The organism is Fimbriimonadaceae bacterium (genome assembly GCA_023957775.1).
In the GTDB taxonomy this organism is placed as follows: Bacteria; Armatimonadota; Fimbriimonadia; order Fimbriimonadales; family Fimbriimonadaceae; genus JAMLGR01.
This window is the reverse complement of the sequence record JAMLGR010000002.1, coordinates 1-57,671: the sequence shown is the minus strand read 5'-3', so window position 1 is coordinate 57,671 and position 57,671 is coordinate 1. Positions and strand designations below refer to the sequence as shown.

49 protein-coding genes (1 of these 49 running past the window's edge) are annotated in these 57,671 nt (G+C 65.4%); 24 read left to right on the top strand and 25 right to left on the bottom strand.

The window, feature by feature from the left end; all coding sequences use genetic code 11:
* The 3 genes in view from M9921_01855 to nuoG are tightly spaced (at most 18 nt apart) and all read right to left on the bottom strand, a layout consistent with a single transcriptional unit that may run on beyond the window.
* Positions 1 to 324: the 5' portion of an NADH-quinone oxidoreductase subunit J gene (locus M9921_01855; protein MCO5295581.1), read on the bottom strand. 186 nt of this gene lie to the left of the window's left edge; only the first 324 of its 510 coding nucleotides appear in the window; it begins with the start codon at positions 322 to 324; its stop codon lies beyond the left edge, outside the window.
* A gap of 18 nt (positions 325 to 342) precedes the next feature.
* Positions 343 to 1,707, bottom strand: coding sequence for an NADH-quinone oxidoreductase subunit H (locus tag M9921_01850; protein ID MCO5295580.1), 1,365 nt, complete (start codon positions 1,705 to 1,707; stop codon positions 343 to 345).
* Positions 1,704 to 3,911: an NADH-quinone oxidoreductase subunit NuoG gene (gene nuoG, locus M9921_01845; GenBank protein MCO5295579.1), complete on the bottom strand. Its 2,208-nt coding sequence runs from the start codon at positions 3,909 to 3,911 to the stop codon at positions 1,704 to 1,706. Before nuoG ends, M9921_01850 begins: the two co-directional genes overlap by 4 nt.
* A gap of 312 nt (positions 3,912 to 4,223) precedes the next feature.
* Here nuoG and M9921_01840 point away from each other — a divergent pair, with 312 nt between their 5' ends.
* From M9921_01840 to M9921_01830, 3 genes are all read left to right on the top strand, one after another.
* Positions 4,224 to 4,673, top strand: a complete 450-nt coding sequence (locus tag M9921_01840; protein ID MCO5295578.1) for a hypothetical protein — start codon at positions 4,224 to 4,226, stop codon at positions 4,671 to 4,673.
* Positions 4,674 to 4,872: 199 nt separating this feature from the next.
* Positions 4,873 to 6,243 carry an O-antigen ligase family protein gene (locus tag M9921_01835; GenBank protein MCO5295577.1) on the top strand — a complete coding sequence of 457 codons (1,371 nt, stop codon included), beginning with the start codon at positions 4,873 to 4,875 and terminating at the stop codon, positions 6,241 to 6,243.
* A gap of 253 nt (positions 6,244 to 6,496) precedes the next feature.
* Positions 6,497 to 7,999: an oligosaccharide flippase family protein gene (locus tag M9921_01830; protein MCO5295576.1), complete on the top strand. Its 1,503-nt coding sequence runs from the start codon at positions 6,497 to 6,499 to the stop codon at positions 7,997 to 7,999.
* Positions 8,000 to 8,122: 123 nt separating this feature from the next.
* On the opposite strand, the gene M9921_01825 is transcribed toward M9921_01830, so the two are convergent.
* Together M9921_01825 and M9921_01820 are read right to left on the bottom strand one after the other, a co-directional pair.
* Positions 8,123 to 8,875 (bottom strand): prepilin-type N-terminal cleavage/methylation domain-containing protein, encoded by a 753-nt coding sequence (locus M9921_01825; protein ID MCO5295575.1) that lies wholly within the window; start codon positions 8,873 to 8,875, stop codon positions 8,123 to 8,125.
* An 82-nt stretch (positions 8,876 to 8,957) separates the two neighbouring features.
* Complete coding sequence (locus tag M9921_01820; protein MCO5295574.1) at positions 8,958 to 9,404, bottom strand: hypothetical protein; 447 nt, start codon at positions 9,402 to 9,404, stop codon at positions 8,958 to 8,960.
* A 122-nt stretch (positions 9,405 to 9,526) separates the two neighbouring features.
* Here M9921_01820 and M9921_01815 point away from each other — a divergent pair, with 122 nt between their 5' ends.
* Entirely contained in the window at positions 9,527 to 10,447 is a 921-nt protein-coding gene (locus M9921_01815) for an NAD-dependent epimerase/dehydratase family protein (GenBank protein MCO5295573.1), read from the top strand.
* A 410-nt stretch (positions 10,448 to 10,857) separates the two neighbouring features.
* Here M9921_01815 and M9921_01810 read toward each other — a convergent pair whose 3' ends face one another.
* The 7 genes from M9921_01810 to M9921_01780 form a co-directional block, all read right to left on the bottom strand.
* Complete coding sequence (locus tag M9921_01810; protein MCO5295572.1) at positions 10,858 to 11,526, bottom strand: EpsI family protein; 669 nt, start codon at positions 11,524 to 11,526, stop codon at positions 10,858 to 10,860.
* Positions 11,523 to 12,353, bottom strand: coding sequence for an exosortase/archaeosortase family protein (locus M9921_01805; GenBank protein ID MCO5295571.1), 831 nt, complete (start codon positions 12,351 to 12,353; stop codon positions 11,523 to 11,525). Before M9921_01805 ends, M9921_01810 begins: the two co-directional genes overlap by 4 nt.
* Positions 12,354 to 12,515: 162 nt before the next feature.
* On the bottom strand, positions 12,516 to 13,805 hold the full coding sequence (locus tag M9921_01800; protein MCO5295570.1) for a UDP-glucose/GDP-mannose dehydrogenase family protein: 1,290 nt from the start codon (positions 13,803 to 13,805) through the stop codon (positions 12,516 to 12,518).
* A 45-nt stretch (positions 13,806 to 13,850) separates the two neighbouring features.
* The gene (locus M9921_01795) at positions 13,851 to 14,915 is read right to left on the bottom strand and encodes a glucose-1-phosphate thymidylyltransferase (GenBank protein MCO5295569.1); all 1,065 of its coding nucleotides are present in this window, start codon (positions 14,913 to 14,915) and stop codon (positions 13,851 to 13,853) included.
* Complete coding sequence (rfbB, locus tag M9921_01790) at positions 14,912 to 15,940, bottom strand: dTDP-glucose 4,6-dehydratase (protein ID MCO5295568.1); 1,029 nt, start codon at positions 15,938 to 15,940, stop codon at positions 14,912 to 14,914. The genes M9921_01795 and rfbB overlap by 4 nt, the downstream gene beginning before the upstream one ends.
* A 12-nt stretch (positions 15,941 to 15,952) precedes the next feature.
* Positions 15,953 to 16,396, bottom strand: coding sequence for a WxcM-like domain-containing protein (locus M9921_01785; GenBank protein ID MCO5295567.1), 444 nt, complete (start codon positions 16,394 to 16,396; stop codon positions 15,953 to 15,955).
* Between the two features lie 708 nt (positions 16,397 to 17,104).
* Positions 17,105 to 17,770: a hypothetical protein gene (locus M9921_01780; protein MCO5295566.1), complete on the bottom strand. Its 666-nt coding sequence runs from the start codon at positions 17,768 to 17,770 to the stop codon at positions 17,105 to 17,107.
* A gap of 103 nt (positions 17,771 to 17,873) precedes the next feature.
* Between M9921_01780 and M9921_01775 the strand changes: the two genes are divergently transcribed.
* Positions 17,874 to 18,347: a DinB family protein gene (locus M9921_01775; protein MCO5295565.1), complete on the top strand. Its 474-nt coding sequence runs from the start codon at positions 17,874 to 17,876 to the stop codon at positions 18,345 to 18,347.
* Positions 18,348 to 18,354: 7 nt separating this feature from the next.
* Here M9921_01775 and eno read toward each other — a convergent pair whose 3' ends face one another.
* On the bottom strand, positions 18,355 to 19,650 hold the full coding sequence (gene eno, locus M9921_01770) for a phosphopyruvate hydratase (GenBank protein ID MCO5295564.1): 1,296 nt from the start codon (positions 19,648 to 19,650) through the stop codon (positions 18,355 to 18,357).
* 162 nt (positions 19,651 to 19,812) lie between these two features.
* Here eno and M9921_01765 point away from each other — a divergent pair, with 162 nt between their 5' ends.
* Positions 19,813 to 20,442 (top strand): superoxide dismutase, encoded by a 630-nt coding sequence (locus M9921_01765; protein ID MCO5295563.1) that lies wholly within the window; start codon positions 19,813 to 19,815, stop codon positions 20,440 to 20,442.
* A 1-nt stretch (position 20,443) separates the two neighbouring features.
* Here M9921_01765 and M9921_01760 read toward each other — a convergent pair whose 3' ends face one another.
* From M9921_01760 to M9921_01750, 3 genes are all read right to left on the bottom strand, one after another.
* Positions 20,444 to 21,949, bottom strand: a complete 1,506-nt coding sequence (locus M9921_01760; GenBank protein ID MCO5295562.1) for a M28 family peptidase — start codon at positions 21,947 to 21,949, stop codon at positions 20,444 to 20,446.
* A 62-nt stretch (positions 21,950 to 22,011) separates the two neighbouring features.
* Complete coding sequence (locus M9921_01755) at positions 22,012 to 22,287, bottom strand: hypothetical protein (GenBank protein ID MCO5295561.1); 276 nt, start codon at positions 22,285 to 22,287, stop codon at positions 22,012 to 22,014.
* Positions 22,288 to 22,316: 29 nt separating this feature from the next.
* The gene (locus M9921_01750; protein ID MCO5295560.1) at positions 22,317 to 23,840 is read right to left on the bottom strand and encodes a hypothetical protein; all 1,524 of its coding nucleotides are present in this window, start codon (positions 23,838 to 23,840) and stop codon (positions 22,317 to 22,319) included.
* Between the two features lie 135 nt (positions 23,841 to 23,975).
* On the opposite strand from M9921_01750, the gene uvrA reads away from it, so the two are divergent.
* Positions 23,976 to 25,838, top strand: a complete 1,863-nt coding sequence (uvrA, locus tag M9921_01745; GenBank protein ID MCO5295559.1) for an excinuclease ABC subunit UvrA — start codon at positions 23,976 to 23,978, stop codon at positions 25,836 to 25,838.
* Between the two features lie 59 nt (positions 25,839 to 25,897).
* Here uvrA and msrA read toward each other — a convergent pair whose 3' ends face one another.
* The gene (gene msrA, locus M9921_01740; GenBank protein ID MCO5295558.1) at positions 25,898 to 26,500 is read right to left on the bottom strand and encodes a peptide-methionine (S)-S-oxide reductase MsrA; all 603 of its coding nucleotides are present in this window, start codon (positions 26,498 to 26,500) and stop codon (positions 25,898 to 25,900) included.
* A gap of 340 nt (positions 26,501 to 26,840) precedes the next feature.
* Positions 26,841 to 27,533, bottom strand: coding sequence for a PEP-CTERM sorting domain-containing protein (locus M9921_01735; GenBank protein MCO5295557.1), 693 nt, complete (start codon positions 27,531 to 27,533; stop codon positions 26,841 to 26,843).
* Positions 27,534 to 27,868: 335 nt separating this feature from the next.
* Between M9921_01735 and M9921_01730 the strand changes: the two genes are divergently transcribed.
* The 5 genes from M9921_01730 to M9921_01710 all read left to right on the top strand — a co-directional run bounded on the left by M9921_01730 (position 27,869) and on the right by M9921_01710 (position 34,101).
* The gene (locus M9921_01730) at positions 27,869 to 29,113 is read left to right on the top strand and encodes a hypothetical protein (protein ID MCO5295556.1); all 1,245 of its coding nucleotides are present in this window, start codon (positions 27,869 to 27,871) and stop codon (positions 29,111 to 29,113) included.
* 39 nt (positions 29,114 to 29,152) lie between these two features.
* A complete protein-coding gene (locus tag M9921_01725; GenBank protein MCO5295555.1) occupies positions 29,153 to 30,220 on the top strand; it encodes an ATP-binding cassette domain-containing protein in 1,068 nt (355 codons plus the stop codon).
* Positions 30,217 to 30,915, top strand: coding sequence for a hypothetical protein (locus M9921_01720; GenBank protein MCO5295554.1), 699 nt, complete (start codon positions 30,217 to 30,219; stop codon positions 30,913 to 30,915). Before M9921_01725 ends, M9921_01720 begins: the two co-directional genes overlap by 4 nt.
* Before the next feature lie 281 nt (positions 30,916 to 31,196).
* Entirely contained in the window at positions 31,197 to 32,255 is a 1,059-nt protein-coding gene (locus tag M9921_01715) for a N(4)-(beta-N-acetylglucosaminyl)-L-asparaginase (protein ID MCO5295553.1), read from the top strand.
* A gap of 160 nt (positions 32,256 to 32,415) precedes the next feature.
* Entirely contained in the window at positions 32,416 to 34,101 is a 1,686-nt protein-coding gene (locus tag M9921_01710) for a hypothetical protein (GenBank protein MCO5295552.1), read from the top strand.
* A gap of 19 nt (positions 34,102 to 34,120) precedes the next feature.
* On the opposite strand, the gene M9921_01705 is transcribed toward M9921_01710, so the two are convergent.
* Positions 34,121 to 37,225, bottom strand: coding sequence for a glycosyl hydrolase-related protein (locus M9921_01705; protein ID MCO5295551.1), 3,105 nt, complete (start codon positions 37,223 to 37,225; stop codon positions 34,121 to 34,123).
* Positions 37,226 to 37,318: 93 nt separating this feature from the next.
* On the opposite strand from M9921_01705, the gene M9921_01700 reads away from it, so the two are divergent.
* From M9921_01700 to M9921_01675, 6 genes are all read left to right on the top strand, one after another.
* Positions 37,319 to 38,179 carry a DNA-processing protein DprA gene (locus M9921_01700; protein ID MCO5295550.1) on the top strand — a complete coding sequence of 287 codons (861 nt, stop codon included), beginning with the start codon at positions 37,319 to 37,321 and terminating at the stop codon, positions 38,177 to 38,179.
* Between the two features lie 66 nt (positions 38,180 to 38,245).
* Positions 38,246 to 39,274 (top strand): L-threonine 3-dehydrogenase, encoded by a 1,029-nt coding sequence (tdh, locus tag M9921_01695; GenBank protein ID MCO5295549.1) that lies wholly within the window; start codon positions 38,246 to 38,248, stop codon positions 39,272 to 39,274.
* Between the two features lie 37 nt (positions 39,275 to 39,311).
* Entirely contained in the window at positions 39,312 to 41,144 is a 1,833-nt protein-coding gene (locus M9921_01690; protein MCO5295548.1) for a hypothetical protein, read from the top strand.
* A 62-nt stretch (positions 41,145 to 41,206) separates the two neighbouring features.
* On the top strand, positions 41,207 to 41,923 hold the full coding sequence (locus M9921_01685; protein ID MCO5295547.1) for a hypothetical protein: 717 nt from the start codon (positions 41,207 to 41,209) through the stop codon (positions 41,921 to 41,923).
* Positions 41,920 to 43,128 (top strand): HTTM domain-containing protein, encoded by a 1,209-nt coding sequence (locus M9921_01680; GenBank protein ID MCO5295546.1) that lies wholly within the window; start codon positions 41,920 to 41,922, stop codon positions 43,126 to 43,128. The genes M9921_01685 and M9921_01680 overlap by 4 nt, the downstream gene beginning before the upstream one ends.
* Positions 43,125 to 44,015 carry a hypothetical protein gene (locus tag M9921_01675; protein MCO5295545.1) on the top strand — a complete coding sequence of 297 codons (891 nt, stop codon included), beginning with the start codon at positions 43,125 to 43,127 and terminating at the stop codon, positions 44,013 to 44,015. Before M9921_01680 ends, M9921_01675 begins: the two co-directional genes overlap by 4 nt.
* A 9-nt stretch (positions 44,016 to 44,024) precedes the next feature.
* Here the strand turns inward: M9921_01675 and M9921_01670 are convergent, their stop codons facing one another.
* Complete coding sequence (locus M9921_01670; protein MCO5295544.1) at positions 44,025 to 44,438, bottom strand: response regulator; 414 nt, start codon at positions 44,436 to 44,438, stop codon at positions 44,025 to 44,027.
* Positions 44,439 to 44,565: 127 nt separating this feature from the next.
* Here M9921_01670 and dxs point away from each other — a divergent pair, with 127 nt between their 5' ends.
* Both dxs and nadA read left to right on the top strand, forming a co-directional pair.
* Positions 44,566 to 46,491 (top strand): 1-deoxy-D-xylulose-5-phosphate synthase, encoded by a 1,926-nt coding sequence (gene dxs, locus M9921_01665; protein MCO5295543.1) that lies wholly within the window; start codon positions 44,566 to 44,568, stop codon positions 46,489 to 46,491.
* A gap of 111 nt (positions 46,492 to 46,602) precedes the next feature.
* Positions 46,603 to 47,733, top strand: a complete 1,131-nt coding sequence (nadA, locus tag M9921_01660; GenBank protein ID MCO5295542.1) for a quinolinate synthase NadA — start codon at positions 46,603 to 46,605, stop codon at positions 47,731 to 47,733.
* On the opposite strand, the gene lon is transcribed toward nadA, so the two are convergent.
* Both lon and M9921_01650 read right to left on the bottom strand, forming a co-directional pair.
* Positions 47,645 to 50,095, bottom strand: a complete 2,451-nt coding sequence (gene lon, locus M9921_01655) for an endopeptidase La (protein ID MCO5295541.1) — start codon at positions 50,093 to 50,095, stop codon at positions 47,645 to 47,647. The two genes, nadA and lon, sit on opposite strands and share 89 nt — an antisense overlap.
* Positions 50,096 to 50,161: 66 nt before the next feature.
* Positions 50,162 to 50,713 (bottom strand): MarR family transcriptional regulator, encoded by a 552-nt coding sequence (locus M9921_01650; protein ID MCO5295540.1) that lies wholly within the window; start codon positions 50,711 to 50,713, stop codon positions 50,162 to 50,164.
* Between the two features lie 97 nt (positions 50,714 to 50,810).
* Here M9921_01650 and M9921_01645 point away from each other — a divergent pair, with 97 nt between their 5' ends.
* Positions 50,811 to 51,395, top strand: a complete 585-nt coding sequence (locus tag M9921_01645; protein MCO5295539.1) for a PilZ domain-containing protein — start codon at positions 50,811 to 50,813, stop codon at positions 51,393 to 51,395.
* Between the two features lie 3 nt (positions 51,396 to 51,398).
* On the opposite strand, the gene M9921_01640 is transcribed toward M9921_01645, so the two are convergent.
* From M9921_01640 to M9921_01630, 3 genes are all read right to left on the bottom strand, one after another.
* On the bottom strand, positions 51,399 to 51,614 hold the full coding sequence (locus M9921_01640; GenBank protein MCO5295538.1) for a ferredoxin family protein: 216 nt from the start codon (positions 51,612 to 51,614) through the stop codon (positions 51,399 to 51,401).
* A gap of 108 nt (positions 51,615 to 51,722) precedes the next feature.
* Positions 51,723 to 52,280 (bottom strand): TetR/AcrR family transcriptional regulator, encoded by a 558-nt coding sequence (locus M9921_01635; GenBank protein MCO5295537.1) that lies wholly within the window; start codon positions 52,278 to 52,280, stop codon positions 51,723 to 51,725.
* A gap of 31 nt (positions 52,281 to 52,311) precedes the next feature.
* On the bottom strand, positions 52,312 to 54,300 hold the full coding sequence (locus tag M9921_01630; protein MCO5295536.1) for a DUF2961 domain-containing protein: 1,989 nt from the start codon (positions 54,298 to 54,300) through the stop codon (positions 52,312 to 52,314).
* A gap of 116 nt (positions 54,301 to 54,416) precedes the next feature.
* On the opposite strand from M9921_01630, the gene M9921_01625 reads away from it, so the two are divergent.
* The 3 genes from M9921_01625 to M9921_01615 form a co-directional block, all read left to right on the top strand.
* A complete protein-coding gene (locus M9921_01625) occupies positions 54,417 to 55,376 on the top strand; it encodes an ABC transporter permease (protein MCO5295535.1) in 960 nt (319 codons plus the stop codon).
* A gap of 50 nt (positions 55,377 to 55,426) precedes the next feature.
* The gene (locus M9921_01620) at positions 55,427 to 56,386 is read left to right on the top strand and encodes a substrate-binding domain-containing protein (GenBank protein ID MCO5295534.1); all 960 of its coding nucleotides are present in this window, start codon (positions 55,427 to 55,429) and stop codon (positions 56,384 to 56,386) included.
* A gap of 115 nt (positions 56,387 to 56,501) precedes the next feature.
* The coding region (locus M9921_01615) for a hypothetical protein (GenBank protein MCO5295533.1) at positions 56,502 to 57,671 on the top strand (1,170 nt) is incomplete at its 3' end.

Sequence of the window (57,671 nt, the reverse complement as noted above, 5' to 3'; positions counted from 1 at the left end):
CAGGGCGAACAACGCGGCACCGAAGGCGTAGCCCGCCAACAGCCTGGGATCGCGTTTCTCGGTGAGCGCCTGGGGCGCGCCGATGTTCAACAGCATGATGACGAAGAGGAACAGCACCATGATCGCCCCGGTGTAGACGATGACCTGGGTGATGCCGAGCAGCTCCGCGTTCAGCGTGAAGTAGAGGAAGGCGAGCGTGAAGAAGTTCGCCACGAGGCACAGGGCCGAGCGGACCGCGTTTCCGAATGCCACGACCCCGACCGCGGACGCCGCGGCGACCGCCCCCAGCGCGCCGAAGATCAGCAGCGACGAATCCAAATCCATCCTCCCATGACTCGCGGGCTAGCTGCCCGCCACCCCCTCGGTGTAATCGATGCCTCGCCCCTCGACGAGTTGGATCGTGCGCGGCCGACTCATCGGCGACGTGCGCGTGCTGAAACGGATGATGGCGGTGACGCCCACCATCACCACGACCGCGGCGATCCCGACCGCGATCCAACCGCCGGTCGGGCCGTAGACCGAGGTGCAGACGATCCAGAGCGCGACGACCAGGAAGTTCGCGACGGCCATCGGCAGAAGCGAGCGCCACCCGAGCGACATCAACTGGTCGTAGCGGAGCCTCGGAAGGGTCGCGCGCAGCCAGATGTAGAACGTGATGGCCGCCACGCATTTGCCCAGGAACCAGATCGGCGCCAGCGCGAGGTTCAGCGTGCCCATGGCCTTGAACGCGCCGGCCATGCCCGGGAACTGCTCGGCGAGCACCTCCCAATTCAGAGGCAAGACGTTGTAGCCGCCCAGGAACACGGCCGCGAAGATGCCTCCGAACACGAACATGGCCGCGTACTCGCCCATGAAAAACACGGCGAATTTCATCGAGCTGTACTCGGTGTGGTAGCCCGCGATCAGCTCGTTTTCAGCCTCGGGAAGGTCGAACGGAGCGCGGTTCGTCTCGGCGACCGCGCACACGACGAAGATGAGAGCGGCGAGCGCGCCGAACGGCGTGAACAGGAACCAGTTCTGCAGGGCCGGCACCGCGCCCCAGAGCGGCTCTTCCTGGACGCGGACCATCTCGGTCATCTTCAGCGAGCCGGTGGCGAGCACGACGGCCGCCAGAGACATGCCCATCGCGAGTTCGTAGCTGATGAGCTGGGCCGAGGCGCGCAGGCCGCCCAGCAGCGAATACTTGTTGTTCGACCCGTAGCCGGCGAGCACCACGCCGTACACACCCAGGGAACTGACCGCCAGCACGTAAAGGATGCCGATGTTGACGTCGGCGACCGGCGTGAGGAGTGGGTTCGGGCCCCACGGCAGCGTCCCCGCGATGGCAAAGGCGGGAAAGAGGGCCACGGCCGGGGCGACGAAGTAGATCACGCGGTCGATGGCCGTCGGGGTGATGTCCTCCTTGAGGAACAGCTTGACGCCGTCGGCGATGGGCTGCAGAAGACCGGCAAGCTTCAGCTTCTTGCCTTGGAGTCCCTTGGGCCACGTCCACCGGAGCTTGCCCCCCGGCACCCACATCTCGGCCTTCTCGCCGAACGTGTAGGTGGCGACGCGGTTGGGCCCGATGCGGTCCTGCATCCAACTGAGGAGTCTGCGTTCCCACCAAATAAGCCCAGGCACGAGCATCAGCAGGGGAAGGAGCAGGAAGACGACCCGGATCAGGGCCTGCACGAATGCGCTTTGCGAGGCGATCCAATCGGTGATCATTCGGCGTCTTCCACTTTACCTTCGGCGGGACCCTTGGCGGAGGGTGCGACGACCACGCCCTCGCCGTCCAAATTCGCGTAGTCCGCCGGCGCGAACCAGGGGACTGTCCGCCCGATCTCCGCCATGATCTCGCCCGCGTTGAAGAAGGGTGTGGCGGGCTTGATGCGCACGTTCAGGTCAGCGAAGGTCCTCCACGCGGGTTTCGCCTCGCCGCGTGCGGGAATCGCGGGGCGCATGCGCTGGACGCGGCGCTCGAGGTTGGTCATCGTGCCGTCGCACTCGGCGGGTGCGGCCATCGGCAGGACGACGCTCGCATACGCGGTCGCTTCGGTTTCAACCACGTCCTGCACGACGAGGAACTCCACGTTCTCAAGAGCGGCTTGGACGATCTCGCGATCGGCGGCCTTGGCGAAGGGATCGACGCCGGCGAGCCACAGGGCCTTCACCGTGCCCTCGGCGCACCCTTTGAGCATGCCGTGGGTCCCGAGTCCGGGCTTTTTGGGTCCGAGCCCCTCGAGGATCGAGCGGTGGCCGGGAAGGCTGTCGGGAAGGAATCCCAGATCCTCGGCGCCCTGTTCGTTGGCTTCGCGCGCGAAACAGTTGAATTCGGCACCCGTGGTCATCGCGAGGCCCGCCAGCAATTCGAGCGTGTCCTGGGCCTCCGGGACATCGTAGAGGGCGGTCGTCGAGACGATGGCGCCGTGTTGGCCGATCAGGTTCGCGGCTTCGACGATCCGTTCGGCGGGCACGCCTGTGATTTCAGCGGTCTTCTCCGGCGTGGCGGGTTTGAGCTGGTCCGCGACCGGCTTAGGCACCGTGGCCTTGCCCGACTTCACCGCGGCCGCGAGCAGCCCCGCGGCGAGCGCCTTCTCGGTGCCGGGCTTGTAGCGGAGCACGAGGTGGGCGAAGCTGTCGGCGTCCGTTCTTTCCGCGCTGGCGACCACGACCTTCGCCGCATTGTTGAACCACGCCTTGCGCACGCGGAGGAAGAGGATTGGCTCCTCGTCGGCGAGCGAGGTGCCGAACAACAGGAGGTTGGTCTTTGCTTCAAACGCGGCGAGTCGGGTTTGGACCGAGGAGACGCCCATCTTGCGATCGAGGCGGTCGTCGATGGAGGGAAGGGTCTTCGTCCACCGGTGATCCAGGTTGTTGGAATCGAAGTGGGTGCGGAACGTACGCTGGAGCATGAACAGGGACTCGTTCGACAGGGAGCCTCCCGCCAGCGCGCCGACCTCGTTGCCCTTGCCCTGGAACCCCTCGAGGATGGCTTCGAACGCCTCGGCCCACGAGCAGGGCACGAGTTCGTTCTCCTTCCGGATGAGGGGCTGGGTGAGACGATTCGGGCTGTTGTAGAAATCGTGGCCGAACTTGCCGCGGTCGCAGGTCCACTCCTCGTTGACCGCCTCGTTGGTGCGGCCGTTGATTCGGACGAGCTTGCCCACGCGGTGGTCGAACCAGATGTTGCAGCCGTTCGAGCAGAGGGTGCAGATCGCGGGGTTGGTTTCGAGATCCCACGGCCGTGCGCGGAAGCGGTATTTGGCGCTGGTCAAGGCGCCGACCGGGCAGATCTCGATGACGTTGCCGCTGAACTTGGACTCGAAATCGGTGAGCTGGAATGTGGACGGCTGCATCGACGCGCCGCGGAAGCGGAAGGCGAGTTGGGAGTCCCCGGAAATCTCCTCGGTGAACCGCACGCACCGCCCGCATTGGATGCACCGCTCGAGGTCGAGCGTCACGTACTGGCTGAGCGGGAAGGCCTTGGGAAGGTGGCGTTTGAGTTCGACGAACCGGCTGGTGGAGGGTCCGTAGTAGAGCGTGTTGTTCTGCAGCGGGCACTCGCCGCCACGGTCGCAGATCGGGCAGTCGAGGGGGTGGTTGATCAGCAGAAACTCGAGGACCCCTTTGCGGTCGCGGTGGACCATCTCGGAGTCGGTGAGCACCACCATGTTCTCGGAGGCGGGCAAGGTGCACCCCGCCTGGGGCTTGGGCATCATGCGCACCGAGCCGTCCTGCTGCTTGAACCCGACCTCGACGAGGCACATGCGGCACATGCCGACGGGCTTCATCCGAGGGTGGTAGCAAAAGATGGGAATCTCAAGCCCAAGGCGCTTGACGGATTCGACGATCAGCTCCCCTTTCGGGACTTCGACGTCGACGCCGTTGATGGAAATCGTGATTGTTTCGGTGCCTGCTACCGCTGCCATATCCCTTCCGCCGTCGGGGTGCGACGCCGATGCTAGGTGTACCCGATTTGGCCTCCCTTCCGGGGGTCCCCATATGGGAGTGCGCGGATTCATCCGCGCTTGGAATCTCAGACCGCTTGTGAAAGCGCCGATGAAGAGACTGTCGCAAACTGCAGTCAAGGGCTCCGGGTGCCACGCCCGCTGGACGGGCGTGAGTTCAAGGTTGTAGCTGAAAGCCCCCGCACGCCCGCCAAGCGGGCATGGCACCCAGGGTTTTGCGACTGTCTCTGAATCGGCGCGCTCCCATAGGGGTCGCGTATTCTTGAGGTCCCGATGAAAGTCTTTGGCGCCTTGGCCCTCGTCGCCCTGATCCTCGCTGGTTGTGCGGCAAACCACACGAAGGAGGTCATCCAGCTCGTCGAGCGTGCCCCGAAGGCGTGGAACTCCGGCAAGCCGGACGCGCAGCTTCGGGGGTTCTTGGAGAGCGTGCAGAAGCTCCAGTCGTACGATCCCGCGATCGTGGCCATCGCGCTGAAGTCTGCCCGGGACCCGGGGCGAGACACCGACCCGTTCGCGTTCCAGCACAAGCTGCACCTGATCGTGCGGACCTACTACGAGGTGCCTGTGAAGGGGCAAGGCCCGTGGGTGGTCGAGGAGAAGGAGGGGACCCTGTGGTTCACCTACCCCAAGGCGATTCTTGGGGCGGTGCTTTCGCCGGCCGAGGAGTTCGCGCAGTGGCAGGGCAAGTACCCCAAGCGCGACCTCGCGCCGCTGTTGAAGTAGGGTTGGTCGCACCTGGGAGTGCGCGACCTTGGCCCGTTTGGGAGTGCGCGACCTTGGTCGTCGCCTTGCCCCGCCGGGCTTGCCCGGCGCCCGGGACTCGCGGCTAGCCGCTCGGATGCAGGGCGACGCGCAAGCGCGCGCACTCCCAGGGCCCGGGCACCATGCGTAGTCCCCGTATTTCTACCGATACTTGGCTTGGATGAAGCTTGTCGGCCGACCCGTTGGGACCGCTGCCGCCGTTCGCCTGCCCGAGCATGCCCGGGGGTTGGGGGCGATGCGGGGGCTTTTGGTCGGCTGGGGGCTGGTCACGGTCGCCTTCCATCTCCTGACCTTCATCCTTCCGCGCGACTTCGAGGGCATCGGCCGCATCGCGACCCTTGGGAGCGGGATTCCCTGGTGTTTGTTCGCTTTTTCGATGTCTCGCAGCGCCTTGCGGCTGTGCGCCCCGATCGTCGGGGTCTTCGTGCTCCAGATGTGGAGCGTGTTCACGACGGTGCACGCTTGGATCGTGCTGGGGAGACCCTCCACCGTGCAGCGTCCGGAGATGTATCTGCTCGAGGCCGTGATTCCCTTCTTCTTGGCTTCCGCCCTCGTCTACATCGAGCCCCAAGCCCGCAAGTGGGTGCTTGGGATGGTCGTCGCGGCCTTCTCGCTCTCGTGTCTTGTGGGGCTGCTGCAGTTCGCCCGGTTTGGGCCGGCGATCTCGCTTTCGCACCTCTACACGTACAAGTCGATCGACTTCTGGGACGGCACGCCGGGCGTGCGCGCGGTAGGCCTCACGTGGCACCCGCGCGCGCTGGCGTTCCAGGCGCTCGTGTGCCTGGCGGTCTTCATGGGCCGTTTGTTGGAGGGGCAGGCGCGCAAGGGCGAGGTCGCGCTGCTCTTCGCGTACTCCGCGGCGGTGCTCGCCACCCAGGCTCGGATGGCGTACTTCGTGTTTGCGGCGTGCTGGCTCGTGTTCCTCGTGCTGCTCTTCCGGCGCAATCCGAAGCTGGCGGGCGGGTTGGTACTGGCGGGAATGATCGCGCTCGCGGCGGCCGTGGCGGTCGCGCCGAAGCGATTCGGCTACGCGCTCCAGTCGCAATCGACGGGCAAGGACGCGAGCTACCAGTACCGCGTGGACAACGCGTGGTCGCAGCTCGATCCCATCCTCGAGCAGCACGCGCTCACCGGCATCGGCCCCGACCAGGTGATGATGTTCGGCACCGAGCCGCTGGTGGTCGACCGTTGGGGCGGACGCGCGCTGATGGAGAGCGGGTACCGGCTGTTCCTCGCGATGTACGGCATCCCGGGGCTGGTGCTCGTGGTTGCCGTGTTGTTGTTGGCGTTCGGCTCCGTGTTTCAGGTGATGCGGCGTCCGGCCCCTGGTTGGGACCGGCGGATGGCGGCGATGGTCGTCCTGGCCGCGCTGCTTTACGTGGCGTTCAACTTCTACTCCTCGAACTTGGTGGACGAGGTGATGCCCCTGCCGTTCACGTTCCTGCTGGGCGGGCTGCTAATGCGCGACGCGGCGGACGAGCGGGTGGCCCGGTCGCGGTCGATCGGGGTGCGGGAGGCCGCAGCGGCGTGATGGGGGGATTTCACGCTAAGAACGCTAAGAGCGCTATGGGGGGATTGCGGGTCTCACGCAGAGGCGCTGAGGCGCGGAGGGGGGTGCACGCAAAGGACGCCAAGTGCGCTATGGGGGATTGGCACGCAAAGGGCGCAAGGGGCGCTATGAGGGATTGGCGTGAGAGGGGCGCTATGGGGGATTGGCACGCAAAGAACGCTAAGAGCGCTATGGGGGTTTCACGCGGAGGCGCTGAGGCGCGGAGGGGGTCTGGTTGGCTCGGGTAGCGGGTTCGATCAGCTTGGTGGCGACGGGGGGCGTATCGCTTCTGTTGCGCATGGCGACGGTGCCGCTGTACCTGGTCTGGCTGGGTGAGGAGCAGTATTCGCTTTATCTCTACCTCCTCTTTCTCACCGGCTTTGTGAGTCTGACCAACCTCCAGTTCGTCGAAGGGGCGAAGCTGCGGTTGACCGAGGCGTTTGCCCGGGGCGATCATGACGGGGCTTGGCGCGTGCAGCAGGCTTTCACAAGCCTCGCGCTCGTGACGGCGCTGGTGGGCCTGGTCGTGGTGGTGGCGTTGGCGGGCGTGGTTCCGTTTCCCGCGGGCTCCTCGTCTCAGGCGCAGTTGATGTGCGTGTTGTTCGGTTTCGCCTATGCGGCGAACGTGATGGGCGAGTCGTTGCACCCGGTGCTCTACGCGCAGGACAAGTTCCAGCAACTGGCGGTGCGCGAGTTCTTCGTCTCGACCGGCGGGGCGGTTGCGGGCATCGTGCTCGTGTCCATCTACCGCACGCCCTTGGCCCTCGCCGGCGTGGCGGCGTTCAACGGCGTGGTGGGGACGCTGATGCTCTGGATTCTCACCAAGCGGCTCTATCCCGAGTTTCGCGTGCGCCCCCGCTGGATCCCCGAGGTCAACCGGGACTTGTTGCGCATTGGCCTCCGCGGCTATCTTCACCGCGCGATGCTCACGGTCAGCACGACTATCGACAAGATCCTGCTGCCCCACGCGTTGCCGTTGCGGCAGCTTTCGCACTACCAGGTGCCGGGTCAGGTTCCGATCACGCTCCAGCGCGTGATGGACCCCATCCAGAACACCTTGCGCCCCGAGCTGACCCGCAAGGGCATGGCGGGAAGCGCGGATTTGGCCGCGAGCACCGAGCGGTTTGCCCGGATCGTGTTGGGGATCGCCTGTTGCGCGATCCTGATTCCGTCGTCCTTCGGCGCACCGATTCTCGCGGTCTGGTTGCCGAACGGTGTGGCAATGCCGGGAGGTGCCTGGGTGATGCTTGCCTTGGGCGGAGCCTGCACGTTGGAGCTGCTGCATGGGGTGTTCAACTCGATGGCTTACTCGGTAGGAAAGCCTCACGTGTTGGTTCCGGTTGCCGGATTGAATGCGCTGGCGACCGCAGCCTTCACCGCGCCGCTGGCACGGCAGTTCGGGGTCGTCGGCATCGCGGTGCAGAACCTGTGCTTGTTCGTCGTCCTGCTGCCGCTGTTGCTGCACCAAGTGCGCCGGTATTGCGCGCCGGAAATGTCGACGGTGCGGCTGCTTCGGAACGTCGCCGGGACATTGGGTGTCGCACTCGCTGCCGTTGGGGCGGGATGGTGGCTTTGCGGATGGCTCTCGGCGTGGGGGGCCCTGGCCTGCGCTCCCGTTCTCAGCCTCTTGTGTTGGGCGGTGTTGCGCTGGACCGGCCTGACGCCGCACGTCCGCTTGCCCGGGCCGCTTCGCTTGCTGGAGTTCGGCAGGGACGCTCCGAATCGGCTGGCTGCCTAGCGGGGCAGGCGACGAGCGGCTTCATGGCCCAAGGCCCAAGGCCCAAGGCCCAAAGCCCGAGGCCCAAGGCCCAAGGCCCAAGGCCCAAGGCCCAAGGGTGCGCTCGCTCTCGAACGCACCTCCTTACGAACCGCTGAACATCGGGTCGTACCAGTCGATCGTGGGCGCGTTGCCCGGCACCTGTTGCCACGTCTGCGAGAACGCGTGGTTCTTCGCGTGGCCGTCGCTGAACAGGTAGTTCGCTCGCTGCCCGTCGATGTCGTACCAGAGGGTGCGCGGCAGGTGGCGCATCATGTCCCACTGCGTCATTCCCATCATGCCGCCTTCCACCTTTGGCGGGCTGCCCCAGAACATCGGCATGAAATGATCGGGATTCACCGTCTGCACAGGATCCGACCACATCAGTCTGTCCCGAACCGGCGCTGCGAAGATCGTCCGGGCGGGGTTGTTCGGCTGGGTCAAAGAGATGCCGTGATATGGCGGATGGAGCGCTTCGAAGTAGGCGTTGAGACCATAGGAGGTCGCCCGCGCGCCGGTGTCCCACTGGGGCGAATTGTCGAGCGGCGAACGGTTGAGCAGCCTTTCCGTGCTGTACGGCTGCAGTTCGTCGACCCACGAGATGGCGTGCATGCCGGTCATCTTGACCATCGGCACGCGATCGTCGTAGTCGCCGGCGTACAGCATCAGCGCCAAGCCGATCTGCTTGAGGTTGCTCAGATCGGAGATCTTCTTCGCCGCCTGCTTTGCCTGGGCGAAGACGGGGAACAAAATGGCCGCGAGGATCGCGATGATCGCAATCACAACCAGCAGCTCGATGAGGGTGAACGCGCGCCGGGGTCCACTTCGCCAGCGAGAATTGTTGTAAATAGTTTGCATCTGTCTTCCTTGGAGTACACGGTTGGGGGCGTCCGCTGCGGATTCCCGCAGAGGACCATCCCAGACGTCGAGAACGAGGGAGCTAGATGCGTTGCGGAGGGGGTGTCGGGGGGGAATGCGGTGCGTCCGGTTCAGCGATGACGAAGGTGGGCCTCTTCGACCCGACCTCGGGCGTCGCGACCGGAGGATCGATCCGCACCAGTTCGGCGAACGCAAGGATCGGCACGAACTTGGATTCGGCGGAGTTCGCCTGGGTATCCCGCGGAGCCGATTTTTTCTCAGCGCATCGGCACTGCTTGAAACCGGCCTCGCCCTCCTGCGGCTTTCGCACGATCGTCATGCCCACGAGATGGCCATGAGCGTCGCGCGTCTGCACGACCTCGACCACCTGTTGGACGGGGGCGGTCGGGCATTGGACTCCGCGGGGGGTGAGCCGAGTGCCGAACGGGCTTGTGAGCAAGATCAGGGCGACGGACAGAATCCATACCGATAGCCGTTCGACTCTCCGGGCGAGAGTTCGTCTCCTCACAGAGTCCAGCATACCGGTTGCTTCAGGTAGCAACAACAGCGAAGGTATCGAAGGTACTGTTCGGCCCTTGCCGAACCTCCCCGTCCAAGCATCGGCGAAGGTAGGATCGTTGCGTGGGAAGGATGCTGGTGACCGGCGGCGCGGGCTTCATCGGGAGCCACTTGGTTCGAGGCTTGCTCGCGCGCGGCGACGAAGTCGTCGTGCTCGACGACCTCACGTCCGGCAAGTCCGAAAATTTGCCGGACGATCCGCGCCTCACGTTCGTCGAAGGCTCCATTCTCGATGGCGGGTTGGTTGGGAGCACGGCCGCCGGGTGCGCGGGGATCTTCCACCTCGCCGCCGTAGCGAGCGTCATCGAATCGGTCAACGAGCCGGTGCGCACCCATCGCGTGAACACCGAGGGAACGATCAATCTGCTCGAGGCTGCCGCGCGAGAAGGCGCGCGGTTCGTCTTCAGCTCGTCCTCGGCGGTGTACGGCGAGGGACCGGACGCAATCAAAAGCGAGACCTCGGAGATCCAGCCGCTCTCGCCCTATGCCGTGCAGAAGTTCTCGAGCGAGCAGTACGTGCGCGTTTACTCCGATCTGAGAGAGGTGGGCGCCGTATGCCTGCGCTACTTCAACGTGTTCGGCCCAAGGCAGAACCCAAACAGCGAGTACGCGGCGGTGGTGCCCAAGTTCGTACGGCGCGCGCTCGACGGGGGAGCCGTGACCATTTTCGGGGATGGTGAGCAGACGCGCGACTTCGTGCATGTGGACGACGTCGTGCGCGCGAACGTGGCCGCGTTCGAGTCCCACGTGGCCGATGGCCGCCCCATCAACGTGGCCTCGGGCCGCGCGATCAGCGTCAACGAGTTGGCTGTCGCGGTTTTCGAAGCGCTGGGCCAGGAGCCTCGCATCGAGTACGCCCCCGCTCGCTCGGGCGAAGTCAAGCACTCGCGGGCAGGCATCGACGCGCTTGCGGAGTCGCTGGGCATGAAGCCGCAGACCGACCTGCGCCGCGACCTCGCCGCGCTCGCAGATGCGATGCGGACGCCCGATTAGCCTCGGATGGTGGCGCAAGCTCGCCGCCGTCTGGGAGTGCGCGAGCTTGCTCGCCGCCCTGCCCCCGAGCGGCTTGCCGCGAGTCCGCGTTCGCCGAACGAGTTCGGCTTGGGGAAGGCGACGCGCGAGCGCGCGCACTCCCACGCGCGAGGCGGTCATGTCCTGCCGTCTGGGAGTGCGCGAGCTTGCTCGCCGCCCTGCCACCGAGCGGCTTGCCGCGAGTCCGCGTTCGCCGAACGAGTTCGGCTTGGGGAAGCGACGCGCGAGGCGGTCATGTCCTGCCGTCTGGGAGTGCGCGAGCTTGCTCGCCGCCCTGCCACCGAGCGGCTTGCCGCGAGCCGGGTTTCGCCGAACGAGTTCGGCTTGGGGAAGGCGACGCGCGAGCGCGCGCACTCCCACGCGCGAATCCCCTAGTGCTCTGAACCCCTCACCAACCGCTCGAATCCCACTTGGCGGTCGATCTGTGCCCACAGTTCTCGGGCCCTTGCCGGTGACGTCATCACCGATGGGTCGTAGGCGTTGGGGTGGGTGAGCAGCCGGACCGCGATGCCCTGCGTGGACTCGCCGCGCAGCGCGCGCTTTAGGCCCTCCAGCTTCAATCCCGCGCTCATGTTCGGCACGTTCCCGTTGGGCGTCGCGAGCCAGTAGTCCATCTCTCGATCTCTGCCGTCGCGCGAGAACACCGAGTGCGAGACCCTGTTGCGGGAGCCGGACCAAGACCAGGGGGCGGCTTCCTCGAACGTCGAGGTCTCGGTGTAGCCGCTGCCATCCATGCACAGCCGTGGGTCGTGCGCGTTTTGCGTGTTGTCCACCTGCACGAGCAACACCTGCACCGTGTCGCCGTTCGGGGCGGTGTACATGCGCTGGCTGGCGACCGGCGACTGCAAGATGCTCAGCTCGCGATCGGTGAGCGGCGCATCGACCCCGACCCACTCTCCCACCACTTCGGGGAGCGTGTCCACCCGCATGCGGGGCGGATGCGAGTCGCCGAGCGTCGTGCGGAGAGCCACGACCCCGGCGGGGGCCAGCACGAGGCACGCCAGCAGGGTGCGAAGGGGAAGGGAAGCGAACAGCCTCATCGGGTCTCCTCCTCAAAGGTCGGCATGTACTCGGGCTTGTACTCGGTGCACCGGAGCAGCGCCGTCAGACCCATGAGCACAAACGTCGCGAAGATCACGGCCATCCAGCCGCTCGGGTCGTGAAGCGTGTTGGCGAGTTCGGCGCCCTTGAATTCGCCGATCATCGCGATGGCCCAGATCCGGACCGCGTTGGCGAAGACGGAGAGCGGGAACGCGAGAATGAGCAGCGCCCCCAGCTTCCACCATGGAGCGCGCAACATCATCGCCGTGAGGATGACGATGGAGATCACCGGGAAGAGGATGGTGAGCCCAGAGCATGCCGCCGCGACCTCGAATCCGTAGTGCGGGGTGTTCACGGTGGTGCCTTCGACGAGCGTGGGCACGCCGGTCCAACCCAGGAGGCGCGTGGAGAGCGCGGTGCTCAGCTCTTGGGACGGCAGCAGCAAGCGGCCGTGAATCTGCTCGGGCCAGGGAAGCATCGTCGCGAAATAGGCGAGCGCCCCCCAGATGTGCCGGTACACCTTTCCCCCCCAGACGAGATAGGGAACGGTCATCGCGAGAACGAGGAACGAAGCCGACTGCAGCACGTTGATCCGCGCGATCAGGGCCAGACACTGGAGGACGACCGCCAACAAGATCGGAAGGAGGATCCATGCAGAGCCGGGCCGCTTGGGCTCGTCAGCGATCTTCTTCCGGCGGGCCCAGATCAGAAACGCGACCGTGGGCGGTACGAAGTAGCCGAACCCGAAGGGCGACTGCTCGGCCGTCCACACCGACCACCAGTAACCGAAGGTCGGCCAGAATGCGAAGCCGAACGCCGCGAGCACTGCCCAGAGAGGAAGGGCCCCGCGCTGAAAGAGTGTCCTGATGGTCCGCGTCCATGCGGTTTCGCCTTGGGGTCTCCCAAGGGCGTGAGGGCTGATCGCCAAATTCCGTTTCTCCTATTGCCGCCTGGGCTCAAGGAAGCAAGATCCGGGCCATCGGCCGGACTAGCTGCCGATCGTGTAGTACTCGAGACCCGCCTTCTCCGCCTGCGCGGGGGAGTACACGCGCCGTCCGTCGAAGAGGATCTTCTGGCGCATCGAGCAGGCAAGCCGCTTCAGGTCGATCTGGCGGAACTCGTTCCACTCGGTGACGAGCACCAGCACGTCCACCCCCGCCGCCACGTCGAAGACGTTGTCCACGTACTCCACCTGCGGGAAGAGCCCTTTCACGTGCACGTCCGCCACGGGATCGAACGCGACCACGGAGCCTCCGCCCGAGAGCACCTTGTCGATGATCACCAGCGATTTGGCATCGCGGATGTCGTCGGTGTTGGGTTTGAACGCGAGACCGAGAAGCCCCACACGCTTGCCCTCGAAGCCGCCGAGACGGTCTTCGATGCGCTTCACAAAGTGGAGGGTCTGGTCCTCGTTGATGTCCCATACGGCCTGCAGCAGCTTGAAGTCGTAACCAAGCTGCGCGGCGACCTTGATGAGGCCCTGCACGTCCTTCGGGAAGCACGAACCGCCCCACCCGAGGCCCGCGCCGAGGAACTGATCGCCGATGCGTTTGTCGGCGCCCATGCCCTTGGCGACATCCGCCACGTTCGCCCCCGCGGCCTCGCACAGCCGACTGATCGCGTTGATGAACGAGATCTTCATGGCGAGGAAGCTGTTGCTCGCGTACTTGATGAGCTCGGCCGACTCGAGATCGGTGATGTAGGTCGGCGCCTGGAGCGGCTCGTACAACTCGACGAGCTTCTGCGCGGCCTCGGGGTTCTTCGCACCGATGACCACCCGGTCGGGGTTGCGCGTGTCGTAGATCGCCGAGCCCTCGCGCAGGAATTCGGGATTGCTGACCACGTCGAACAGGGAAGGGTCCACGCCGTGCGAAGCGAGGATGCCCGCCACGAGCCCTCCGCTGCCCACCGGCACCGTGGACTTGTTGACGACCACCGTGTACTTGTCGATCGCCTGGGCGATCGCGTTGGCGACGGCCTTGACGGCGGTCATGTCGGGCGTGCCGTCCTCGGCGGGCGGCGTGCCGACGGCGATGAACACGATGTCGCTCTTGCGGGTGGCGTCTGCAATGTCCTCGCTGATGCTCAGGAACCCGTCGGCAAGGGTGCGCTTGAGCAACTCCTCGATCCCCGGTTCATAAATCGGGGGGATGCCTTGGCGCAGCTTGGCCACCTTCTCCCGGTCGTTGTCCACACAGATGACCTCGTTGCCGAGGTCCGCCAGCACCACGCCGGTGACCAATCCCACATATCCCGTTCCGACAACCGCTACCTTCATCTCTTATTCACCAACCACCAACCACAAACCACAAACCACAAACCATCAAGTGAGCCGCAGCGAGCTGGAGTCGCCGAGCACCAAGGAGATATTCCATGGTTTGCCTTCCGTTCTCGACACGTGCACGCTTCGGCCGATCAACGAGCACTCGATGCGCGCGCGCACATCCTCGATCGAGCAGTCTGCGAGCACGATCGAGTACTCGATTTCGCTATTGCGCAGGACCGTTCCCGAGTCGATTGCGGTGAACGGACCGATAAACGCGTTCTCGATGACGCAGCCTTCGCCGATGATGGCGGGGCCACGGATCGTGCTGTTCACCACCTTCGCCCCTTTGGCCAAGACCACGCGCCCCTCGATGCGCGACGACTCGTCCACCTCTCCATCCACTTGCCGTTCGACGTCCTCCAGGATCAGGCGGTTGGCCTCGAGCATCGCTTCGACGGTGCCCGTGTCTTTCCACCAGCCGTCCACCACGTGCGAGCGCACGTCGAGCCCCATGTCGATGAGCCCTTGGATGGCGTCGGTGATCTCGTACTCGCCGCGCTTGCTCGGCTTGAGCTTGGCGATCGAGTCGTGGATCTGCTTCGTGAAGAGATACACGCCCACCAGAGCGAGGTCCGACTTGGGCTTTGCCGGCTTCTCTTCCAGGCGCTTGACTTTGCCTTTGTCCAACTCCGCGACCCCGAAATCCTGCGGGTTCGGGACGGCGGTGAGCAGGATCGTCGCGGCGGGTTCGTAGATTTGGAACTCTTCGACCAGGCCGGCGATGCTCGACTTCAGGAGGTTGTCGCCGAGATACATGATGAAGTCGTCGTCGCCCAGATACGCGCGTGCCGTCATCACCGCGTGTGCGAGTCCGAGGGGCTCGGGCTGCGGGATGTAGGTGATGGAGACGCCCAGGCGCGAGCCGTCGCCGAGGGCCTCCTCGACGGCCTCGTGCGTGTCGCCGACGATGATGCCGAAGTCGGTGATGCCCGCCTCGCGGATCGCCTCGATGCCGTACTCGATGACGGGCTTGTTCGCCACGGGCACGAGCTGTTTGGCCATCGAGAACGTGATCGGCCGAAGGCGCGTGCCTTTGCCGCCTGCCAGAATGAGCGCTTTCAAAGATCCTCCCCAAGGCCCGGACCGTAGAAGGCCCGCACGAAATCTTGGAACACCGGCTTCTGCGTGATCGGCCGCCACCACCACTCGTTGTCGCGGTACCAGCGCACGGTGTTCCTCAACTCCTCCCCAAACTTCTTTTCGGGTTTCCAGCCCAGCTTCTCAACCTTGGCTGTGGACATCGAGTACCGCTGGTCGTGCGCCCCTTGGCGCGGATCGGGAATGCGTTTCACCAGCGTCGCGTCGCGGCCGGTCTCCTCGAGCAGCACGTCGACGACCTCGCGGTTCTTGCGCTCGTTGGTGTCGCCGATGTTGTACACCTGGCCGAGCTCGCCCTCGCGAAGCACCAGGTCGATGCCGCGGCAGTGGTCTTCGACGTGGATCCACTCGCGGACCTGGTCGCCCTCGCCGTAGAGCGGGACCTTCTTGCCGTCGATCAGGCGGGTGGCGAAGAAGGGGATCAGCTTCTCCGGATACTGGAAGGGCCCGTAGTTGTTGCCTCCGCGCGTGACCACCACCGGGGTCTTGAACGCGACGTGGTGGGCCCGCGCCTGGAGGTCGCCCCCCGCCTTGCTGGCGCTGTAGGGCGTGTTGGGCTGCAGAGGGCTCTCCTCGGTAAACTCGCCCTGCGCCACCGAGCCGTACACCTCGTCCGTGCTCACGTGTAGCAGGCGCTCCAGCCCGAACTTGCGCGTCGCCTCGAGCAGCACGTAGACGCCGAAGGTGTTGGTGGCGATGAACGAGCCGGGATCGAGGATCGAGCGATCGTTGTGGCTCTCGGCCGCGAAGTTCACGATGTGCGTGATCTGCTCCGCCTCGATGAGCCCTTCGACGACGGTCGCGTCCTGGATCTTGCCCGGGACGAAGGCGAAGTTCGGGTGGTCCCACACATCGCGCAGCGTGGAGAGGTTGCCCGCGTAGGTGAGGGCGTCGAGCACGACGATGCGGGCGTCGGGGTAGCGCACGAGCGCGAGCCGCACGTAGTGGGAGCCGATGAAGCCCGCGCCGCCGGTGATGAGGAGGTTCATTCTTTTCATTCCCTAGAACCCGAAACGCGCTTCGGGGTCGTCCTCGTGCCGGATTTCGTCGACCGGCTCCTTCTTGCCCCAGCCTGCATAGAGGCGATCGGGGAAGTTCAGCACGTAGGCATCGGTCTCGCCCACGTTGCGGTAGGCGTGCACGACCCCCGGAGGGACCGTGACGAACACGGGCGACGCCTCGCCCACGGCGTGGACCTCGTGAAGCGGCTCCCGCCCGGGCCGGTTCTCCCAAAGGTGCAGCTCGAACGTTCCGGACAGAAACACGAAGCCGTCGGTCTGGTCCCGGTGCTCGTGGGGCCCCCGCGCGATGCCCGGGTGCGTGACGCTGAGATAACCCATCGTCGGTTCGAAGCTCTCGGGCAGCTCGTCGTCGCGGAACAGCTCCACCAGCCACCCGCGCGCGTCCGAGAACCGCTTCAGCCTCTTGATCACCACGCCGTCCATCGGGGGGAGTCTACTTGTCGTTGGTCGTTTGTCGTTTGTCGGTCCCCCTTTGCGCCTTTGCGTTCTTTGCGTGAAATCCCCTTTTCCCCAACCCCCTGTGGAGATGTGCAAAAGAATCGGTTGGCGCCTCGCCTGGAATGGCCTACAGTATTTCTACCGATCGACGGTGGTGGAGGATCACCGGACCGGGACCTGCGGAAACGCAGAGAACGGTGGAGTGGGGACGCTATTCCCCTCACTCGGAGAGGTCGCACGGCGGCGGGGGACTCCCGTCGCAGAGCCCGCAAGGGCCGACGGTGGTCAGTATCAAGATCGTCCACCGGGTGTCAAAAAACCGCTGCTCCACTTGTGTGGTTGCTTGGACCAGGGCCATGCGAGCGTAGCGCCGGGGGACTCAAGCCTATTCCCCGGAGGCATCAACGGTTTGGGATTCCGCTCCCTTGGCGGGGAGATGACGGTCGAACCGCCGAGATAGAGTCGAGGAAGGTGCACATCTTCATCGGCTCGTCGGATTCCCTGGCGCGGAAGGAGCGCCGGACGGACCTTCGGGTTCGTTGCGGGCGCGTCGGAAACGCCAAAAGCTTTGGGTCCGGCGGCTTCCTTCGGGAAGTTGCCGACCCGGAGTCTTTGCGCTCTTGAGCGGGCTTGCCCGTCCAAGGGCGCATTTTTTTGGCAGCCCCCTTCCGCAGGGGGCCGCCACTCGAACGGCTACTTGGCCGTCTTTCCGGTCATCGTCGCGTTCATCAGGTCGCCACCGGCCATCGGCACGACCCAGTTCGTGACCTTCATCTGGAACTTCAGAACGCCGCCGTCCTTGCCGACCCACCAGGTGCCCTCCGCCGACATGGCGTCCTGACCCTTCTCGGTGAGCGTTGCGGCGACCCTAAGCGCGTCGGCACCGTCCACTTTTTCGACGCCCTTGACTTCATACGCGTAGGTCAGCAGGAGATCGTCCTTGCCCTTGAACGGGCGCACCTCGGCCGTCCACTTGTCGCCATCGCCAACCGCTCCTTCGGGATACACGAAGGTCATCGGCGAGAGCATGCGGCGGATGTCGTCGCCCATCATGTCGGTGGTGCCGACCAGCGCCCCGCGCGGGCCAAAGCTGACGTCCCAGGTGGGATCCTCGCCCACTTCGCCGCCGTCGACGAGCAGTTTGGACCAAGCGCAGGTGGCCTTGTGGTTGGCGCCATCCGCGTCTCCGATTTCGCGCACCATCGTGAACTCGGCCTGGTGCCCCCCATCGGGGCTATCCACGTCGACCTGGATCGCCCAGGCCGCTTTGGCCTTGGGCTCGATCCCGGGTTTGAGTTCCCATTTGTCGATTCCAGAAGCGGTCATCAGCAGCCCCGCCACCATTGTTGTCAAAACCATTTGCCATTCCTCCCGCAAGAAGCGATGGCTCCAAGGTACGCGAAAATGCCCGGTGGCGAGCCGGTCGAACGACCAAAGGCCCATGGGATCGTTACAATGGAGCATGCACGCCTACTTGGTTCCGGGGCTGCGATTCGGCCCCACCATTGTCCGCCGTCTGTTCGAGCGCATCGCGCCCGCGCGTTGGGACGAGGCCACCGCCGGGGATCGCTTCACGCCCCGCGAAGTGATCGCCCATCTGGCGGATTGGGAGCCGATCATGCTGCAGCGCCTCGTGTCCGCAGTGGAGAAGCCGGGCTCCACGGTGCTCGCGTACGACGAGGCCGAACGCGCGATCGAGCAGGGCTATGCCCAGTCCGACCCGGCACAGGAGCTGGATCGTTTCGAGGCTGGTCGCGCCGTAACCGTGCGGTACGTGGAAGGGCTCGATCCAGCGGTCTTTGGCAACACGTTCATACACCCTGAGCGGGGCCCGATGACCGTTGACGACCAGGCGAACATGTTGCTGGGGCACGACCTGTACCACCTCGAGCAGCTCTCGGGCTTCCTGGGCGACAAACTCGCCGACGTTTGGTAAGACGGCGTCAGACCCGATCCGAGAGGCGGCCGAAGGCGGACGGCCCGGCATAGCGTGCGCTCGCGCCCAGAAGCTCCTCGATGCGAAGGAGTTGGTTGTACTTGGCCACCCTATCCGTGCGGTTCGGCGCGCCCGTCTTGATCTGGCCGCAGTTGGTGGCCACGGCGAGGTCGGCGATGGTCGTGTCCTCGGTCTCGCCGGAGCGGTGGCTGATCACCGACGTGTAGCCCGCACGGTTGGCCATGTCGACCGCGGCGAGCGTCTCCGTGAGCGTGCCGATCTGGTTGACCTTGATGAGCACCGAGTTCGCGGTCCCCGATTCGATGCCGCGGCTGATGCGTTCGACGTTGGTCACGAAGAGGTCGTCGCCGACGATCTGCACGCGATCGCCGATCGCGTCGGTGAGGGCCTTCCAGGTGTCCCAGTCGTCCTCCGCCACACCGTCTTCGATGGAGAGGATCGGGTACTTCTCGCAGAGCTCGGCGAGATACTGCACTTGTTGGGTGCCCGTCCGCTCTCGCACGGCGCCCGCCTTGTACACGTACTTGCCGTCCTTGAAGAACTCGGTGGCGGCCGAGTCGATGCCAAGCCAGACATCCTTGCCCGGCGAGTAGCCCGCCTGCTGGATCGCCTCGATGATGTAGTCGAACGCGAGCTCTTGGGATTCGAGATTCGGCGCGAAGCCCCCTTCGTCGCCGACCCCGGTGGCGAGCCCGCGCTTCTTGAGCACGCCTTTGAGGGTGTGGAAGATCTCCGAGCCGGCCCTGAGGGCCTCCGCGAACGACTCGGCGCCCGTCGGCAAGATCATGAACTCCTGGAAATCGACGTTGGAGTCCGCGTGCTGGCCGCCGTTGAGGATGTTCATCATCGGGACCGGCAGCATGTTGGCGGAGACGCCGCCGATGTAGCGGTAAAGCGGGAGCCGGACCGCAGCGGCGGCCGCCCGGGCCACGGCCAGGGACACGCCGAGGATCGCGTTGGCGCCGAGGCGCGACTTGTTCGGCGTGCCGTCCAGTTCCAACAGCGCCTGGTCGATCGCGGTCTGGTCGGTCGCGTCGCGATCGTAGAGCTGGGGAGCGATCTCGTCGTTGACGTGTTCGACCGCTTGGAGAACGCCCTTGCCGAGGTACCGGCCCTTGTCGCCGTCGCGCAGTTCGACCGCTTCGAACCGCCCCGTGCTGGCACCGCTGGGGACGGCGGCGCGGCCGAGCGATCCATTCTCAAGGACCACATCGACTTCCAGAGTGGGGTTTCCGCGACTGTCCAGAATCTCCCGAGCGGCAACGTCAACGATCAGCGGCATGACGGAAAGGTACCCCGGAACGGGTCCTGGGGGGAGCCGGCCTGGGAATTTGATAAGAGACGGAATGGCCCTGGGCCGTCTTGGAGTCTGAAGACGTAGACGGGGTCGAGCCTGCGAGCCCGCGGGTACCCTTGGATTAACAACTACGGAGGAGAAGACAACATGCCAACAGCAATGCAACCCAAACTCGTCGAGGTGCCTCAGGCCATCCCCGAGAAGGTGTACACCACCGAGCGCGTGGGGATCAGCCGCAAGACCCACGACGAGCACCTGAAGCTCTGGCAGGGATACGCGAACAAGACCAACGCGATCCGAAAGGCGCTTGGGGCCATGGAGATCGATCCTTCACAGGCCAACCAAATCTACAGCGAGTTGCGCGCGCTCAAAGCCGATTACAGCTTCGCGTACGAAGGGTACATCAACCACAACATCTACTTCGACACGATCGGAGGGGAGGGCGGTCCCGCCACCGGCAAGGTCGCCCAACTGATCGACGAGGCGTTCGGTTCGTTCGAGAACTGGGCCGCGGACTTCAAGGCCACGGGCATGGCTGCGCGGGGCTGGGTATTTCTCGCTTACGACCACGAAGAGAAGCGGCTGTTCAACTACCTGGGCGACGCGCAGAACACGTTCCCGATCTGGAACCACACCTGCGTGCTCGCGCTCGACGTGTACGAGCACGCGTACTACCTCGACTTCGGCACGGCCCGCGCCCAGTACATCGACGCCTTCCTCAAGGTGATCGATTGGGACGCGGTGAACCGCCGCGGCGAAGCCGTCACAACAGCCTAGACTAGCCGCCTCCGTCTTTGGCCACCGGCTGGTCGAGGTTGGCCGCCTCGAACGCCGTGAGATAGAACAATCTCGCGGTGTTCGCGATCTTGTCGAAGTTGATCTTCTCGATCGTGTCGGTGGGGCGGTGGTAGTCGGGGTGGAACCCGCTGAAAGTGAACGCGATCGGGATGCCTTTCGACGCGAACGAGTAGTGGTCGCTGCGCGTGTAGACGTCTTCCGCGTCGTACTTGAACCGGAAGTTCACGTGCTGGTTCGCCTCGAGGATGAGATTGTGGAGCTGCATGGAGATGCGCTTGCTCCCCACGAGGCGGATCGTGTCCACGTTCTCCTCGGCCTTGTCCATGCGGTTGCGGTCGCCGTTCTGGGCGCCGTCGGAGTTGCGCCCCACCATGTCCATCTGCAGCTCGCAAACCATGTTTTCGAGTGGCAGCTTCGGGTTCTCGGAGTAGAAACGCGAGCCGATGAGCCCCATCTCCTCGCCGCAGAACGCCATGAAGACGATGCTTCGGCGCGGCTTCACCGGGTTGATCGAGAACGCCTTGATGACCTGGAGGAGTGCGGTCGAGCCCGAGCCATCGTCGTCGGCGCCGTAGTAGATCACGCCGTTCTGATTTCCCAAATGGTCGAGGTGCGCCCCCATCCCGACGTGCTGTGCTCGGAGGTTCGGGTCGGACCCCTCGAGCATGCCCACGACGTTGGGAACCATGATCTCCTCGCTCTGGACCTTTGCCTCGAGCGAGGCTTCTCCTGCGGTGCGCACGGCAGCCGTGTCTCCGCTCGCGGCGTCGAGGAACGCCGGGTCGATGCCCGCCCCCTCGGCAAGGCGGCGGGCCGCCGACTGCGTGATCGAACCCCTCACGCTCGAACCGCCCCGTCCCGCACGGCCGCTGCCGCGGCGGACCGACCACCCGCTCGCTGAGACCGAGTCTGAGACCGTCAGAACCGCCGCGGGCGATCCTTGGAAAAGCTGGCGTCGCAGTTCGTTGCCGATGTTGTCGGCCGACAAGATGACGATCTTGCCTTCCAGGACCGCGGGATCGGCGAGCTTGGCTGCCGCCGAATCGGCCCGCACGAACACGACGGCGCCCTTGGACTCCGCGTCGGCCGACAGGCCGGTGAAGCCGATGTCCTTGCCGCCTTTGAGCACCGTGCTGCCCAAGGCGAGGCTGCACGCTTCGTCGTCGACCCGGCTGCGGGAAAAGGGGATGTTCTGGAAGTAGGTGCCGTTGTCGCCCAGAGGCTGGAGTCCGAACTCCTTGAATCGGGCGGCCATGAACTCGGCGGCCTTCTGGTAGCCGGGCTGGCCGCTTCCGCGTCCGTCGCATTCGGGCCCAGCCAGGTACGAGAGCCACGTGTGCCCGTCAGCGGGACGGATGCTGTCGAAGCCCTTCTTGTACGCCTCGGGCGGCGGGGTCGAGCCGGGGTATTGAGCGGTCGCGAGAGCCGCGAACGAAAGGAGGACCGCGGCGGCCGCGGTCCCGAGAATCCAGCGAGTTCGGTGCATATTCGATTTACTCCAGGTGCGAGGGTGACGGTTCCGCTTCGTTTTTCGTTCGTCGTGCTCGGCTATTGGCCGTCGGGGGCCATCTGGTCGAGGCTTGAGCCGCCGCCGAGGCTGCGGGCTCGATCCTTCGCGATTTGGCCCACGGCGCTGCCTCCCCCTTGGAGCGACTCCGAGCCGGCGACCGGGGCGTTGGGCATCGGGGTCGGAGTCATGGGCGTGATGCCGGGATCGGAGCCGGCAGCTTGGGTCTGCGCGGGCGTCGGCGCGGGTGGCTCTTCAGGGGCAGGCCCACAACCGACCAGTAGGGCCAGGGCCAAGGGGAGAAGGAGGGTCTTCATGTTAGTGGTAGTGTAGCCTCCAACCGCGGCTAGTAGCCGCGGGTGGGGACGTAGACCTTGTACGTGTAGGTCAGCGTGATGGTCTTGCCGGCGGCCACGGTGGGCGTCCACTCGATCCGGGCGTGCGCGTTGACATCGCGCAGGCCTTTGGTGTTCTTCATCACCTTGGCGTCGCCCGTCGAGGCCGTGACCTCGCCGGTGACGTCCTTCGTGACCTTCATCTTGATCGCCTCGGGCTTCCGATTCTGGATTTCGAGCGTGCCCTTCACCGTCACGAGGTCGTGCGTCGGGTTCGAGCTGTTCACCTTGAGGGCGCCGCGCTCCCGCTCGATCTCCTCTTCGGACTGGTCCGCCCGCACATCGAGCGCTTTGGTGATGCGGATCAGGGCGTCGGCGCCGACGGCCGTGTAGCGCGACTCGTCCTGGCCGAGGATCTCGCCGTTCTTGAACACGGTTGCCGGTGCGGTGGTCCAAGGCATCGACGATCCGTTCTTGAACTTCAGCGCATGCCACACGTCCCCGATGGTGGAGAGGTCGGGCTGCGGTCGGTTGTCGTCGGGCAGCGTGTCGGGGATCGACCACGTGTAGAGGTGCTCGTACTCCGCCTCGCTCTTGAACAGCACATAGTAGCCGCGCTCCCCCTTCTTGAGCGCGACGGCGGGTTGGCGGTAGAAGAACAGGTCTTCGGCGGCAAGCCCTGGCAGGGTGCTCACTTGGAACGCCTCGTCGAACTCCTGCATGCGGTCCCGCCGCATGGCGTTTTGAGTCATCATGCCCGGCGCCTTCGCGGCCTCCGGAGCCCCGAGAGCGATCAGGCCACCCACGAACTGGTCGACGTTCGCCCCGCTGGTGAACGGATCGGGACTCCCCGCGAACGGAACGTTCGGGAAGCCCGTGATCAGCCGGGTCTCGATCCCGTCGAGATCGCCGAGGTCGTTGAGGATCGTGGCTTTGCCGATGATCGAGAGCTTCTTCTCGTTCGAGATGTCGATCGAATAGGCCGGGGCCCAGGTCATCCCGCGCTCCAGTCCCACCAGAATCACCTTGGCGGAAGCGGGGCCCTTGCCCTTGACTCGGATCACGCGCCGGGTCGTCTTGGACTCCTTCGACCATGCGATGCCCGATCCCAGCACCGAACTTACCGAGCTCTTCGGAATGACGAGCACGCCGCTTTGAGTCTGGATGATCAGCGCGGAGCCGGCCGCGCTGAGCAGCTTGCCCTCGACCTTCCCGGACTCGCGCGCCATGAGAACCAGCTCCTTGCCCTCGTTTAAGGCAAGCACCTCGTCGATGGACCCGGCCGCGCTCTTCACGGTGCTCTCCTCGGTGCCGTTGACGACCTCCGTGAGCGTGACCCCGGGTGTGGCGGTCACCCAAAACGTGCCGAGGGCCGCTTGCGGGATGTCCGAGATGATGGCCTCGCCGTCGACGAGCGGAACCTCGCGTGTGACCACGGCATAACCGTTCTTGAACAGGGAAGCCGCGACGATCGTCGTGCCTCCCTTGGGGGCGCCGCCGAGCAGGGCCGACGCCGCGATGATGGTGGTGAGCATCTTCTGTGTCCTCCAAATCTTGCTACTGATCAAACGGACGAAGCTGCGCCGGGGCACGCGTCGAACGACCAGGTTTGGCCGGCTGTCGCATTTACCCCGTCGTGCGTCTACTGCTTGGCACGGTAGAATGGGCAGGTGGACAAGATCGTCGTCGTCGGGGCTCGCGAAAACAACCTGAAGAACCTCACCGTCGAGATTCCGCGCGACAAGCTGGTCGTGATCACGGGCCTGTCGGGAAGCGGGAAGTCCTCGCTGGCCTTCGATACGATCTACGCGGAGGGACAGCGCCGGTACGTCGAATCGCTGAGCGCCTACGCGCGCCAGTTCCTCGGGCAGATGGACAAGCCGGACGTGGACCACATCGACGGCCTCTCGCCCGCCGTTTCCATCGACCAGAAAACGGCCAGCCGCAACCCGCGCTCCACCGTGGGCACGGTCACCGAAATCTACGACTACCTGCGCATCCTCTACGCGCGGGTCGGCGTCCCCCACTGTCCCGACTGCGGCACCGCGATCGAACGCCAGTCGACCGACCAGGTCGTGGACGCCGCGCTCGAACTGCCTGAGGGCACGCGCGTCCAGATCCTCGCGCCCGTGGTGCGCGGTCGGAAGGGCGAGTACAAGTCCGTGCTCCAGGACGTGGCCAAGGCGGGCTACGTGCGGGTCCGAGTGGATGGCGTCATGTACGAGGTGAGCGACGACATCCCGATGGACCGCTACAAACAGCACACCATCGAAGTGGTCGTGGACCGTCTCGTCATGAAGGAGGGTCTCGAGCGGCGCCTGTCAGATTCGATCGAGGCGGCCCTCAAGATGGGCAGTGGGCTGGTCACGCTCTCGTCGCAGTCCCCGGAGGGCGATTCGGAGAAGTGGGAGGACCGCTTGTTCTCCGAGAGCTACTCGTGCGCCAACTGCGGGTTCAGCATGCCCGAGCTCGAACCGCGCATGTTCTCCTTCAACTCGCCGTACGGCGCGTGCCCGGAGTGCTCGGGACTCGGGACCAAGACCGAGTTCGACCCGGAACTGATCGCCCCCGACCGGAGCAAGCCTCTTCGATCCGGCGCGATCGAGCCGTTCATGTACAAGTCTGGAGAGGTGAAGGACTGGTGGCCCGAGATGCTGGACGGCGTCGGCAACGCCGTCGGGTTCGACGCGTCGCTTCCCATGGACCAACTCGACGAGAAGGCCCTCGACGCCGTTTGGAACGGACTGCCCGATCCCGTGATGGTGCTGATGCGGTACGGCAAGCACGAGCGCAAGATCAACACGCGATGGGACGGAGTGCTCGCGGCGCTTCGCAAACGGTACGAGAACACCGAGAGCGAGTGGGTGAAGGGCGACCTCGAGCAGTACATGAGCACGAAGCCTTGCCCGGTGTGCGAAGGGCGGCGCTTGAAACCCGAGACCCTTGCGGTGCTGGTGGGGAAGCGCAACATCGCCGAGGTCAGCCGGATGCCGGTGGACGAGTGCCTGGCGCTCTTCGAGGCGCTTCCGAAGAAGCTGTCCAAGCGCCAGATGGCGATCGGCGAGCGCGCGATCAAGGAGATCGTCGAGCGGTTGCGGTTCCTCGCGGATGTCGGCCTCACCTACCTCACACTGGACCGCAGCGCGCGGACGCTGGCGGGCGGCGAGGCCCAGCGCATCCGCTTGGCCACGCAGATCGGAAGCGGCCTCATGGGCTGTCTCTACATCCTCGACGAGCCGTCGATCGGGCTGCACCAACGCGACAACAACAAGCTGATCGAGACCCTGAAGCGGTTGCGCGACCTGGGCAACACCGTGCTCGTGGTCGAGCACGACGAGGACACGATGCGCGCTGCGGACTGGCTCCTCGAGCTTGGGCCCGGTGCCGGAGAACACGGAGGCGAGATCGTCGCCCAAGGGACGCTCGAGGAGTTTCTCGCGAGCGGGTGCGGCACCGCGAAGTACCTCACGGGCCAGGACGCTATCGCCGTGCCGAAACGGCGACGCCAGCCACGGGCCCGCCCCCCGTTCTAGGCTGAGAAGCTCTCATGCGGGCCCGACTTCATCGCGCAGCGACGGGCCGCCGAGACCGCCTAGCGGGTTCCGCCCTTCAGCAGGTGGGCGTACTTCTGGCGGAACTTGGTCACCTTGGGCTCGATGATCGCGGTGCAGTAGCCCGCGTTCATGCCCGCTTTGACCGTGGTGGTTCCCTCCTCGAACTTCTTGTAATAGTCCTGGTGGTACTCCTCGGCGCGCGTGTAGTTCTTCAGCGGCTCGATCGTCGTCACGATCGGGTTGGGCCAGATCTTCTCGTTCGCGATTTCGGCCTTGATCTTCTCAGCCCGGGCCTTCTCGACGTCGTTCGAGTAGAAGATCGCGGACCGGTACTGCGTGCCGTGGTCCGGGCCCTGGCTGTTCAACGTGGTCGGGTCGTGGATCGTGAAGAAGACGTGCAGGAGGTCGTCGGCGCTGATCACCTTGGGGTCGAAGAAGATCTTGACGGCCTCGGCGTGGCCGGTGGTGCCGGTGCACACCTGCTCGTACGTGGGGTTCGCCATGGAGCCGCCGGCGTAGCCGCTCTCGACCTTGGACACGCCCTTCAACCGCTCGAACTGCGTCTCGAGGCACCAAAAACACCCACCTGCGACCACGAGGGTGGATTGGCCGGGAGGGGTCGGTTCGTTTGGAGCTTGCATTGGGGTGGATTGTAGAACACACGCGGTCCCGGCGGTCATGGCGGCGGCGATCAGGAGTTTCATGAACATGGTGGACCTCGTACACCTCTCTAACACGCGAACCGCGCCGGGAGTTTCATGAACTGTCGCGGAGGGGTTGTCACGCAAGGAACGCAAAGGGCGCAGGGAGGGATTCACGCTCACGGTCCTGCGGTGGCGATGGGGCGGGGGGAACCAACTCCATGCGGCCGCGATGGGTCCGCTTCGGGTGCCCTCGACCGCCATTCAAGCCCGGGGTCTTGCTGCGCTCGACCCCGGGCAACCGTCTGCGACCTGTTCGAGGTCGTTCTTCAGCAACCTGCTAGTGGGCGCAGAGCCCTTTCGATCGTCTCCTGCGGCAGACTCCCGCGCCTCCGAGGGCGAGGACCAGAATCGTCGCCGGCTCGGGTACCGCCGTTTCAACTCGAAAGGCCCCGGTGGTGCCTCCATACTGATAGTTCCAGTCTCCCTGCCCGCCGTTCAGGGGCTGGTCCCAATAGACGTATTTGCCCGCAGCGCCCGTGCTGTTGGTGTTGAAGAAGCCGAAGAAGTCGGGCGCACCGGGCTCCGCGACCAGGTAGTAAGCGCCACCAGCCGACAGGGTGACACCGGAGTCGTTGTTGGTCAGCAACGTCGGCGTCATGTTGGGATCGCCAAACTGGGGTAGGTCCACCACGTCCCATCCCTTGAGCTGGGTGCCCAGGCGGAGATCTCCACCCCCAGCGTCCCTCGCCGCATAGAGATCGACGTGCATGGCGTTGGTTCCGGAGGATCGGGAGAGCCCAATCAGGATCCGATCCAACATGCCCGTGGTGGCCGATGTGAACAGGAACCCGTGGCTCCAGTGACCTCCCGTGTAGTAGCCTACGTTCCAACCGTCGTTGTGGTTGAACGCGTCGTCCGTGCCCAGATTGTTGTAAGCGATGTCACCGAATGCCGGGTGGACCGCGACGATCGCGGCGACGACCACGAGCGACCGCGCGAAGGGCCGGCAGTGTCTCGTTGTTGTTATCACAGCAGTTTCCTCCCTTTCGGTTGCATGCCGGTCGACCGCATACGATGGGTGTCCGCCCGACGACTCACGCAGAACCGACAACTCCATGGTACGGGTCTGGCCGTTACAGGTCCGTTACGCAGCGGAGAAGGAGCCGTTGGTGGCGAACGAGCTGGCAACAATGCGGGCTTTCACCTCGTGGAAGGGGCGTCGGCGAGGCTCGGGAGGGACCATAATCAGATATGAGCCACGTGCAGTGCAGGTGGCAGATTCGTCTAGGTGGTCGGTACGAGGTCCGCAGGGGAAACGAGGATCTCGCTTCCCCGCCCACGCAATGCACCGCCACTCTGCTCGCAGTGCTTGCCCTGCGTGGGCAGGCTTGGACGGGAAGGGAGGAGTGCGCCGCACGCCTCTATCCCGACTCTCCCGGAGCTGGAGCGCTCAACGCGCTGAGACAGACGATCTTCCGGCTTCGGCGGTGGCTCGGGCCAGGGGCGATCGAATCGGACGGGCACCGGCTCCGACTCCGGCCGGGGGCCGTGGGGTTGGATTTGCGGCTCCCCGACGGTCGAGAAGCGAGCGGCGCCCTGATCGCCCCAGGCATCGCCCATCCGTGGCTCGATGCGATTCGAGACGAGGTGGCCATCCTTGCCCCGGGCGAGCCTGCCACCGACCCATCCCCGGCAGAAGCCTACGTCATGGCGGTCGAGGAGGTCAGCCGCGTCGACGTGGACGCGGCGCGATGCCTTCTCATAGGAGGTCGCGAAATGGCCCAGATCGTCGATCCGGATCGAATGCTCGAACTGATGCGCAGGACCCGGCCGCGGAGGCGAACCGATGTTTGCGCTGTGGAGCATCTGGAGTTTCAGGGCGAACTCCTCTACCGCGATTTGGCCCTCCAGGCGGCGCAGGGCGCGTTCCGCAAAGCCAACCGCCTCGCTTTGTGGCGGGGCGATCGGATGGCCTCGTTGCGCACCGAAGCGATGCTCGGGTTCGCCCTGTTGGAGTCAGGCTTGATCGACGAGGCGGACACCGTCGCGCAGGAGTGGCTCTCCAAGACTCGTAGAGGCGCGGCCGCCAACGTGATTTGCCAGAGCTATGCCGCGGAACGGCTTTGGCATCGCGCTCGATTTGCGGATGCGCTTGCGATCCTGGCGGAGGTTCGCGGGCGTGTAGATCCCCTTGAGCGCCATGCGCAGCTCGGATTCTGGTGCAATTACGCGCTGTTGGCGGCCGAAGCGGGGGAGTTGGAGCGTGTCCAGGAGGGCGCCGAGTTTGCCAAGTCCCTTTACAATCCCCGGGTGGACCGATGGGCGACCTTGATGTTGGGACTCGCCGAGGGTGAGGAATTGATGGCTCGGCGTCGTCCTGAAGAGGCGCTCCAGCGCCTGGCTTCGGTAGGTGCGGAGGCACGTCGACAGGGGTACCCGCTGCGATCCCTTTATGCGAAGGAGGCAGAGGCTGAAGCCTGGGCCAAGGTAGGCAACGGGAAGCAGGCGCTTTCGCTGTGGCGTTCGGCGGAGGGGATTCGAAGGCGGGCCGGTCTGTTGCCGACACCACGCCTCCAAGACCGCAAGCGTCGCCTTCTCAATCTGGCCTGATCGTCGGAGCGCCAGCCAACATTGTATACTGGTGTCCACATGTCCGAGGGTTGGCTTGTGTTGCGGGGGGCGCGGGGAAACAACCTGCAAAACGTCGATGTGGCGTTTCCCCTCGGGTTGTTCATCGGGGTGACCGGCGTTTCCGGAAGCGGCAAATCCACGCTGGTGCAGGACACGCTCTTCCCACGCCTGATGTACGAGGTGTACGGCACGCGGGGCGTGTGGAGCGAACACGACTCCCTCGAGGGCCACGAGGCGCTCGACAAGGTGATCGACATCGACCAGTCGCCCATCGGTCGGACGCCGCGCTCGAACCCAGCGACCTACACGGGCACCTTCGACTTGATCCGCGACCTGTTCGCGCGCACGCCGGACGCCCAGATTCGCGGCTACAAGCCCGGGCGGTTCTCGTTCAACGTGAAGGGTGGGCGCTGCGAGGCTTGCAAGGGCGACGGGATCATCAAGATCGAGATGCACTTCTTGCCGGACGTTTACGTGCCTTGCGAGGTGTGCAAGGGCAAGCGCTACAACCGCGAGACCCTCGAGGTGAAGTACAAGGGCAAGTCGATCGCAGACGTCCTGCAGATGACCCTCGAGGAGGCGTGCGCGTTCTTTCAGCCCATTCCCAAGATCTACCGCAAGCTCGCGACGTTGGAGGAGGTCGGCCTGGGCTATATCCGGATGGGGCAGCCCGCTACCACGCTCTCCGGTGGCGAGGCTCAACGCATCAAGCTTGCCGCCGAGCTGTCGAAGCGCTCGACGGGGTCTACGATCTACATCCTCGACGAACCGACGACCGGGCTCCACTTCGAGGACGTGCGGCGGTTGCTGGGCGTGCTGCACCAACTCGTGGATCAGGGCAACACGGTGCTGGTGATCGAACACAATCTCGACGTGATCAAGACGGCGGACTGGCTGATCGATCTGGGGCCCGAGGGCGGCACCGGAGGAGGGCGGGTCGTGGCCTTTGGCACACCCGAGCAGGTCGCCTCCAACCCGGACTCGCACACGGGGCGGTACCTCAAGGCCATGCTGGAAAAGTCCCGGCCGCCGGGTGACCTGAAGGTTGCCGAGAAACGCGCAAAGTCGCCCGCCAAAGTTCGATGAGTCTCCCGATGGAGTGGATGAAGGGCATGGATCCCACGGCCGTGTTGGCCGTCGTGCTCGTGATCGCGGTGGTCGCCCTCTATCTGGTCTGGACGCTGAGCCGGAAGATCGTGCGCTGGGGCTTCTTCGCGTTCTACGCGGCGTGCGGCTTCGGGGTCTTGTGGCTCCTGCAGCCGCTCTACCCTCGCACGCCGGTCCCCTATCTGGTCCCAGCCGTGGGCGGAGTCCTGTTCGCGATGATCGTTTCGATGGTGCGATCCAAAGTCATGCGCGTCGTCGGGGCGATCGTGGTGCTCGGCGTCGCGCACGTTCTCGCGTCGATGTGGACCGGGTTGGACGTCGGCGCGCTGATCGGAGGGGCCATGCCGGAAGTGAACGCCGGGCAATCGGCGGCGCTTTTCGACACGGTGAAGGAGCGGAAGTTCCCGTCGATCGCCAGGAAGCTCGCCAAGCGGGACGGGGAGCCGCTGCCCGCGGGCTGGCTCTCGGAAAAGCCGTATGCGGGGTTCGGTCTGGACGCGGACGTGCGGGCCATTCGGGAGAAGTGGTCGCACCCGGGTTGGCGCGTGCTCCTCGCCCAGGCGGTTCCCCAATCCGCGACCGAGGTGGACCTTTGGACCCCCGGGGGGTCCGTGACCCACGCCACCAAGGGTCTCGTCCTGAAAGAACGCCCCACGACAAACGACCAACGATAGACGACCCACGACAAAGGACCTACTGTCAGAACGAAGGCTTGGCGAGGTCCGTCGGATAGGGTGTGATGCGAGTTCGTATGGCCGAGTGGATGCAGTTTCGTTGGGTGTTTGTCGCAGCGTTCGTGCTCGGCGCGCTGATCACAGCTCTGGCGCTCGGCCCCGCCGGAACACCGTAGCGTTTGGGACTGCGCGGATACGCGCTTTCACGGCCGCGAAACCCCGGGGGTGGCACCAGCCACAGGGTGGGAGGACACCGGTTCTGCCCTGCCGAACTCTGCCCCATGGCGGGCTCTCTCTCTCGACGCGACGTTCTGATCGGCGGCTTGGCCGCCGCGGCGGCTCCTGCCGCCCTCGCCCGAGGGGGCGTGGGCCAGGGAGCCGGCGTCCAGGCGATTCCCATCGCGATTTCGAGCGGCAACGGGCTGCGCGCGACCGCGAAGGCGATGGAGCAGATGCGAGCGGGCGCGGACACGTTGGACGCCGTGATCGCGGGCGTCAACATCGTCGAGGAGGACCCCAACGACATGAGCGTGGGGTACGGGGGGCTTCCCAACGAGCGTGGGGTCGTCGAGCTTGACTCGTGCTGCATGCACGGACCGACCATGCGCGCCGGGGCCGTCGCCGCGCTCCAGAATATCAAGACCCCGTCGCGGGTCGCCCAGCAGGTCATGGAGCGCACGGACCACGTCCTGCTGGTCGGCCAGGGTGCCCTCGAGTTCGCCCGAATGGTCGGCTTCGAAGAGACCAACCTGCTGACCGACAGGGCCCGCCAGGCGTGGCTCCGCTGGAAAACCCGGCTCTCGAAGGACGACGACTGGCTGGACGACGAGGAGATCCGCGCCGACTTCAAACGCGCCGGACTCGACGTCGAGAGCGGCCGCCGTCCCACCGGCACAATCTCGTGCATGGCGCTGAACGAGAAGGGCGAGGTGTCCGGCGTCACGACCACCAGCGGCCTGGCGTACAAGGTGCCCGGCCGCGTGGGCGATTCCCCGATCGTCGGCGCGGGACTGTACGTCGATGGGGACGTCGGCGCGTGTGGTTCCACGGGACGCGGGGAAGCCGTAATCCTGAGCTGCGGCAGCCGCACCGTCGTCGAGAACATGCGCCATGGCATGAGTCCGGAACAGGCGATCCTCGACGTGCTTCGGCGCATCTGCGACCAGACGCGTTCCCCCCGCCTCCTCTCCGCCCCGGGCCGTCCGAACTTCGACGTGAACTTCTACGCGATGAACAAGAAGGGCCAGGTCGCCGGCGGCCGGTTCAACAAGGGCGGCAGCTTTGCGGTGCACGACGGGAAGGAGAACCGCCTCGTGCCCAGCGTGTGGTTGTTCGACTAGAACCGAGGCACGAGCTGTTTGAGCGGAAGGCGCCACAGACGAATGTCCTCGGTTGGCATATACTCGGAGCATGTGGTGCGCCTTCGCTCTTTTCGTTGTAAGTCTCGGTGCGCCTAAGGTTCCGCAAGAATCGCAACTGAGGTCCGACCCTCAACTTCAGTTGCCAATTACCGTTCGTATCAAAATCGTTTCGCTTTCCGACTTCGTGGCCCAACTGTGCCGGGTGACCCATGCCCATGTGACCGTCGCGCAGGCGGATGCGGATCGGAAACTGACGGCATTTTGCGTGAACCGTCCCGCGTGGGAGGTCATGGAGAAGGTCGCCGAAGCCCTCTTCATGCAGTGGACGTTCGACAGGCCTTCGCACACCTGGCGCCTCGAATTGCAACCGCGAGTCCGGCAGGAGGAGGCCGCGGCACGACAAGAAGCGATCGAACGGGATCGGGAGAACCTCCGGACGGCGCTCGTCACGATGCAACGATGGGCGAGGATGAGTCCGGAGGAGCAGGCGAAGGAACACCAGCCCATCCTTGCGCGGCTTGAAGCGGCCCGAACGGCCACGGGCCCCGACGCATCCCAGAGGCTCAAGGAAGCGGAACTGGACCGTCAGTTGATTAGGCTCCAGCCGAGCGCGGGCTTCGGTGCGGCATGGGGTGGGCGTACGGAAGAGGCTGTCGCCCGACTTGTATCGGGAGAGACCCTCTTCGCCTCGAGTCGGCCCGAAGACGGCCTGCCGCTTCTCCCCGCCTCCGACGAACCGCTCACGACTTTCAAGACCGAAGGGCCGGCGGGCCTGGTGATCATGGTCCGTTACCGGCGCGAACAGAGTGAGTTCGAGGGTCGCGGCTTGATTCTCGGCACTGGGCTCGGTGCGTTGCGTGCCCCTTTCCGAGTTCGCTTTCCAGAAGGGGCCAAAGAGAGCCCGTTGGAACGTCGAATGCGGGAGTGGGGCGAAACAACGGATCCCGAAGTACTGGCGAAAGAGATCGACCCGACGATCGCCCGTGTGACCGAGGAGGGGTGTTTCGTTCCCGGGTTTTCGCTCAGCGACCACCTTGAGTTTCTGGCCACCGGTGCAGGAATATCCATCGTCGCCGATGCGTTTAGGACCGCCTGTTCGCCACCCGCACCCTTTACTGCCACGACCGTTGACGGGTACCTAAACTCGCTCCGGCAATCTTGGGGTGGGATGATCCCCTACCAACCTGGCCCGATACGGAGCAATGATGGGTGGCTCATGCTCCGTTCGCATCAGTATTGGAAGCAACTCGACAAGGAGATTCCCGAGCGGCTTTTGAGGCCGGTCGAGCGGACCGCATCCCAGCGAGCGCTGACCACATTGGATTATGCGGCCCTGGCGGGTGCCTTAACGGAGGGGCAAGCTGATTGGATCGGGCAGATGGGAGCACCCGTTCTCGTGCGATTCAGCAGAACGCCCTTGACCGTCGCAATGGCGTCGTTGAGGTTCTGGTCGCATCTGACTGCGGCGGAGAGGCAGGCCGCTGCCTCGGCGCACGGTCTGGGAATGGAGGATGTGTCTGCCGAGCGAAGGGCGGAGTGGGCCAGAGTCATTTCAGAGAGCCTCTGGCAGAGCGTTCTCCCCGATGGGTTTCTTTCCGCGGTTCTTTCGAACTCCATGTCCTCCCTCTCGTTGCGTTACAGGGAACGGGAAGGACTGGGGAATTCCTCGGCAGAAAGCGATGTGTTCCTCAACTCGGGGGTGCCGCCCGCTATGGGACCGTGTCTAATGGTGGAGTTTGGGTACTCCGACCAGCAAGATCGGTCATTCCGGATATCCTATCCGCTCGAAAGCCCACGTTCTGCGGCACCTCGAAAGCGCGGATAAATCAGCGCATTCCCAGGGGTTAGACTTCCAGCCTGATCGTGTGGATCTCGAAGGGTTTGTAGTCGAAGAGGACCATTCCGTCGTGGACCTCCAACTCGCTGAGCTTGTTCTCCTCCATGTCGCAAAGCCAGGCGGCCTTCGGCGTTCTCGCGCAGAAGAGTTCGGCGGCGCCGCGCGCGTTGTGGCACTCGTAGAGCCGCACGACGATCGCGCCGTCCGCTTCGGCTTTCTTCACCGTTTCCACCACGATGTTCCGGTCGTCGCACGCCACGAACGGGGGTAGGTTGCCGAGCTCGCCCGCGTTCGACTTCAGCCACGCGTGCCGAAGCGGCGCGTTGAGCGCGTAGGCCGAGGCGACGACTCCCGCGTAGTGGTGCGGCCCGAAGTGCGGCGTCAGCACGTAGGTGAACAAGTGCGTGCCCATGTCGCAAAGGGGGTCCGGCGCCTTGGGCGCGCGCAGCAGCGAAAGGCGCATCACGTTGCCCTTGATGTCGTGGCCGTACTTGCAGTCGTTGAGAAGCGCCACCCCGTGGTCGCCCTCGCTCAGATCCGCCCATTTCTGGGCGCACACCTCGAACTTCGCCACGTCCCAAGACGTGTTGTCGTGCGTGGGCCGCTCCACGCTGCCGAACTGGATCTCGTAGGTGGCGCGCGACGAGTTCACGTTCACGGGGAACGCGACTTTGAGGAGCTTGTCCTCCTCGTGCCAATCCACCTCGGTGTCGAAACGGATGCCGGGCGTCGGACCCAGGCTGATCCGCTGCCGGAGCGTGCTCTTGCCGAAACGCTTGACGATCTCCACCGCCACCCGAACCGGGCCCCGCTCCACGATTTCGAAGCTGTCCGACTTCACGAGGTCGACTCCGGTCTCCAGCGCGTAGGCGTCGATGTCCCACGCGGACCAGAACAGCGGCTTGTCGTCGAAGAGCTGGAAGCAGTTCGCCAACTTGCCGGGCTCGACGTACTCCGACCCGTCCTCGAGGTTCTGGATGCTGGTGATGTTCCCGTTGGAGTCGAACCGGACGGCGAACTCGTCGTTCTCGATCCTGCGGCTCCGCGCTCTCAAGCGGGACTTCGCCGCCGGCGCCTCGTCCTCGAAGTGCGCCACGGCGACGGCCCCCAAGGCGTCCGTGGGCGTTTGGAAGACCACGCGGCGATCACCGAACCCCTCGACCAACTGCACCGGCAGCTCCTCGTCGCCGCACACCAGCGCCCCGGGAGCGTCGCCCTTGGGCCACGGCACCGATCCCTCGGTGGTCGTGGTGGCGTTTTGGAACAGCGCGAGCGGCTTCTCATGGCGCTGTGTGTCGAACTTGGCACCGATCTGCTCGAGGCTCTCGCGCACGACACGCTCCCCGATCTCCATGATCTTCGCGTAGTCTCGATCGCTCTCCTCGTACACCTCGCGCACCGAGGAGCCCGGGATGATGTCGTGGAACTGGTTCAGCAGCACGAGCTTCCAAGCCTCCTCCAACTCCGCCGCCGGGTAGGTGCGCGGGAACCGCTCGCGGAAGCACGCGAGCAGCTCGGCGTCGCGGAGCAGGAACTCGCTGAAGCGGTTGCCCCTCTTGTTGGCGGCTTGGCTCGTGTAGGTCCCGCGATGGATCTCGAGGTACAGCTCGCCGACCCACGTCATCAGGTCCTTGCTCTGGGCCTTCGCTTCGCGGAAGAAATCCAGGGCCTTGGCGCCGCCCTCGATCTCGGGCAGGCCCGGCGCGTGGCGCGCGCGCTTGAGGAACTCGAGGTGCTGCTCGGTGGGACCGCCTCCGCCGTCGCCGAATCCGAACACGTAGAGCGAGTGGTCGGAGCGCGCGTGGTCGCGGTAGTTCCGCATCGATTTGAGGATCTGCACCGGGGTGCAGTCGGCGCAGTAGGTGTCCGCGGGCGGGAAGTGCGACCAGATCTTCGACCCGTCGATCCCCTGCCACCAAAACGTGTGGTGGGGGAACTTGTTGGTCTGGTTCCAGCAGATCTTCTGCGTGAGGAAGTAGTCCACGTTGAACTTCGCCAGGATTTGGGGGAGCGCGGCCGAGTAGCCAAACACGTCCGGGAGCCACATGTCCTCGGTTTCGACCCCCAGCTTGTCCCGGAAGTAGCGCTTGCCGTAAAGGAACTGCCGCACCATCGACTCCGCGCCGGTGAGGTTGCAGTCCGCCTCGACCCACATGGAGCCGACGACCTCCCACTGGCCCTTCGCGATCTGCTTCTTCACCCGTTCGAAGAGGCTGGGATACTCCTTCTCCAGCCACTCGTATTGGCTGGCCTGGGAGTGCACGAACACGTACTCGGGATACTCCTCCATGAGGGCGAGCTGCGTGGCCGTGGTGTGCGCCATCTTCTTTCGGGTGATCTCGAGGGGCCACAGCCACGCCGTGTCGAGGTGCGCGTGGCCGACGGGCGTCAGGGTGTGCTTCACCTCGCCGGGAAGCGAGCTGAGGGCCTCCTTGAGCACGCGGCGGCATCGGGCGATGGTGGGGCGCTTCTCGCGATCGAACGTGTTGCAGACCTCGTTCATCGCGCGCAGCAGGGTCGCCTGGGCGGATTCGTCCCCCTCGAGGGCCTCGTGGAGGTTGCGCGTGAACGCCACGTCGTAGCGCAGATCGGATATTTCGCGGTCCACGACGACCAGCTCGGCGCGATCCACCTCTTCGACGAGCGGCTCGCGCTCCGGCTCGCGCAGGTGGACTCGCACTTGCGCGTTGCGGGTGTAGGCCTGGATGTAGATCTCGACCTTGCGGCTCCCCTTGGTGTCGAACGGGACCACGCCGGCGGCCTCGCTGTACGGAAAGACGTAGTGCTGCACGTCGACGCCGCGCCACGGGGCGTTGTCCTTCCACACGGTGCGCTCGGAGCCCACTTCGGCGACGACCCCAAGAGGCTCGTTGGCCAACTCGGCGGGAACGCGGCCCGTCAGTCGGAACCAGACGGTTCGGTAGGCGGGGCCGTAGCGGAAACCCTTCTCAACGACCTTCCAAGGTCCCTTCTTCGCCTCGTTTTGGGTGGCGTGCGCCACCTCGCAATACTCGATCTGGAGCGGTACGCGTGCCCCAAGGAGGTGCTCCTCGAGTTCGGTCTTCAAGAACAGGTCGATGCGGCGAAGGGTGAGATCAGGGTGCTTGAGCATGGCGGGGGCCTCGGATCGGTCAGTTTACACCTCGAACCCGCGCGATCAACCGGAACAAACCCAAAGTGTCGAACGTCGTGTAAAGTACGAAAGATGGAATCGAGAATGGAATGGGAGGTGGTCTTGGCCGCCCTCTACCTCCGCGGCTTGGAGCGGCCGGTGGACGTTCGCCGTTCGGGATGGAGGGCGGTGGAGAACGTCCTGCGCGCCTCGGGCTCTTCGCTGGCTCGGGCGTCCCGGGCGTTGGCGCGGGCCGGGCTCGATGCGGAAGCGCTGGTGCTGGAGGCGCCCGGTGTGGCGGCTGGGGCCGAGAAGCTCGTGCAAGGCGGCCGCGCGCTGACGTGTCTCTCGCCGGGATACCCGTCGCGGTGGGTGGACGTTCTTGGAAGCGGGGCACCTCCGGCCCTGTGGATCTGGGGAGCGACTCCTCCGGCGGGTCCGGCGCTCGCCGTGGTGGGCTCGCGAAGAATCGGGGATGACGTCCGACGATTCGCCCGCAACCTGGGAAGCGAGGCGTCCGCCCGGGGTTTGGTGGTGGTCTCGGGCGGTGCGGCGGGGTGCGACCGCGCCGCCGTCCGGGGGGCCATGCCGCGCGCCTTCGAGATCCTCCCCCGGGGCCTCCGCGCGGGCCCGGTGGGCCCGGTCACCCAGCTCTCGGTCTGCGCGCCGGACGAGGGGTTCTCGACCGCGTCGGCGATGGAGCGCAACGCGCTGGTCTACGCCGCGGCGGATCTTGCCGTCGTCGTGCACGCCCGGTTCAAGGAGGGGGGCACCTGGCACGGCGCGGTGGACGCGATCCGACGCAGGACGACGCGCCTCGCCGTGCGGTGGGACCCTCGAAACGAGGCCTCCCGCGCGCTGGCCGGCCTGGGCGCGATCCCTTTGGGCCACCCCTCCGAGTTGGGCGCAGCGTTGCAGAAGGAGGCAGCGCAAACCGGTCTCTTCAAAACGTGAATCTGAGCCGGTGTCGCTCCAATTGGGGACTGTCTAGAACGAAGCGCGGCGGTACACTCCCCGACGGTGAGAGCCATTGCCAAGACCCGGCCGGCCCCCGGGGTAGAAATCATCGACGTTCCGGAGCCCCAGGTGTCGCCGGGCACCGTCAAGGTCCGCCTGGAAGCCGCTTCGGTTTGCGGAACCGACCTGCACATCTATGCGTGGGACGCTTGGTCGGCCTCGCGGATCCACCCTCCGCGCATCATCGGACACGAATTCTGCGGAACGATCGTGGAGGTGGGCGAGGGAGTCAAGGACCGCCACGTCGGCGACTTCGTCGCGAGCGAATCCCACATCGTCTGCGGGCGCTGCAAGCAGTGTCTCAGCGGTCAGGGACACGTGTGCGTGAACACGCGCATCCTCGGCGTCGACGTCGACGGCGGATTCGCGGAGTTCGTGGTCATCCCCACCGAAAACGCCCGCCCCACGGACCGTTCCGTTCCCAAGGAGATCGCTTGTTTCCAAGACGCGCTTGGCAACGCGGTCCACACCGTGATGGCGGGGCCGATCGTCGGGCAGACGGTGCTGATCACGGGCATGGGTCCGATCGGGCTCTTTGCGGCAAGTATCTGCAAAGCGCTCGGAGCCGCCCAGGTGATTGGCACGGAGGTCAGCCACTACCGGATCGATCTCGCCAAGAAGGTCGGCGTGGACCAGGTGCTGAACCCGAAGGAGTCGGATGTCTCGGTCGTGTTGAGGCAGTTGGCGCCCGAAGGGGTCGATGCGACGCTGGAAATGTCCGGACATCCCTCCGCGCTCGAACTCGCGATCGCCCACACCCGTCCCGGCGGTCGGGTGAGCCTGCTCGGCGTTTACGGCTCGCCGATCCAATCCGTGGACATGAACGCCGTGGTCTTCAAGGGGCTCGACGTCCAGGGCATCGTCGGCCGGCGCATGTGGGAGACGTGGGAGCAGATGGGCCGTCTGCTGGCCGGGGGGCGCCTCGACCTGTGGCCGGTCATCACGCACCAGATGCACTACACGGAGTTCAAGTGCGCGATGGATCTGATGCAGGCCGGGGACGCCGGCAAGGTCGTCTTCTTGTTCGACTGAGGAGCCGGCCCGGGTTCCCGGTACACTCTCGCCAACGATGAAGGTCGCCGTTCTTCCCTTGAGTGCCGCCGCCGGCACGCGCCCCGCCCTGGGCCGTCAATTCGCCAATTTCGCCGCGGAAACCGTCCGAACCGCCACGAGTGCGGAGATCCACTCCGTGAGCTATCTGGCTCGCGTGGACGATGAGAATCGGGCTGCCTTCGTCAACGTCGCGGAGACGCTGATGGAGCCTGAGTGGATCCAGCAGCTCTTCACCCAATCCGACGCCGACCGCGTGATGGACGGGTTGGTGGCTTACGACGAGGACGCCGGGACGTTCGAGCTGAGCTTCCGCGCCCACGAGCGCGGCAACGACCAGGCGCTCTTCCTCCACGAGTGGAAGTTCCCCAAGGCCGAGATCTTCGCCCACCTGCACACGATGGTCAAAGACCTTGCGTCCACGTGCGAAGTCGAGCTCCCGGAGGAGCTTGCCGGCGACGCGATGGAGTTCGGCACCGACGACCCGGACGCCTTCATCCGCTTCCTCGAAGGGTACGACGCGCTGCTTTACATCCAACAGGCCGAAGGGCGCGTCGCGCGCGAGTTTTCGCCGGAGCCCGCTTTCGAATCGCTGTTGGCTTCGCTGAAGACCGATCCCGATTTCTTGGGGCCCTACGAGACCCTGCTGCAGTTGGCGAGGCTCTCCGTCCAGTTCCGCATCGGCACGTTCGAGCTGGTGGAGAAGTATCTGCTGGCGGTCATCGAGCTCGCCCCCGACGACTTCCGCGCGTACTACGCGATGGGCGAGGGGTTCGAGGCGGTCGGGCACTCCGCCAAAGCCGGCGAGTGGTTCGAGAAGGCGTTGGCGCGCGAGCCGAACGAGCCCGCCATCTACACGCATTTGGGCATGGCCCAGATGGCCCAGGGCATGCCCGTGAACGCCGAGCGCAACTTCCAGAAGGCCGTGGAGATGGAAGGAGAAGACAAGCCCTCCCTCGACTACCTGGCCACCGTGCTGCACCAGACGAACCGCGCCCACGAGGTGCCGGCGTTGTGGAAACAGCAGATCGAGCGCCAGCCTCAAAACGCGATGGTGCACGCCAAATACGGCATCTCCCTGATGCAGGCGGGAAGGGAAGAGGAGGCGATCGCGGCGTTCGAAGAGGGTCTCCGCGTGCTGGAGGATCCCCTTTCGCTCAAGCGGTTCTATGCGCCGATTCTCGCGAACCGCGGCGAACTGGACCGGGCGATGGACTTCTTCGAGGATTGCATCGACGTGGCCCCGAACGACATCCCGCTTCTCCTCGAGTACGCGCAGACGCTCAAGCAGGCCGGTCGCGAATTCGAGATCCCCAAGATTCTCGCGGACGTGTTGGCGAGCAATCCCGATGCGGATACGCGCGCCCAGACCCTTGCTTGGCAGATCGAGCTGGAGCAGCCCAAACGCGCCGAGGTGGTGGAGGCGGCGCGGGAGAAGATGGAGCAGGGAGACGCCGAATCGGCGGTGGCGACCTTGAAGCCGCTTCGCAACTGGCTGGCGGACTACTGGAAGATGTGGGCCCTGCTCGGGGCGGCGCACAACCGGCTTGGCGAGTACGAGGATGCCGAATTCGCGGCGCGCCGACTCATCGAGCTGTTTCCGGGCTGCGAACCGGCCTACGGCGAACTCGCGGCGGCCCTTACCGGCCTCGACAAGCACGAGGAAGCCTACGAGGCGATGCGGTTCGCGGCAGGGCGGCTTCCAAACTCTCTCGGCATCCACGTGAACCTTGCGCTCGCCGCCAAGCGCGCCGGCCGCAAGGACGAGGCGACCTCGCTGGCAAAGCAGATCCGCGAAGCCGTCGGACCCAACGAGGAGTTGGAGAAGGTCCTGGCAGAAATCGAGCGCTGAACGCTGTGGGAAGATGAGCCCTGTCATAGGCGCGGGGGGCGCGATGGCTTAGAATGAGGCGGATGGGCGAAGGGTCGGTTCCCGAAAGCACCGAGCAGGTCCGGACCTTGCCGGTTTGGGTGAAGCCACTGGTGGCGTTCCACTTGCTGGCGATCACGCTGTGGAGCCTTCCTGCTCCGGCACCCGGACTCGCCAACGGCTCGATCGTCCCGTCGGTCAGCACCGACTCCCTCCCGGACTTCGCGCGGAGCTCGGTGTCCTACGTCCACGACAACGTTCTGCTTTTCGCCTCGCGCGCCAAGACGCCGCCCGCGCAAGTCGACGGCCCGATGCACTGGCTTTCGCTCGCGATCCACGCCTACCTCATTCCCACCGGCATGTGGCAGTACTGGGACATGTTCGCTCCCAACCCGTCGAATCTCGATGTCTGGGTGGACGCGATCGTCGAGTTCCAGGACGGGACGCGCGTGGTGCACGATTACCCCCGCATCGCCACCCTCCCGTTGCCGCTCAAGTATGTGCAGGAACGGTACCGCAAGTATCTGGAGCGGGCTCACTCCGAGGACTTCACCTTCCTTTGGCCCGCCTTCGCCCAGCGCATCGCGCTCGAAGAGTACGAGAAGAACGAGAACAACCCGCCCGTCCACGTGTCGCTTCGGCGCCACTACCGTTTCATCCAGCCACCCGGCGAAATCACCCCGGACGAGTACACGGTCCACACCTACTACGAGTACGACGTGGATCAGAAGAAACTTCGGAGCGATGGAGGGACGCCGTGAAGGCGCTCCGGTCGCTCGACAGGTGGTTCTTCGGCTACGGATCGCCCGTGACGATGGGCCTGTTCCGCATCCTCTTTGCAGGGCTGGCGGTCGTGAACCTCCTCATGGTGGCCCTGTACTTCAACTCGTGGTACACCCAGTCGGGGTATTCGCCGATGGAGGTCACCCGCCTCTACGCGGGGGACGATTGGCGGATCAATCCGCTTCGGAACGTGGCGGAGACCCCCTGGATCGCCGCATTCTATGCGGCGGTCGTCGTGGCCGGAATCCTCACCACGATCGGGCTGTGGACGCGCGTCAGCTCCATCTTGTTCGCGATCGGGGTGGTGAGCTTGCACCACCGGAACCTCCTGATCCTCCATGGGGGCGACACCCTGATGCGCGTGGGGCTGATCTACGTGGCGCTGGCTCCCAGCGGCGCCGCTTGCAGCGTCGATCGGCTCCTCGCCTTGTGGAGAGGCAAGGCCCAGGTTCCACACCGAGCCGTGCCGCTTCTGGGCCAACGGCTGGTGCAGTTCAACATCGCGCTCCTGTATCTCACCACCGTGTGGCACAAACGCGGCGGCACGTTCTGGTTCGACGGGACGGCCACCTGGTATCCCGCCCACCTTCCGGAGTTCCACCGGTTTTGGGTTCCCGAAGCGCTCGAAAACAGCCTCTGGTTCGTCCAGCTCACCACCTACGGCACGCTCGCGGTCGAGCTTGCCTTGGCGACGTTGGTCTTTTACCGCCCCTTCCGCAAGTGGGTGTTGCTCGCGGGCCTCGCGATGCACGCGTTCATCGAGTACCGGTTCAACATCCCGTTGTTTGCCTTCATCACGACGTCGACGTACGTGTGCTTCTACGAGGGTGGGGAAGTCGCCGCCTGGGCGCGCCGGTTCGGGGCGCGATTGTCGCGCTTCCGTGTGCGGGTGGAGTTGCCAAAGGGCCAAGTCCTCGCCCCGGATCCTCGGCGGGCGTTGGAGGCCGCGGACCCGATGGGATGGGTCGAGTACGGGGAGGGCACGGCGGAAACGTGGACCGCGACCAATGCGCGCGGGGAGGCCGTGGATCCGTTCAAGGCCTCGCTGCAGCGTTCCTTGGGGGTCGTCCCGTTCGCCGGTTTGCTTGTCTGGGGCCGATGGCGCGCGTGGCTCGAAGGGGCGACCCGCGCGCCCGAGGGTCGGAGCGAGCCCTCTCCCACGGCGACGGTGGCTCGCGCGTGAGGCTGTTCAAGTTCAGCAAGCCCAAGACACCCGGTTTCGGTCTTTCCGACCGATTCTACATCTCGGTCCTGAGCGGCCAGGCGATGTTGCCGGCGCTCGTTTCGACGATCGAGCCCAAGGGGGCGGACGGCGCTGTTCCGGGATTCGGCGTGCCGCTTGCGCCCGGTGCGTCGAAAGCCGATCTGCAGCGGCCGATGGAGCGGGGCGAGTACGCGTTGGCCTCGACAGACCGCAAGACGGTCCTTCGGATGCGCGTCCTCAGCAAGGAGGAGGCGGGCTTCGACCCGTCTTGGGTCGCGACCAGCCCCCTGGCGGCCCTGCTCGAGGAGGAGGTGCTCGCCAGGTTGCGCGCCACCTGGATCGTGATGCAGTTGAGCTTCGAGTCGCACGATCCCGACGTCTACCCCGCCCTGGATTTCCTTCTCAATCTGGCCCGGCGCCTGGGCGGGGCGACGCAGGGGGTGGTCGCCGACCCGCTGGCCCAGCGGTACGTGCTTCCCGAGAAGCTGTTCGTGCATCCGCGCCTGGACCCGCGCGTCGATGCGCGCGAGCACGTGGTGGTTCGGTTTGAGCCGAGCCGAGAGGGTTGGCACGCCTTCACCCTCGGCCTGCAGAAGTTCAGCCTTCCGGAGATCGAGATCTACGGCCTCGCCCAAACGGACGCCGAGGTGGCGGCCGCCTTTCTCATCGGACTTGCGCAGTCGAACCTCCTGGGCAACCTGGTTGCCGAGGGGCACACGGTGGGCTTGGAAACGGAGCCTTTGGAAGTTCGCGCGGGCGGACTCGATCGGGGCCAATGGGAGGGGATCCCCTGCTTGGAGCTGATTCCCACGAAGGGAACGGAGGCGTCGGCCGCTTTGCACGCGTGGGTGCGCGCCCAACACTAGGCTCGCGCGCTACCGCGAGTCGCTTGCGACGGGGGTGCCCGAAAGCCAACGATCCAGAATCGTGTCGATCGACCGGCGGAAGGAGTCGAGGTCCACGGCCTTTTGCACGTAGAGGTCCGCTCCGAGGGCGCGGGCGGACGCCAAATCAGACCCCTCGTTCGAGGACGTGAGCACGATGACGGGCATTTGGGCCGTCGCAGGAGCTCCGCGCAGCCGCCTGAGCACGTCGAGGCCGCTGATCTTGGGCAACTTCAGGTCGAGCAACACCAGGTCGAACTGGTCTCCTTCGTTCTCCAACTGATCGACGGCTTCGGCGCCGTCGCGCGCGACGACGATCCGGCTTTCCGCGACCCGCTCCTGAATCGCCCGCACTGCCAGCCGCTCGTCATCGGGATTGTCCTCGATCAACAAGATTGCCTTCATGGGCACCCTTGATTCTACGGCCGATCCGTTGGAACGCCAGGTTGAGAATTGCGGTTATTGGAGCAAGGCCCCTCGGCGCGCTTCCAAACGCAGAAGCGGCGTAACGCGTATGCTAAGGGGAAGGTCTATGGAGCATCTGAGACATTTGTCCGCCATCGTGCAACCCACGGACTTGCACAAACTGTCCGACAAGGAGCTGCAGGAGGTGGTGGACGAGGTTCGCCACGCCATCCTCGAGCGTGTCAGCAAGACCGGTGGACACTTCAGTTCCAACCTCGGCACGGTCGAACTCACCGTGGCGATGTACGCGGCGTACTCGCTGCCTCCGGACAAGGTCGTGTGGGACACGGGGCATCAGGCCTACCCGCACAAGATGTTGACGGGCCGGTTGGGCCGCTTCGACACCCTTCGCAAACACAAGGGGCTTAGCGGATTTCTCAAGCGCGACGAGCACGAGTTGGACGCTTTTGGTGCGGGCCACGCGGGCACGGCGATCTCGGCCGCCCTCGGGTTCGCCACGGCGCGCGACCGGCTGGGAACGCGAGAACGCGTCGTGGCCGTGACCGGAGACGCGGCGATCTCGTCGGGGATGTCGTGGGAGGCCCTCAACCATGCGGGGGAGATGAAGACCGACCTGACCGTCGTGCTCAACGACAACCGCATGTCCATCGCTCCGAACGTGGGCGCCCTGACCACCTATCTCCAGAAGCTTCGGTCGCGGCCCCTGTTGCAGGACCTCGCGCATCGCGCCAAAGAGGTGGTGGAGAAGCTCCCCTCTCCAGTGTCCAGGGTCGCCGCGGGCCTGCGTCACGGCATCACGCACTACTTCGCACCTGAAGACACGGGCACGATTTTCGAGGAGATGGGCTTCGAGTACATCGGCCCGATCGACGGGCACGACCTGCCCACCCTGCTCGAGGTCTTCCGCAACGTCCGAGAGTTGAGGGGGCCCGTGTTCGTCCACGCCCTGACCGTCAAGGGGAAGGGCTACGAGGTCGCCGAGGAGGACGCCCGCAAGTGGCACGGCGTCGGGCCGTTCGATCTGGCGGCTTGCGAGATGGTGAAATCGGCCGGCCCCGTGACCTTCATGCAAGCGTTCGGCGATGCGGCCGTCGAGTGTGCGGAGCAGGACCCGACGGTTGTAGCGATCACGGCCGCCATGCCCGACGGCACGGGGCTCAACCGCTTCGCCAAGGAGTTTCCCGACCAGTTCTACGACGTTGGAATCGCGGAACAGCATGCCGTGACCTTTGCCGCGGGCCTCGCGGCGGGCGGGCTCAAGCCGTTCTGCGCGATCTACTCGACGTTCCTCCAACGCGGTTTCGACCAAGTGCTGCACGATGTGTGCATCCAGCGGCTGCCCGTTCGGTTCTTCATGGATCGGGCGGGGCTCGTCGGGGACGACGGCCCGACGCACCACGGCGCGTTCGACATCTCCTATCTCACCCTGATGCCGAACCTCGTGCTGATGGCTCCCCGCGACACCACCGAGCTGCGCGAGATGACCCGGTTCGCCAGCACCTACGAGGCCGGTCCGCTCGCGGTCCGCTACCCACGGGGCGCCAGCGACGATGCGTTGCCCGAGTCGCGGACCTCGATTCAGTTCGGCAAGGCGGAGGTCTTGTGCGACGGCGAGGACTTGGCGATCTTCGCGGTGGGGTCGATGGTGGGAGCGGCCTGGGAGGCCGCCGCGCGGCTCCGCGAGCACGGCCTCGAGGCGACCGTCGTGAATGCGCGGTTCCTCAAACCCCTGGATTTGGACGCCTTCGCCGAGGCGGCCGAGCGATGCGGTCGCGTGGTCACCATCGAAGAGAACGTGCGGATCGGCGGCTTTGGCCAGCAGGTGCGCGACGGTTTGGCCGAGCGTGGTCTCGGTGCGATCCCGTTCGAAATTCTCGCTCTGCCCGATGCGTTCGTCGAACACGGCGCCCAACCGTTGATCCGAAGGGACGTGGGGCTCGACGCCGAAGGCGTGGTGGACGCCGTGCTCGGCCGGGAACGCGCTCCGTCGGCGGCGAAGGCTCGTGTGCGGAGTCCCGAGTCCCGGGCTTAGGTACACTTTTCTTACCGTGTCTTGCGACAACATCCCCGTCCTGAGCAGGACTGTTGCACGGCATCCAGCGGGCAAGATGCCCCTGAGCGGCCCGCCTCGGGTTGAGTAGAAATGTATCAAGAACCGCTTCCGCAGGAGTACGCCTCGCTCGACGAGGGGCAGGCTCGCGCGCGCATCGCCGCGGCGAAGGCCAAACTCGGTTCCCGCCTCGTGATGCTGGGACACCACTACCAGCGCGACGAGATCATCGAGCACTGCGACTACCGCGGCGATTCGTACAAGCTCGCCCAGAACGCGTCCGCGCACCCGGAGGCGGAGTTCATCGTCTTCTGCGGGGTCCACTTCATGGCCGAGAGCGCCGACATGTTGGCGGCCCCCAACCAGCGCGTGATCCTCCCCAACCTCGCCGCGGGCTGCTCGATGGCTGATATGGCCAACCACTTCCAGGTGCGCAACTGCTGGAACGCGCTGGTGAAGGAGTTGGACGCCCGCGCGCCGGATGCCGCGGGGGCTGGGCCGCGCGTGGTGCCGGTCACGTACATCAACTCCGCGGCCAACCTCAAAGCGTTCGTCGGCGAGCGCGGAGGAACGGTCTGCACCTCGACCAACGCCCCGGTGGCGGTGAAGTGGGCCCTGACACGCGGCGAGAAGATCCTCTTCTTTCCCGACCAGCATCTCGGACGGAACACAGGCGTCAAGCTCGGCTACGATCCCGACCGGGACATGGTGGTGTGGGATCCCTTCAAGCCCCTGGGTGGCAACACCGTGGACGACCTGCGCCGAGCCACGTTCCTGCTCTGGAAGGGGCACTGCAGCGTGCACGGTCGGTTCACGGTCGAGCAGGTGCGGCAGGCGCGAGCCGAGCACCCGGACGTGAAGGTGCTGGTCCATCCCGAGTGCACGTTGGAAGTGGTGCGGGAATCCGATCTCGACGGTTCGACGGAGTTCATCATCAAGACGGTGGAGGCGGCGGAGTCGGGGAGCACCTGGGCGATCGGGACCGAGATCAACCTGGTCAGCCGCTTGGCCAAAGAGCACCCCGACAAGACGATCTTCTGCCTGGACCCGCAAATCTGCCCCTGTTCGACCATGTACCGAATCCACCCCAGCTTTCTGTGCTGGGTGCTCGAGAACCTCGTCGAAGGGGTGGTGCTCAACGAGATCCAGGTGCCGGAAAAGACCGCCCGCTTCGCGACGCTTGCCCTCGAGCGGATGTTGGAACTGCGGAACCTCGCCGACTAGTGTGGGTTGTCCCGGTGGGACGCAGGGCGATGGCAAGCGCCTGGTCCATCGTCTCCACAAACTGGAGCCGCACGGCCTTTTGGATGCTCTCGGGAATCTCGCCCAGATCGATTCTGTTCTCTTCGGGCAGGATGACGGTGGTGATTCCCGCGCGGTGGGCGGCGAGTACCTTGTCGCGGACACCGCCGACCGCCAGGACGTTCCCCCGCAAAGTCAGTTCGCCCGTCATGGCGACGTCCCCGCGCACCGCCGCGCCGGACAGCGCGGAGGCAAGGGCGACGCCGATGGTCAGGCCCGCGCTCGGCCCGTCCTTCGGGGTCGCCGCCGCCGGAACGTGGATGTGGACGTCGTGGCGCAACGTGCGGCCCGGCGCCCAATCGGGCTGCGTGGCGCGAATGTACGTCATGGCCGCTTGGGCGGACTCCTTCATCACGTTGCCCAGGTTGCCCGTGAGGTGCAGTACCGGCGAGGGGCCGAGCGGCTCGAGGACGCTGGCCTCGATCTGGACGACGTCTCCTCCCGCTTCGGTCACCACCAGCCCCGTGGCTGCGCCGACCCGGTCTCGCAGGCCGCTTGAATCGCGCGGGTAGCGGGGAATTCCCAGCAGCTTCGAAACCTCCGGCATGCCGATGCGGAACGTGCGTTTCCGCGAGCCTGCGGCTTGTCGCGCGACCTTCCTGCAGAGCTCGTCGACGACCCGTTCGAGCGAGCGAACCCCGGCCTCCCGCGTGTACTCGTCGACGAGCAGCGCCGGAACGTCCGGATGCAGGTCCAGGTTGAATTTGAGCAGCCCGTTCTCGCGGATCGCGCGAGGGATGAGGAAACGGGTGGCGATGTGAACCTTCTCCTCGCTCGTGTAGCTAGGGAACCGGATGATCTCCATCCGGTCGAGCAGCGGGGCGGGGATCTCCTCCAGCACATTGGCCGTGGCGATGAACAGCACGGCGCTGAGATCGAGGGGAAGCTCCAGATAGTGGTCGACGAAGCGGGCGTTCTGTTCGGGATCGAGCGCTTCGAGCAAGGCGCTGGTCGGGTCTCCGCGAAGGTCGTGTCCCATCTTGTCGATCTCGTCCAGCACGAGGACCGGGTTGCGCGTTCCGCACGTCCGCATCGCCTGAGCCAAACATCCCGGCCGGGCGCCGACGTAGGTCCGGCGGTGGCCTCGGATCTCCGCCTCGTCTCGGACGCCTCCGAGGGACAGCCGATGGAACGAGCGGTCCATCGCCTCGGCGATCGACCGTCCGAGGCTCGTCTTTCCCACGCCCGGGGGACCCACGAAGCAGAGAATCGGCCCGCGCAGGGTTTGGTTGAGCTGGCGAACGGCGAGGAAGTCCAAGATCCGCCCCTTGACGTTCTGCAAGCCGTAGTGCTGTTGGTCGAGAAGGGAGGCCGCGGCCTTGACGTCCAGGCGATCTTCGCTGAGCCGCGACCAGGGCAGTTCCGCGATCCACTCGAGGTAGTTGCGCAGCACCACGGCTTCGGGGGACGACGGAGGGGTTCGATCCAGTCGGTCGACCTCGGCAAGGGCCTTGTCGAGGGAGGAGCCGGAGATCCCGCACGAGGCGATGCGCTCGCGAAGAAGCTCGGCGTCGCTGACGCGCGCGCCGCGCTCGTCGAGTTCGGTCTGGATCACGCGAAGCTGCTCGCGCAGGTAGTACTCGCGCTGGACGTCGGCGACCTCCCTGTCCACCCGGTGCTTGATGTCCGCCCGCATCTCGAGCACCTGCATCTCTCGGCGAAGGCACCGAAGCACCTCGTCGAGGCGCCGATGATCGTCCACCTCCTCCAAGAGGCCCTGCTTGACGAGCGGTTTGAGGGGCAGATGGTGCGCGATCGCGTCGGCGAGGGCTCCCGCATCGTCGAGGTGGGCCACGGCGGGAAGGGCTTCGGGAGGCACCTCGTCGCCTAGGCGGATGACCGCCTCGAGGGAGTCGAGGCACTCACGCATGAGTGCGTCGGCTTCCACCCCGTGAGCGGGTACCGTGCTCACCGGAATCGCCTCGGCATAGAAGATCGATCCGCGTTTGACCAGGTGGCGCACTTCGACGCGACCCGTGCCGCGGAGGACCGCCCGTAACGTGGCGTCCGGCATCGGAAGCGCTTGGAGCGTCTCGCTGAGCGTGCCGATCCGACAGAGATCCGAGGCGGAGGGGTCCTCCACCGACATGTCTCGCTGACTCAACACGAGGACGCGCCGATCCGTCTCCAGAGCCCGCCGGACAGCCCTCAGCGATGACTCGCGCGCCACGTGGACCGTGTTGATGAGGTTGGGGAAGTGCACCGTGTCGCGCACCGCCAGCACGGGGATGAGGCGGCGGCGGGGAGGTGCCGGCGTGGCATCGGAGCGGTCCAGTTTGGGCATGCCTTGAACTCAACATACCATTGGCTTGGGTCTGCGACCCAGGCGAAACGCGCAAAACCAGCCTTCCTACCGGCGGTCGTTCTCGTCTTTGCGGAACAACTCGCGCGCCTGAAGGAGGGCGCCGTCCGAAGCCAGGGCCTGCTGGTAGACCGCATCGATGATCTCGAAGATCTCAAGCAATGCTTGGAGTCGGGAGCGCATGAGGACCGCCTGCGGCGCCTCCCCGTCTTGGGGAAGCGCCGCGATGCACTCCCGGATCGCGCCGGCGGTGGGATCGAGCTCCCGGCGTTTCCGCTCGCGCGCGACTCGGGCGAACATCTGCCAAGGATCGGATTCGCTGACGTAGGTGTCTCGGCGTTCGCCCGGACGTCGAAACCGCCGGACGATGCCCCAGTCCATCAGATCGCGCAGGTTCATGCTCGCATTGCCCCGGCTGATGTGCAACCGCTCCACGATCTCGTCCGCGCTCATCGCCTGTCCCGTGATGAAGAGCAGCCCGTGGATCTGAGCCATCGTTCGGTTGATGCCCCAACTGGAACTCATGCGGCCCCACTCGAGGATGAACTGGTCCTGAGCCGCAAGAATCGGATCTGATGAAATGTTTGAACTTTCGCTCACTGTACAAATGATACGCTCCCGCGGCGTCCGGGGGGTGAGTGTGCGATGCAAACCAACCGACATGTATGGAAACGGCCCCGGTGGGCGACCAGTTGTCATGGCGACCCAAGAAGCAATCTTCATCAATACGCGCGTGCGTTTGCAGCGCTTGGCGGACGCCAAGTTCTTCTCGGGCTGGGTCAAGGATTTCACACGGACCGATCTGGTGGTCAAGCTTGGTGGGCCGACGCAGGTGAAGCTGGGCGAGACGTTCATGGTCCAGGTGCACGGGCACTCGTCGACCGCACTGTTTCGTGCCGTGCTCCGTGCGGTCGGCCCCAAAGAGCTGACCTTTGTGATTCCCGAGCCGGTGCGGTTTCTGACGGCGAGCGAACAGGTTCGGGTCACCGTCGAAGACGTCACAGCGACGATCACGGGCGGCGGAAAGGCCCTCGAGGCCACGGTCGTCGATCTGAGCGTGGGCGGGGCCGGCCTCGTGGCCGCCCGCGAGATCAAAAAGGGCGAACACGTGCGCGTGATCTTCACCACGCCGCTTGGCAACGTCGAGTGCGACGCCGAGGTTCGCTACTGCAAGATGGAGTCGATCGAGGACGGCACGTACCGAATCGGCGTGCAGCTCGAGGAGCTTGGGCGCATCGAGCGCGCTCGTTGGAATCGGCTCGTCGAACAGGATGCGGCGTGAGCGTCAGCCGCCGCTGATCCTGGCGGCCTCGACGGCGTTCTTCTGGATGTAATCCTTCCAGTCCTTGGGAACGTCGGTGTCCACAAAGATCGCCGTGACCGGGCATTCAGGCTCGCAAAGACCGCAGTCGATGCACTCGTCCGGATGGATGTAGACCATGTCGTCCGCCTCGTAGATGCAGTCCACGGGGCACACCGTCATGCACGATTTGTCTTTCACGCCGATGCACGGCTCTGTCACAACGTAAGGCAATTGACCAACTCTCCCAGGCGCTATTGTGGCAGATTCACCCAGGCGCGACGCAACCGATCCGAGCCCGTTTCGCCCCTAAGGACGCATCGCGACGAGGAACCGATCGGTCCACCACTGGGCGGCCTCCCGCGGGCCGAGATCCGCGCGGCCGTATTGGGTGGAAAGCGCGAAGGTGCCCATGAGGAACACGTCGGCCATTCGGCCGATGGGGTCCCTCCGAACCTGCCCGGTCTCGACGGCCTGGACCAGCAGCGAGCACAGGGGCTCGTACACGTGGGAGAGATAGGCGCCGAGAATCGTTTCCCCGCTTGCGGGCCGCGCGAGTTGGGGCGCCTCCCGCAGCGCCAGCAGCAAGTCGAAACCCGGGTCCGACAGGAGGCAGGCCGCGAACCCCTCGAAGCGCTCCCGAAGCGGGAGAGGCGCGTCGCGGAACGGCGCCGAGCGCTGCCCGAGCCGTTCCATCGCGTCCCGAGCCCACGCGACGTAAAGGCCCTCCTTGTCGCCGAAGTGGTGGTAAAGCGTCGGCGCCTGAACGCCTGCGGCGTCGAGGATCTGGGCGACGCCTACGGAGACGTACGACGACGTGCCGAACAAGCCGCGCGCCGCCTCAAGCAGTCTCTCTTTGCCACCCATCCCCCGCTCCGCTAGGGTTATTCCACATCGGCTACTTCGGGACGAGCAGGAGGTAGTCCAGGCCGAACATGCGAGACGGAATCGCCCCCGCATGTTCCCCCGCACACCGAACCTCGAGCGACACCTCGCCGGCGGGAAGCTCGACTTCGCCGAGCGTCTTCTTCTCCCACTTCAGGGTGGGCGAATAGAAGTCGAACGTGCCCAGCTCCTTTCCGTTCAGCGTGAGCGTGTGGATGCCGTAATCCGTCGCCATGCAGAAGTGGCCCACCACCGTGTAGCGTCCGGCCTTGGGCACGGGGACCCGGAGCACCAGAGTGTCCCCTTTGGCCACGTCCTTCCACCAAAGCTGCTTCTCGCCGGAGGTCTCCCAGAATCCCTCTTGGGCTTCGGTCGTGCCCCCCGATCGGCTCGCGATCACGAGGCTCTCGCCTTCGATGGCGCCTTCGACCGGCTTGGGAGCGACGATCTCCGGCGGGGCCAGAAGGGCTTGGTTGATGCTCCCCGGTCCGCTTCCGCCAGGCGCCGAGTACCAGTACGCCGTGTGGAGGAACGCGGTCGTGGTGTCGGCCCAGTGCCAGTTCTCGATGTCGAACCGGATCGACTTCCGGAAGGGAATGGGATCGAAGATGTGCCATCGGTTCACCACGCTGTGTCCGCGATTGCCCGGCGTCTCGCTGTGCGGTTGGGCGTGGTAGGGCCGTTGGAACGTCTTGTTCGAGCTCCACGCGTAGCCGTAGTAATCCTCTGTTCCCGTGCCGAAGGTGCTGGGGAATCTTTCGCCATCGACCGACACTTTCTCGTCACCTTCGCCCCACCAACTGGGCACCGGGTTCGCCACGTGCAGCATCGAGCCCACCCAGACCCCTTCGCCCGAGGCATTGAGGAACGTCATGTCGTGGTGGGGACGCGTGGAGCCGTTTTCACCGCCCCACTGTGCGCGGAAGTAGTAGGTGCTCGCATCGAAAGGCATGGGCGAGGCGGTGGCCTCGACGGTCACTTTCACGGGGACCGTGTTGATGTTCGTGGCGATGACGAGCGCGTCCTCGCGGTAGGGCATCACCCAACGGCTGGTCATCGTTCCGTCCGCGGCAACAGAGAAGGGAACGGATTGGTAGGGCTGGATGCCGGGCGCCGCGCCGAAGAAGTCCCCGAGGGGCGAGCTGACGCAATCTTCGTCGTCCGCCTGGATGTTCAGCAGGACGCGCCGCAGGACGTTGTGCGTCTGGTTCGGGTCGGTCCAGGCCGCGCCCGGGCTGGCCACCGCGGTTGCGCGCATGCGCAGCGTGCGGATGGCGCGCGGTCCCGAGGGGAGTTCCAGCACCTCGGTCGACCCCGGAGCGAGCGTCCACTCGGCGCGGACGGTCTCTCCCGCCGGTGTTGGGATCGTGCCGGGGTCCTCCAACTCGGAAGCGATCCGCTTCATGGCCGCGGCGTTTTCAGCGATCTGCGCGGGGGTGAAGGTCACCACGTCCACGGGCTCGGTGTACGTGCGATAGCCCACGTGGTAGTAAAGGCGGCTGGCCGGTGCCCCGTCGTCATCGACGGTGATCAGGAGCGACTTCGCGTACGGGAAGGGGAAGTAGAGGTTCGCCCCGCGATCGGCCATGTAGCCGAAGGGCTCGCCCAGCCCCGGCGTCTTGCCGGAAAGGAGGTCGGCCAACCGGGGCGCAAAGCGCGGGGTGGCCTCGCCGTCGAAGTAGAAGCGGATCACCCCATTTGGATTGGCGGACCAGATGCGCACCACCGCCCCCGGACCTTTGAGGTCCGCCATGACGTGCTCCTTGCGGCTGCCGACCTCGATCGTGCGGATGAACTGGCCGTAATCGGCGTTGGCAAACCAATCGTCGTTCCCGGGCTCGAGGGACTTGCGATCGTAGCTGCTCGCTTGGGACAGCGTGTACGCGGGAGATGGGCGGTGCGCGAGCCGCGCCAGATCGGTCATTTCGGGAAGAAGGGTCTTCACGCTGATCGTCGGTGCGGGGGCGAGCGCCAAGGCGGAGAGGAACAGAGAGGCGATCATCAATTTCTCCGGAAGGATGCCGACCCGCCGCCCCGAATCGAAAGGACGGAGCGACGAATGCAGCGGGTTGAGTTGATTGTAGCCGAGGCGCGGGATGCGGGGAACCCCCTGGGCGGATGGCCGAGGTGACCGATGGTGGTCCGGGCGGGTGGTCGGGCGTCGCCCGGACGGCCCAGCGGTATCAGGGCGTGCTGAGCCTCGTGCTCCTCCTGGTGTTCGCGTACGCGTTCGAACCCCTGTTTTTCACCCCAAACAACTTGCGCAACGTATTGAACCAGGTCGCAATCCCGGGCGTGCTCGCGGTGGGAATGACGTTCGTGATCCTCACGGGCGGCATCGACCTGAGCGCGGGATCGTTGCTCGGCCTGCTCAACTGCATTGCGGCGACCTGGATGCGGGACGGCATGTCGCTGGAGGCGACGGGCGCGTACATTTTGGTTCTGGGACTCGGCGTTGGGGCTTTGTCCGGCTTGACCATCGGCGTCACGCGGATGCAACCGTTCGTCGTCACCCTGGCGGCCATGGTGAGTCTGCGCGGCATCGCCTACGTGTACACCGACAGCAAGAACATCTCGGGCATCGGGGACGGGTTGGCGCCGCTCCAGCAGACGCAGGCGGCCTTGCCGGTCCCCGCGTGGATTCTGATCACGGTGACGGGTTTGGCCGCCCTGATCCTCGCGAGAACGGTTTTTGGGCGAAACGTCTACGCGATTGGTGGAAACGAGGAGGCTTCCCGGCTCGCCGGGGTCGCAGTCACGCGGACGCGAATGGGCGCGTACGCGATCAATGGCTTCTGCGTGGCCGTCGCGGCGCTCCTGTTTACGGCCCGGGGCAACAACGGGGACCCGGCGGCGGGCCTGGGCTACGAGCTCGACGCGATCGCCGCCGCCGTGGTGGGCGGGTGCGCCCTGCTGGGGGGCGTGGGGAACGCGTTGGGGACGTTCGTGGGCGCTTTGTTCATCAGCTCGCTCACCGTGCTCCTGATCCTGCAGAACGTGAACGACAAGGTCGCGATGGGCTGGAAAGGCCTGATCATTCTGGTGGCGGTCTATCTCCAGAACCTCGGGCGCAAGTGAGCCGCGCCCGGAAAAGGGTGTATCTTCTGAAGTGACCGGAGGTAGCAGGCATGAAGTGGATGATCGGTGCGCTGGCGGCGCTCGTTGTGATCGGCGGATGTGGGAGCAAGCCGGAGGGGGGCACCCCGACGGCGGCGGGCGAGGCGAAGCCTCTGGTGGCTTTCGCCCAGGCCAACAGCCAGGACCCTTGGCGGCAGGTGTTCGACAAAGAGATCCAGGCTGAGGCGGCCAAGCACGGGGACGAGTTCGCGTACGAACAGCAGTCGGCGGAAGACGACCCCAACAAGCAGATTTCGGTGATCGACACCTTGTTGGTGAAAACGCCGAAGGTGTTGCTGGTCAGCCCGGTGAAGGAGTCGGTGCAGCAAACCGTGGAGAAGGCGTACGATGCGGGCATTCCCGTCATCCTCCTCGACCGCGGGATTCCCGGCGACAAATACACGTGTCTGATCGGCGGAGATAATGTCGAGATCGGACGCAAGGCGGGCGAATATCTCGTCGAGCGGCTGGGCGGCAAGGGCACCGTGCTGATGATCCAGGGACTCGGCGGCGCCTCCGCCACCCTGGAGCGGGCGCAGGGGGCGATGGAGGTCTTCAAAAAGAACCCCGGCATCACCGTGATCGAGGGCGACGACTGCAAGTACCAACGCAAGGCCGCTCGCGACTACATGGACACGTTCTTGCAGTCCGGACGCGCGTTCGACGCCGTGTACTGCCACAACGACGAGATGGCGATCGGCGCGTACCTCGCCATGGAAGCCGCGGGCACGCCCAAGAAGATCATCGTCGGGGTCGATGGTTGTCAGAAGGAGATCGTCCAGTACATCCTCGACGGCAAGGTGGATGCGACGTTCAAGTACCCGATCCCGGGTCCCGAGGGCATTCGGGTCGCGGCGTCGTTGCTCAAGGGCGAGGGTCCTCCGGCGGACAAAAAGATCGTGCTTCCCACGGAAATCGTGACCAAGGAGAACGCGGACGCATATCTCAAGGCGAATCCGAATCTGTTCTAGGTTTGTGGTTTGTGGTTTGTGGTTTGTGGTGGTGGTTTCGAACCCCCTCGCCCCTCTGGGGGAGAGGGGGCAGGGGGTGAGGGGCTGTGAGCGAAGCGAACTGTAAGAGCGTCCCTTGAAGACACGCAATACCTGGATTGGCATGGGGGCTCTGGCGGCGCTGGTCGTCGGGACCCCGCTGATCGTTCGGTCGATCCACGCCAGGCAGGAGGAATCGGAGTACCGGGAGCAGCTTCGTCTCGCGCGCGCCGAGGGGCTGCCGACCACCTCGGCCGAGTTCGCGGCCACGGTGCGGCCCGCCCTCCCCGCCGAGAACGCCGCCCTGCTCTACCGCCGGCTTCGCAAGGCTGGCGTTGATCCGTCGGACACGATCCGTGTCGACCCGGACGAAGCCGACCGCAATCTGAGGTTCCATTCCAACGCGGGAACGCTCGCCGAGGCGAAGCAGCTGCTGGCTTCGCACTCTGAGACACTGGAGCTCGTCGATCGGGCGGTGAAGCTCCCCCGTTGTTGGTTCGAACGCAAGTGGGAAGGGCCTGCCACGCTGTTTCCCGAGTATGCCGTCGTCAGGCAGGCGGCGAAACTCACGGCGCTGCGTGGTACGGTGGCCGCCTGCGAGGGGCGCGCTGCGGACGCGATCGCCGATGCGGATCGCCTCTTTGCGATGGCTGGACACCTCCGCGAGGAGCCGACCGACCTCGGAGCCTTGGTGGCGGAGTCGATCGAGAGGATCGCCTTGCAGCACGTCGGCGAGTGGTCCTTCATCCACCGGGACGAACCCGCCTACGCTCTGGCATTGGACCGTTTGGTGCGAGCGTTGCCTCCTCCCGATCTGAAACGGGAGCACCGCGGGGACCTGTACGGGGTCCTGTCGTTGATCGAGCTCTGCTCCACGCCGAAAGGGCGTGCCGAGCTGGGGCTCAAGGAAGAGGACCTCCCGAGCGGCCCTGAGCAGATCTTCACACGCCTCCTCAGCCCCAGCAAGTCGAGGATCAAGATCGTTCAGTCGTTCCGAAGATCGTGGGCGGCCCTCGACCAGCCATCGAAGGAGAGGGACCCAATCCTCGAGGACGCCCGCCAGGAGCTCTTCCAGGCGTTGGTCGCCTTTCCGACGGCGGCGAGGATCTACCATGCGCTTGTTGCAGACACCGACTTCACGATCGGCCGTGAGGAGGGGTGGCAGGCGCGCCGACAGCAGTACCAGGCCCTGGCCCTTGCGCTGCGGAGCCCCTCGATTCCACCCTCGATCGATACAAAGAGGTGGCCAAGTCCGTTCGACGGCAAG

What these genes read in the sequence shown, in the direction of transcription:
- M9921_01850 (MCO5295580.1), bottom strand. Translation starts at nt 1,707, where the DNA reads ATGATCACCGATTGGATCGCCTCGCAAAGCGCATTCGTGCAGGCCCTG.
- nuoG (MCO5295579.1), bottom strand. Translation starts at nt 3,911, where the DNA reads ATGGCAGCGGTAGCAGGCACCGAAACAATCACGATTTCCATCAACGGC.
- M9921_01840 (MCO5295578.1), top strand. Translation starts at nt 4,224, where the DNA reads ATGAAAGTCTTTGGCGCCTTGGCCCTCGTCGCCCTGATCCTCGCTGGT.
- M9921_01835 (MCO5295577.1), top strand. Translation starts at nt 4,873, where the DNA reads ATGAAGCTTGTCGGCCGACCCGTTGGGACCGCTGCCGCCGTTCGCCTG.
- M9921_01825 (MCO5295575.1), bottom strand. Translation starts at nt 8,875, where the DNA reads ATGCAAACTATTTACAACAATTCTCGCTGGCGAAGTGGACCCCGGCGC.
- M9921_01815 (MCO5295573.1), top strand. Translation starts at nt 9,527, where the DNA reads ATGCTGGTGACCGGCGGCGCGGGCTTCATCGGGAGCCACTTGGTTCGA.
- M9921_01810 (MCO5295572.1), bottom strand. Translation starts at nt 11,526, where the DNA reads ATGAGGCTGTTCGCTTCCCTTCCCCTTCGCACCCTGCTGGCGTGCCTC.
- M9921_01800 (MCO5295570.1), bottom strand. Translation starts at nt 13,805, where the DNA reads ATGAAGGTAGCGGTTGTCGGAACGGGATATGTGGGATTGGTCACCGGC.
- rfbB (MCO5295568.1), bottom strand. Translation starts at nt 15,940, where the DNA reads ATGAACCTCCTCATCACCGGCGGCGCGGGCTTCATCGGCTCCCACTAC.
- M9921_01785 (MCO5295567.1), bottom strand. Translation starts at nt 16,396, where the DNA reads ATGGACGGCGTGGTGATCAAGAGGCTGAAGCGGTTCTCGGACGCGCGC.
- M9921_01780 (MCO5295566.1), bottom strand. Translation starts at nt 17,770, where the DNA reads ATGGTTTTGACAACAATGGTGGCGGGGCTGCTGATGACCGCTTCTGGA.
- M9921_01775 (MCO5295565.1), top strand. Translation starts at nt 17,874, where the DNA reads ATGCACGCCTACTTGGTTCCGGGGCTGCGATTCGGCCCCACCATTGTC.
- eno (MCO5295564.1), bottom strand. Translation starts at nt 19,650, where the DNA reads ATGCCGCTGATCGTTGACGTTGCCGCTCGGGAGATTCTGGACAGTCGC.
- M9921_01765 (MCO5295563.1), top strand. Translation starts at nt 19,813, where the DNA reads ATGCCAACAGCAATGCAACCCAAACTCGTCGAGGTGCCTCAGGCCATC.
- M9921_01760 (MCO5295562.1), bottom strand. Translation starts at nt 21,949, where the DNA reads ATGCACCGAACTCGCTGGATTCTCGGGACCGCGGCCGCCGCGGTCCTC.
- M9921_01755 (MCO5295561.1), bottom strand. Translation starts at nt 22,287, where the DNA reads ATGAAGACCCTCCTTCTCCCCTTGGCCCTGGCCCTACTGGTCGGTTGT.
- M9921_01750 (MCO5295560.1), bottom strand. Translation starts at nt 23,840, where the DNA reads ATGCTCACCACCATCATCGCGGCGTCGGCCCTGCTCGGCGGCGCCCCC.
- msrA (MCO5295558.1), bottom strand. Translation starts at nt 26,500, where the DNA reads ATGCAAGCTCCAAACGAACCGACCCCTCCCGGCCAATCCACCCTCGTG.
- M9921_01725 (MCO5295555.1), top strand. Translation starts at nt 29,153, where the DNA reads ATGTCCGAGGGTTGGCTTGTGTTGCGGGGGGCGCGGGGAAACAACCTG.
- M9921_01720 (MCO5295554.1), top strand. Translation starts at nt 30,217, where the DNA reads ATGAGTCTCCCGATGGAGTGGATGAAGGGCATGGATCCCACGGCCGTG.
- M9921_01715 (MCO5295553.1), top strand. Translation starts at nt 31,197, where the DNA reads ATGGCGGGCTCTCTCTCTCGACGCGACGTTCTGATCGGCGGCTTGGCC.
- M9921_01705 (MCO5295551.1), bottom strand. Translation starts at nt 37,225, where the DNA reads ATGCTCAAGCACCCTGATCTCACCCTTCGCCGCATCGACCTGTTCTTG.
- M9921_01700 (MCO5295550.1), top strand. Translation starts at nt 37,319, where the DNA reads ATGGAATCGAGAATGGAATGGGAGGTGGTCTTGGCCGCCCTCTACCTC.
- M9921_01690 (MCO5295548.1), top strand. Translation starts at nt 39,312, where the DNA reads ATGAAGGTCGCCGTTCTTCCCTTGAGTGCCGCCGCCGGCACGCGCCCC.
- M9921_01685 (MCO5295547.1), top strand. Translation starts at nt 41,207, where the DNA reads ATGGGCGAAGGGTCGGTTCCCGAAAGCACCGAGCAGGTCCGGACCTTG.
- M9921_01670 (MCO5295544.1), bottom strand. Translation starts at nt 44,438, where the DNA reads ATGAAGGCAATCTTGTTGATCGAGGACAATCCCGATGACGAGCGGCTG.
- dxs (MCO5295543.1), top strand. Translation starts at nt 44,566, where the DNA reads ATGGAGCATCTGAGACATTTGTCCGCCATCGTGCAACCCACGGACTTG.
- nadA (MCO5295542.1), top strand. Translation starts at nt 46,603, where the DNA reads ATGTATCAAGAACCGCTTCCGCAGGAGTACGCCTCGCTCGACGAGGGG.
- lon (MCO5295541.1), bottom strand. Translation starts at nt 50,095, where the DNA reads ATGCCCAAACTGGACCGCTCCGATGCCACGCCGGCACCTCCCCGCCGC.
- M9921_01645 (MCO5295539.1), top strand. Translation starts at nt 50,811, where the DNA reads ATGGCGACCCAAGAAGCAATCTTCATCAATACGCGCGTGCGTTTGCAG.
- M9921_01635 (MCO5295537.1), bottom strand. Translation starts at nt 52,280, where the DNA reads ATGGGTGGCAAAGAGAGACTGCTTGAGGCGGCGCGCGGCTTGTTCGGC.
- M9921_01630 (MCO5295536.1), bottom strand. Translation starts at nt 54,300, where the DNA reads ATGATCGCCTCTCTGTTCCTCTCCGCCTTGGCGCTCGCCCCCGCACCG.
- M9921_01625 (MCO5295535.1), top strand. Translation starts at nt 54,417, where the DNA reads ATGGCCGAGGTGACCGATGGTGGTCCGGGCGGGTGGTCGGGCGTCGCC.
- M9921_01620 (MCO5295534.1), top strand. Translation starts at nt 55,427, where the DNA reads ATGAAGTGGATGATCGGTGCGCTGGCGGCGCTCGTTGTGATCGGCGGA.